Source organism: Vibrio sp. 10N.247.310.17, assembly GCF_041466605.1.
In the GTDB taxonomy this organism is placed as follows: Bacteria; Pseudomonadota; Gammaproteobacteria; order Enterobacterales; family Vibrionaceae; genus Vibrio; species Vibrio tasmaniensis_A.
In genome coordinates, this window is the sequence record NZ_JBFSTC010000036.1 from 1 (window position 1) to 44987 (window position 44987).

Here is a 44987-nt window from a genome sequence, read left to right on the forward strand (position 1 = left end):
TAGTAAGACTCGCTACACTGTGCGATCTAAACACCTTAAATGATAGGTGTTGCCTCAAAAGAGGGGCTTGCTACAAAAATATCATTTTAAATTGGGCGTTCGCTTTTGGCTTGGCCCGAGCAGATGATTGGGTTAGTCCAGTTGAGGGCCAGCCGCAACCAGTGACTTACCTTCAGCGTTGTCTGTGTACTTATCAAAGTTGTTGATGAAGCGCTCTGCTAGATCTTTCGCTTTGCTTTCCCATTGTAGAGGGTCAGTGTACGTGTCACGTGGATCAAGAATCGCTGGGTCAACATCGTGCAACGCTAGTGGTACTTCTAGGTTAAACATAGGGATAACCTTAGTCTCAGCTTGGTCGATTGAGCCATCTAGGATAGCGTCGATGATGCCACGAGTATCTTGGATTGAGATACGTTTGCCAGTGCCATTCCAACCAGTGTTCACAAGGTAAGCTTCAGCGCCAGCTGCTTCCATACGCTTCACAAGTACTTCAGCGTACTGAGTTGGATGAAGAGTTAGGAATGCCGCCCCAAATGCCGCAGAGAACGTTGGTGTTGGTTCAGTAATACCACGCTCTGTACCTGCTAGTTTCGCAGTGAAGCCAGATAGGAAGTGGTACTTCGTTTGCTCTGGAGTCAGTTTAGAAACAGGTGGTAACACACCAAATGCATCAGCAGTCAGGAAGATAACCTTTTGAGCGTGACCGGCTTTTGATACTGGCTTAACGATGTTGTCGATATGGTGAATCGGGTAAGAAACACGAGTGTTCTCGGTTTTTGAGCCGTCATCAAAATCGATAGAACCATCGCCACGAACCGTTACGTTTTCTAGTAGCGCATCGCGACGGATAGCATTGTAGATTTCAGGTTCTGCTTCTTTAGATAGGCGAATGGTCTTGGCGTAACAACCACCTTCGAAGTTGAAGATACCATCGTCATCCCAACCGTGCTCATCATCACCGATTAGCTCACGTTTAGGATCGGTTGATAGGGTTGTTTTACCGGTACCTGATAGGCCGAAGAAAATCGCTACATCGCCTTCTTCACCGACGTTAGCACTACAGTGCATTGAAGCAATGCCTTGCAGAGGAAGTAAGTAGTTCATCATTGCGAACATGCCTTTCTTCATTTCACCGCCGTACCAAGTACCACCGATGATTTGAACGCGCTCTGTTAGGTTGAAAGCAACGAAGTTTTCAGAGTTTAGCCCCTGCTTTTCCCAGTTAGGGTTAGTTGTTTTAGCACCGTTCATTACCACGAAATCAGGTTCGAACGTTGCTAGCTCTTCGTCTGTTGGACGAATGAACATGTTCTTAACGAAGTGCGCTTGCCACGCTACTTCAGTAATAATACGTACACTTAAGCGCGTATCAGGGTTAGCACCACAGTAACCGTCGATGACAAACAGGCGCTTGCCAGATAGCTGAGTTGTCACAAGCTCTTTAAGCTCATCCCATACTTCAGTTGTAATCGGTTTGTTGTCGTTTTTGCCTTGATCTGACCACCACATGGTATCGCGCGTGGTGTCATCTTTAACAATGTACTTATCTTTTGGTGAGCGGCCAGTAAAGATACCAGTGTCAACCGCAACAGAGCCTAGTTCCGTTACTACGCCTTTTTCGTAGCCTTCCAAACCTGGCAGTGTCTCTTCAACGAATAACTGCTCGTAGCTAGGGTTACGAAGAACTTCAGTAACGCCAGTCAGTCCGTGCTTAGTTAGATCAATTTGTGCAGCCTTAGTATGTTCCATAACGGTCATAGGTGCTCCTTGTAGGATATTTTGTAGGGATTTTGTATTAATTTTTTATTGTTATCTGCTCACCATGCTAGCAACGAGGCTCGGGGGAAACAGGGATATAGCTCAAAAAATATCCATATTAACCATGGGGTTTTAAGCGCCTCATCACATATTGGCCTGACTAGTCTATCCTGTACGCAAACCTTTGCGCTAGAGGAGAGAACATTATTAATTGATTAAAATTAAGAGGTGATTTTATTACGAGATGTTACGGAGTTTGCGCTATTTTGATCACAAAAAAGGCCAGCGTTGTGCTGACCTTTTTGGGGTAAATTACGTGTTTTTGGTACGCCGTAAATTAATGAACCGTATTGCTGCCTTTATCTGCTGCTTCTGCATACAGAGCGTCAACATCATTCTTGTCGAACGAGTAGTTCGTGCCACAGTAATCGCAGTGTAGAGCAACGCTACCTTCCGTGCTAAGAATGTCGTAGATCTCTTCTTGAGCGACAGTAATGATAGCGGCACCGCTTCGGTCACGTGAACAACCACAGAAGAATTCAACCGGTTGTGGTGTGAACAGTTGTACTTTCTCTTGGTTGTACAAACGGTAAAGCAGTTCGTTTGCTTCTAGAGTGAATAGCTCTTCATTTTTAACTGTGTCAGTTAGCTGCTCTAGGTGCTCGAAGTCGTCTGGCGTACCGGTGCCGTCTGGCATCACTTGTAGCAACATACCCGCAGCGTGTGCTTTACCTTCATGCTCGCCCGTGCGCAACCATAGGCGTGTCTTTAGCTGTTCAGAGTTCGCGAAGTAACCTTCAAGGACTTCAGCTAAAGTGTCACCTTCAAGACCAACGATACCTTGGTAACGCTCACCTTTCTTAGGATCGATAGTGATCACTAGGTGACCTTTACCTATTAGATCGTGCAGGCCAGCGTCGTCGGCAATGTCGCCATCAAAGCGAGCAACGCCACGGATCTTCTGATCGTTATCGCCATTGATAACAGCTAGAGATACAGGGCCATCACCTTGCAGTTGCATCGTGATAGAGCCTTCAAACTTTAGAGTCGCTGTTAGTAGCGTCGTTGAAACCAGTAGCTCACCCAACAGCTTTTGTACTGGCGCTGGGTATTCCTTGCTAGAAATAATCTGTTGGTACGCTTCGTCCATCTGTACCAATTCACCACGAACTGATAGGTCTTCAAATAGGTAGCGATTTAAAACATTACTTGTAGACATTGGGTTGGCCATTTGGCTATTCCTTCTAGCTTATTGAGTCTTGAACTTGATGATGTCACGACGTTGCTTTTTATCTGGGCGACGTTCTGGTGCTGGGCTATGAGCGTTCAGTTTACGTTGTGTTGCAAACTCTTCTCTCTTTGCCAAGCTCTCGGTGGTTTCTTCATAGAGGGTTTGAGCTATAGGAGCTCCACCACGATGGGCCGAGATTTTCTCGATTGTCACCGTCTTTTCTTCATTACCTTGGCGCAGGGTAATCACTGCTCCAAGTTCGACAATTTTACTTGGCTTGCTGCGCTGACCATTATAGTGGACTTTGCCACCATCGACCATATTGCGAGCAATAGACCGGGTTTTGTAAAAACGAGCTGCCCACAACCATTTATCGAGTCTGACAGCTTCATTAGTAGTTTTCATATAGGGCTGTGCCTTATTAAGTGAGAAATGAATGCGGTTTAACTGTAATGAACAGTGCGCAACATGCTTTTAATTACATTAAGTAGAAGCTTAAAGTGGAGGCGGTTGGCATTTTTTTCAAGTCATAATACAAAATAGCCATGTAATGCCGCTTTATAGATTTGCTATGATATAGTTCAGGATCTTATGCTTAAATAAGCTTGGTATCGAACGAATGAATAAAAAAGCTGAAAGTTTAATGATTTGCAGCATTTGTCGTCATGAAAAGGGGCAAGGAAAGTGAACTTTTTAGAGCTCAAGAATCGCGCAGGAAATTCTCCTGTGTTGAGCCGCTTATTAGAAAATGGATTTGTACTTCAGCAGAAACTAAGCCTAGCGATGTGTTGTATGTTGATTGCAGCTTCCGCATGGATTTTAGGACAGCTTGCATGGTTTATTGAACCTGCTGAGCAAACCGTCGTGCCTTGGAAAGCAACAGCTTCATCGTCTTCTACTCCTCAATCGACCCTGGATATCTCTTCTTTGCAGCGGAGCAACCTTTTTGGTGCCTATAACCCAACAACGCCAGTTGTGGTTGAACAGCAAGTTATCCAAGATGCGCCAAAGACACGATTAAATCTAGTTTTGGTCGGTGCTGTTGCCAGTTCTAATCCAAAGCGGAGCTTAGCGGTGATTGCCAATCGCGGTACGCAGGCGACCTACGGAATTAATGAAGAGATAGAAGGCACTAGAGCTAAGCTTAAAGCCGTATTAGTCGACCGTGTGATTATTGATAACTCAGGTCGAGACGAAACCTTGATGCTTGAAGGTATTGAGTACAAGCGTTTAGCTGTCTCAGCCCCTGCGCCACCTCGCGCTTCTTCTTCGGTTCGTGGTAATAACCCTGCTTCGGCAGAGCAAAAACTAGATGAAATTAAAGCGAAGATAATGAAAGATCCGCAACAAATCTTCCAATATGTTCGACTGTCCCAGGTCAAGCGCGACGATAAAGTGATTGGTTATCGAGTGAGTCCAGGCAAAGATTCAGAACTTTTTAACTCAGTAGGGCTCCAAAACGGAGATATCGCGACTCAGTTAAATGGGCAAGACCTGACAGACCCCGCTGCTATGGGCAACATATTCCGTTCTATCTCAGAGCTGACAGAGCTAAACCTCGTCGTCGAGAGAGATGGTCAACAACATGAAGTGTTTATTGAATTTTAAAACTTTGCGTCTAACGAAGGACGAAAGTGTAGGAGAAGTACGTGAAGCATTGGTTTAAGAAAAGTGCATGGTTATTGGCAGGAAGCTTAATCTGTACACCCGCCGCCATCGCGAGTGATTTTAGTGCCAGCTTTAAAGGCACTGATATTCAAGAGTTTATTAATATTGTTGGTCGTAATCTAGAGAAGACGATCATCGTCGACCCTTCGGTGCGCGGAAAAATCGATGTACGCAGCTACGACGTACTCAATGAAGAGCAATATTACAGCTTCTTCTTAAACGTATTAGAAGTGTACGGCTATGCAGTCGTTGAAATGGACTCGGGTGTTCTTAAGATCATCAAAGCGAAAGATTCTAAAACCTCGGCAATCCCAGTTGTTGGCGACCGTGATTCGATCACAGGCGACAGCGTTGTAACACGTGTTGTGACGGTTCGTAATGTCTCGGTTCGTGAGCTATCTCCTCTGCTTCGTCAACTGAATGACAACGCGGGCGCGGGCAACGTGGTGCACTACGATCCTGCAAATATCATCTTGATTACCGGCCGTGCGGCGGTTGTAAACCGTTTAGCAGAGATCATCAAGCGTGTAGACCAAGCGGGTGATAAAGAGATTGAGGTCGTTGAACTAAAGAATGCTTCCGCCGCGGAGATGGTGCGTATAGTCGATGCACTAAGTAAAACCACAGATGCTAAAAACACCCCTGCCTTCCTGCAGCCTAAATTAGTTGCCGATGAGCGTACTAATGCAATTCTTATCTCAGGCGACCCTAAAGTACGCAGTCGTTTAAGAAAGTTGATTGAACAGCTTGATGTTGAAATGGCGACTAAGGGTAACAACCAAGTTATCTACCTTAAATACGCAAAAGCGGAAGACTTAGTCGATGTGCTGAAAGGCGTGTCTGACAACCTGCAATCAGAGAAACAAACATCAACCAAAGGCAGTTCATCGCAGCGCAACCAAGTGATGATTTCGGCTCACAGCGATACTAACTCGTTGGTGATTACCGCACAGCCAGACATCATGAACGCGCTGCAAGACGTGATCGCTCAACTCGATATCCGTCGTGCTCAAGTTTTGATTGAAGCCTTAATTGTTGAAATGGCAGAAGGTGACGGCGTTAACCTGGGTGTGCAGTGGGGCAACCTAGAAACGGGTGCCATGATTCAGTACAGCAATACCGGTGCATCGATTGGCGGTGTGATGGTGGGTCTAGAAGAAGCAAAAGACTCGACAACAACTAAAGCGGTTTACGATAAGGATAATAATTTCCTACGTAATGAAACCACGACAGAAAAGGGTGACTATTCAACGTTAGCATCTGCTCTTTCTGGCGTTAATGGTGCTGCAATGAGTGTGGTTATGGGCGACTGGACAGCGTTGATCAGTGCGGTAGCAACCGATTCAAACTCAAACATTCTGTCTTCTCCAAGTATTACGGTAATGGATAACGGCGAGGCTTCATTCATTGTGGGTGAAGAGGTGCCCGTTCTAACCGGTTCTACAGCAGGTTCAAGCAACGATAATCCATTCCAAACGGTTGAACGTAAAGAAGTGGGTATTAAGCTAAAAGTCGTGCCGCAAATCAATGAAGGTGACTCGGTTCAACTGCAAATAGAACAAGAAGTATCGAACGTATTAGGGGCAAACGGAGCAGTAGATGTTCGTTTTGCTAAGCGTCAGCTAAATACGTCAGTGATTGTTCAAGATGGTCAAATGCTGGTGTTGGGTGGCCTGATTGATGAGCGCGCATTGGAGAGTGAGTCTAAGGTCCCATTCTTGGGTGATATTCCTGTCCTTGGACACCTGTTCAAATCAACCAGTACTCAGGTTGAGAAAAAGAACCTAATGGTATTCATCAAGCCAACCATTATTCGTGATGGCATGACTGCAGATGGTATCACGCAGCGCAAATACAACTTTATTCGTGCTGAGCAACTGTACAAGGCAGAGCAAGGCTTGAAACTGATGGATAACGATAATATTCCAGTACTTCCTAAGTTTGGCGATAGCATGAATCATCCTGCTGAAATCCAAGCCTTCATCGATCAAATGGAAGCAGAATAATGGCTGAATTGGTAGGGGCGGCACGTACTTATCAGCGCTTGCCGTTTAGCTTTGCGAATCGCTACAAGATGGTGTTGGAATATCAGCACCCGGAGCGCGCGCCGGTGCTTTATTATGTTGAACCTCTGAAATCGGCGGCGATCATTGAAGTGAGCCGTGTTGTGAAAAATGGCTTCACACCACAAGCGATCAGCGCAGACGAATTTGATAAAAAACTGACGGACGCGTATCAGCGTGACTCGTCGGAAGCTCGACAGTTAATGGAAGATATTGGTGCCGACAATGACGACTTTTTCTCGTTAGCGGAAGAGTTGCCACAAGACGAAGACTTGCTTGAATCAGAAGACGACGCACCGATCATCAAGTTAATTAATGCGATGTTGGGTGAGGCGATTAAAGAAGGCGCTTCGGATATTCATATCGAAACCTTCGAAAAGTCACTGTCGATCCGTTTCCGTATTGATGGTGTGCTGCGCGATGTATTAGCACCAAGCCGTAAGTTGGCTCCGCTGTTGGTTTCGCGTGTCAAGGTTATGGCTAAGCTGGATATTGCGGAAAAACGCGTGCCACAAGACGGTCGTATTTCTCTACGTATCGGTGGCCGAGCGGTTGATGTGCGTGTATCTACCATGCCTTCTTCACACGGTGAACGTGTGGTAATGCGTCTGTTGGATAAAAACGCCACTCGTCTAGATCTACACAGTTTGGGTATGACGGCAGAGAACCACGAGAACTTCCGTAAACTTATTCAGCGCCCACACGGTATTATCTTGGTTACCGGTCCTACGGGTTCGGGTAAATCAACGACCTTGTACGCTGGCCTGCAAGAACTCAACAGTAACGAACGCAACATCCTTACCGTTGAAGATCCAATCGAATTTGATATTGATGGTATTGGTCAAACACAGGTAAACCCTAAGGTTGATATGACCTTTGCGCGCGGCTTACGTGCGATTCTTCGTCAAGACCCGGATGTGGTAATGATTGGTGAGATCCGTGATTTAGAGACTGCTGAGATCGCTGTTCAAGCCTCTTTGACGGGTCACTTAGTCATGTCGACTCTTCACACCAATACGGCAATCGGTGCGATCACGCGTCTGCGTGATATGGGCATTGAACCTTTCTTGATCTCTTCTTCTCTGCTGGGTGTTTTGGCTCAGCGCTTGGTTCGTACTCTGTGTAACGACTGTAAAGAACCTTACGAAGCAGATAAAGAACAGAAAAAGCTGTTTGGTATGAAGAAGAAAGAGAGCCTCACACTTTACCATGCAAAAGGTTGTGAAGAGTGTGGCCATAAAGGTTATCGAGGTCGTACCGGTATTCATGAGCTACTGATGATTGACGATTCGGTACAAGAGCTGATTCACAGTGAAGCTGGAGAACAGGCAATTGAGAAAGCGATTCGTGGCACAACCCCAAGTATTCGAGATGATGGCTTGAGCAAAGTTCTGAAAGGGGTAACGTCCTTAGAAGAAGTGATGCGAGTGACTAAGGAAGTCTAGTATGGCGGCATTTGAATACAAAGCGCTGGATGCCAAAGGTAAGAGCAAAAAGGGTTCGATTGAAGCGGATAATGCTCGTCAGGCTCGCCAACGTTTAAAAGAACAAGGTTTAATGCCGGTTGAGATGACCGAAGCTAAGGCGAAAAATGCGAAAGGTACTCAGCCTTCGACCAGCTTTAAGCGTGGTATCAGTACACCAGATCTTGCGTTGATTACTCGTCAAATATCCACGCTCGTTCAATCAGGCATGCCGCTAGAAGAGTGCTTGAAAGCGGTCGCTGAGCAGTCTGAAAAGCCACGTATTCGAACTATGTTATTGGCAGTCCGATCTAAAGTGACAGAAGGTTACTCGCTAGCGGATAGCTTGTCTGATTATCCACACATCTTCGATGAACTGTTTAGGGCCATGGTTGCGGCGGGTGAGAAGTCTGGTCACTTAGATGCGGTATTGGAGCGACTGGCCGATTACGCAGAAAATCGTCAGAAGATGCGCTCTAAGCTGCTACAAGCGATGATCTACCCTGTGGTGCTGGTGGTGTTTGCGGTGACGATTGTTTCGTTCCTGTTGGCAACCGTGGTACCTAAGATCGTCGAGCCTATTATCCAAATGGGCCAAGAGCTTCCTCAGTCGACACAATTTTTATTGGCATCGAGTGAATTTATCCAGAATTGGGGCATCCAATTACTGTTGTTGATCATTGGTGTGATTGTGTTGATTAAGACCGCGCTCAAAAAGCCGGGTGTTCGCATGAGCTGGGATCGCAAACTATTGAGTATTCCGCTGATCGGCAAGATTGCGAAAGGGATCAATACCTCTCGTTTTGCACGAACACTCTCAATTTGTACCTCGAGTGCGATTCCAATCCTTGAAGGGATGAAGGTCGCGGTTGATGTGATGTCGAATCAACATGTGAAACAACAAGTATTACAGGCTTCAGACAGTGTTAGAGAAGGCGCAAGCCTACGTAAAGCGTTGGATCAAACCAAACTCTTTCCACCGATGATGCTGCATATGATTGCCAGTGGTGAGCAGAGTGGTCAGTTGGAACAGATGCTGACAAGAGCGGCAGACAACCAAGACCAAAGCTTTGAGTCGACGGTCAATATCGCGTTAGGCATTTTCACCCCAGCGCTTATCGCGTTGATGGCCGGTTTGGTGCTGTTTATCGTGATGGCGACACTGATGCCGATGCTTGAAATGAACAATTTAATGAGTGGATAACGTACTGCTCATCAGACGTTAGTTTTTGGATTATCGAGAAGAAGGGCATTATTACCTTCAACTCGCTATCTGTAATTTGGAGAAAATAATGAAAAATAAAATGAAAAAACAGTCAGGCTTTACTCTATTGGAAGTGATGGTTGTTGTGGTTATTCTTGGTGTTTTAGCCAGCTTTGTTGTTCCTAACCTTTTGGGTAACAAAGAGAAGGCGGATCAACAGAAAGCCATCACGGATATCGTGGCGCTAGAGAACGCGCTAGATATGTACAAACTGGATAACAGTGTTTACCCAACAACGGATCAAGGCCTTGATGGATTGGTTTCTAAGCCAAACAGTCCAGAGCCTCGTAACTACCGTGACGGTGGCTACATTAAGCGTCTGCCTAACGACCCATGGGGCAATGAGTATCAATACCTAAGCCCAGGTGATAACGGTACTATCGATATCTTTACGCTTGGTGCTGACGGCCAAGAAGGCGGTGAAGGTATCGCTGCGGATATCGGTAACTGGAACATGCAAGATTTCCAATAAGCTTCGGTTTATTGTCGCTTGATAAGTTCCTGTTGGTGAACAGTTCGTGTTAGTTGATACGTTATTGATGGTAGGACGTAAACAGATGGAGTCTACAAGGTGAAAACTCAGCAAACACAGCCAGGTTTCACCTTGATTGAGATTCTTTTGGTGTTGGTATTACTGTCAGTAACGGCGGTCGCGGTGATCGCGACTATTCCGACCAATAGCAAAGATGTCGCCAAAAAATACGCTCAAAGTTTTTATCAACGAGTTCAATTACTCAATGAAGAGGCTATTTTGAGTGGCTTGGATTTTGGCGTTCGTGTCGATGAAAAGAAATCGACTTACGTTCTGATGGCTCTGAAGTCAGAAGGTTGGCAAGAAGTCGAATTTGAAAAAATCCCCTCTTCAACTGAATTACCGGAAGAACTCGCGTTGTCACTGACTTTAGGTGGTGGCGCATGGGAAGACGATGATCGTTTGTTCAATCCCGGAAGCTTGTTTGATGAAGATATGTTTGCGGATCTTGAAGAGGAAAAAAAGCCCAAGCCACCTCAGATATACATTTTGTCGAGTGCTGAAATGACGCCATTTGTATTGTCGTTTTATCCAAATACCGGAGACACCATACAAGATGGTTGGCGTATTCGGGTGTTGGATAATGGTGTGATTCGACTGCTAGAGCCGGGAGAAGAAGATGAAGAGGAATAACCGTTCTCCTTATCGTTCTCGTGGTATGCCTTTTGGTTCTAGAGGAATGACTCTGCTTGAAGTATTAGTTGCGCTCGCTATCTTCGCTACGGCGGCGATCAGTGTGATTCGTGCTGTCACCCAACACATTAATACCCTCAGTTATTTAGAAGAAAAAACCTTCGCGGCGATGGTTGTTGATAACCAGATGGCCTTAGTCATGCTGCATCCTGAGAAGCTTAAAAAAGCGCAGGGCACGCAAGAGTTAGCGGGAAGAGAGTGGTTCTGGAAGGTGACTCCCATCGATACCAGCGATAATTTATTAAAGGCGTTTGATGTGAGTGCAGCAACCAGTAAGAAAGCGTCTCCAGTGGTCACGGTGCGCAGTTATGTGGTCAATTAAAAGCGTGTCGTTAGCTAAGAGCAAGTCGCCAAGCGAGAGCATGTCCGCCAATAAGCGAGAGCCTCGTAAACAAGGTCTATCTTCAAAAGGGAGAGGCTTTACTTTAATCGAAGTTTTGGTCTCGATTGCCATCTTTTCCACGTTAAGCATGGCGGCTTATCAGGTGGTAAATCAGGTCCAACGAAGCAATGAACTCTCTATTGAGCGCAGTGCTCGTTTAAATCAACTGCAACGCAGTTTAGTCATTTTAGATAATGATTTTCGCCAGATGGCGGTACGACAATTTCGTACCAATGGTGAAGAAGCATCATCTAAGCTGATCCTAATGAAAGAGTATTTACTGGATTCCGACAGTGTTGGCATCATGTTTACTCGCCTTGGTTGGCACAACCCACAGCAGCAGTTCCCTCGCGGAGAAGTCACCAAAGTAGGCTACCGCATAAAAGAGGAAACGCTTGAGCGTGTATGGTGGCGTTACCCCGATACACCTGCCGGCCAACAAGGTGTGATTACTCCTCTGCTTGATGATGTTGAGAACCTGGAGTTCGAGTTTTATGACGAAAGCCGCTGGGGCAAAGAGTGGCAAACCGATAAATCACTGCCTAAAGCGGTGAGACTTAAGCTGATACTGAAAGATTACGGTGAGATAGAACGTGTTTATCTCACACCAAGTGGCGCCTTAGATCAGGTCGATGATTCTGCAAATAGTGACTCTTCAGGCAGTAATGAGGGGAATAATGATTCATCAAACTAATAAGCCTGCACTGACAAGATCTGCTGTGGGGCGTAAGCAGCGTGGTGTCGCGCTGATCATTATTCTGATGCTTTTGGCGATCATGGCAACCATAGCTGGCAGTATGTCGGAGCGTCTGTTTACGCAATTCAAGCGCGTTGGCAATCAACTGAATTACCAACAGGCTTACTGGTATAGCATTGGTGTAGAAGCGCTTGTCCAAGACGGTATTAGGCAAAGTTATAAAGATAGTGATACGGTGAACTTAAGCCAGCCATGGGCGTTAGAAGAGCAGGTATACCCATTGGATTATGGCCAAGTTAAAGGGCGTATCGTTGATGCGCAGGCTTGTTTCAATCTTAATGCGCTCGCTGGGATTACGACGACATCAAGTAACCAAACCCCTTATTTAGTGAAGGTTTGGCAAACCTTACTGGAAAACCAAGATGTGGATCCTTATCAGGCTGAGGTTATCGCAAATTCAAGTTGGGAATTTCTGGACTCTGATACTCGAGCCACCTCTTCTACGGGTGTAGAAGACAGCACTTATGAGGCGATGAAGCCAGCTTATTTGGCGGCGAATGGCTTAATAGCAGATGAATCGGAGCTGCGAGCCGTTTATCAGGTCTCTGGTGAGGCAATGGAAAAGGTACATCCATTTATTTGCGCTTTGCCCACTGATGATTTCCGATTAAACGTGAATACCATCTCGGAAAAGCAGGCATCTTTACTGGAAGCAATGTTTGCACCCGGTCTAAGTGAATCGGACGCCAAACAGCTGATAGACAAGCGCCCATTTGATGGCTGGGATTCGGTGGATGCGTTTATGGCTGAGCCTGCTATTGTTGGTGTGAGTGCAGAAGTCAGCAAACAAGCGAAAGCATATTTAACTGTAGATAGCGCCTATTTTGAGCTAGATGCAGAGGTATTAGTTGAGCAGTCTCGTGTACGTATACGAACGCTTTTCTATAGTAGTAATAGAGAAACAGTGACGGTAGTACGCCGTCGTTTTGGAGGAATCCGTGAGCGAGTTTCTGACCGTTCGACTGAGTAGCGAGCCACAAAGCCCAGTGCAGTGGTTGGTTTGGTCGACAAGCCAACAAGAAGTGATAGCAAGTGGTGAGCTGTCTAGCTGGGATCAGCTTGATGAGTTAACGCCTTACGCTGAAAAGCGTAGCTGTATCGCTTTATTGCCGGGAAATGAGTGCTTAATTAAGCGTGTTGAAATTCCGAAAGGTGCTGCTCGCCAGTTCGACTCTATGCTGCCATTTTTGTTAGAAGACGAAGTGGCACAAGATATCGAAGACTTACATCTAACCATTTTAGATAAAGATGCAACGCACGCTACTGTGTGTGGTGTAGATCGCGAATGGTTAAAACAAGCTTTAGACCAGTTTCGCAAAGCCAATATTATTTTCCGTAAGGTGCTCCCAGATACACTATCCGTGCCTGTTGAAGAACAAGGCATCAGTGCGTTGCAAATCGACCAGCATTGGCTATTGCGCCAAGGTCACTCTCAACGTCAAGGTAACTATCAAGCCGTATCAATCAGCGAAGCATGGTTAGCGATGTTTTTGCAAAGTGATTGGGTTGTAGCTGACGACGAAGAGCAACCTACGACTATCTTCAGCTACACCACAATGCCGAGCGATGATGTACAGCAGCAAAGCGGTATGGAATGGCAAGCAAAGCCTGCGGAATTGGTGATGTCCTTATTGAGCCAACAAGCGATCACAAGCGGCGTAAATTTACTGACGGGCACCTTTAAAACCAAATCTTCTTTCAGTAAATATTGGCGTGTATGGCAGAAGGTGGCGATCGCTGCTTGCTTGTTGGTGGCCGTGATTGTGACTCAACAAGTGTTGAAGGTGCAGCAATACGAAGCACAAGCACAAGCCTATCGCATGGAGAGTGAGCGTATCTTTAGAGCCGTTCTGCCAGGCAAACAACGAATTCCTACAGTAAGCTACCTTAAGCGTCAGATGAATGATGAAGCTAAGAAATACGGTGGCTCAGGCGATGGTGACTCCTTACTTGGTTGGTTAGCATTGCTGCCAGAAACGTTAGGACAAGTGAAATCGATCGAAGTCGAAAGCATTCGCTATGATGGCAATCGCTCTGAAGTTCGATTACAAGCTAAAAGCGCTGATTTTCAACATTTTGAGACGGCTAAAGTGAAACTTGAAGAGAAGTTTTCCGTTGAACAAGGGCCATTGAACCGTAATGGCGATGCCGTATTTGGTAGTTTTACCCTTAAGCCCCGTCAGTAACTGCGCAAGGAGATCAGTGATGAGAAATATAATTGAGCCACTCCAAGCGTGGTGGACTTCAATAAGTCAAAGAGAGCAACGATTAGTCGTTGGTTGCTCAATTTTATTGGTAGTAGGTATCATTTATTGGGGGCTAATACAGCCCCTCAGTCAGCGAGCTGAACTGGCACAGAGTCGCATTCAAAGTGAAAAGCAACTACTGGCTTGGGTTACCAATAAAGCCAATGAAGTGGTTGAACTAAGAGGCAATGGTGGCATTAGTGCTAGTCAGCCTTTGAATCAATCCGTGCCTGCATCTATGCGTCGCTTCAAGATTGAATTGATACGAGTGCAACCACGTGGCGAGATGCTGCAAGTGTGGATTAAACCTTTGCCATTTAATCAATTTGTTGATTGGCTGACATACCTGAAAGAAAAGCAGGGTGTTGAGGTTGAGTTTATGGATATTGATCGCTCTGATAGCCTTGGGGTTATTGACGTCAACCGACTACAGTTTAAATGAGGTTAATGTGAAACGCGGTTTATCTTTTAAGTATGGTTTGTTATTTAGCAGCATCTTTATCGTTTTTTTCTCGGTAAGTTTGTTGCTGCACTTGCCGGCTTCTTTTGTTCTCAAACATGCGCCCGTTGTACGTGGTTTAAGCATTGAAGGTGTTGAGGGTACGGTTTGGCAAGGTCGCGCTAACAATATTGCGTGGCAGCGTGTCAATTACGGCTCAGTGCAGTGGGACTTCCAGTTCTCTAAACTATTCCAAGCCAAAGTAGAACTTGCGGTTCGCTTTGGACGTAACAGCGACATGAACTTATCTGGTAAAGGGCTTGTCGGGTATAGCATGAGTGGTGCTTACGCGGAAAACTTAGTGGCATCAATGCCAGCTAGCAACGTGATGAAATATGCGCCAGCCATCCCTGTGCCAGTGTCTATTACAGGACACGTTGAACTGACTATCAAACATGCTGTTCATGCTCAACCTTGGTGCCAATCGGGTGAAGGTACGCTTGCTTGGTCGGGCGCTGCGGTTGATTCTCCGGTTGGCTCGTTAGATTTTGGCCCTGTGATTGCTGACATCAGTTGTGAAAACAGCACTGTTTCAGCGAAAGGTAATCAGAAGAGTGCTCAAGTTGATAGTGAGTTTTCTGCGAGCGTAACGCCAAATCAAAGCTACACCTCGGCCGCATGGTTTAAGCCGGGCGCTGAATTCCCACCTGCGATGCAGAGTCAGCTTAAGTGGTTGGGCAACCCTGACAGCCAAGGTAAGTACCAGTTTACCTACCAAGGTCGTTTTTAATCCGGTATCTACTTCTGAACTAGCATCCGTTGGTTATCAAATAACGAGATATAAAAAATGGGCACCTCAATGAGGTGCCCATTTTGTTTGAATGCCTAACTGCTTAACTGCTTAACTGCTTAACTGCTTAACCGCGACCAAAGCCGTCGAGTTTAGTCTTTGCCTTGTAAGATTTCTGCCCACGGTAAGTCAGCATCACCAAGCACAATGAAGTTCGGGTTCTCAAGCGTCTCTCTTTCATTGTACGAAAGCGGCTCTAACTGGGTGCTTAAGATTCGTCCGCCAGCTTCTTCAACAATGCACTGGGTTGCTGCGGTATCCCACTCTCCGGTTGGTCCAATACGTAGATAACAATCGACAGCTCCTTCTGCGACTAAACATGCCTTAAGCGCAGCAGAGCCAAGAGGAACTAAGTCGTAGTTCCAAGCAGAGCTCATACGGTTAGTGATTCGATTGATGTCTTGGCGACGGCTGATTGCCATCGCGATCGATTGGTTTGGTAGCTCGTGACGATGCGTTTTGATTTTAACGCTGTCATTAAGGTCTGGAATTTTCCAAGCGCCTTTACCACTGTAAGCGTAATAGCTCACACCTGAAACCGGTGCGTACACGACGCCCATTACCGGCTTGTTGTGTTCGATTAGGGCAATGATTGTCGCGAAATCGCCACTTCGTGCGATGAACTCCTGTGTACCGTCCAGCGGGTCAACCAACCAGTAGCGATCCCATTGAGAACGTTGCTCTAGGCTGATATCAGCGGCTTCTTCCGATAACACCGGAATATCAGGTGTCAGTTCGCTAAGTTTTTTCGAGATCAGTTTATGAGCGGCGAGATCAGCACTAGTGACGGGCGTATCATCACTCTTGGTAAACTCTTCGTAATCTTTTTTCTCGTAGATCTCTAAGATCAGTTGCCCAGCAGAGCGAGCAATCTCAATGACAGAGGGCAGCAGGTGAGACAAATCTTTTGTTATTGGCATAAATATTCTCTTACTCTTCGAGTGATTCTGACTGTTTTAATTATTGTTTAATACGCGAAGGGCTAATAGTAGGGCGGTAATACTGCGAGCCTCACAGAAGTCGAGATGCGTTAACAGTTCTTCGGCTTGAGCAAGTGGCCAGCGCACAATGTCTAGTGGCTCTGGTTCATCACCTTCTAGTTTCTCTGGGTAGAGCTCTTCTGCGATAAACAGCGTCATTTTGCTAGAGAAATAAGAGGGTGCAAGGATCACTTCTTTTAGAGGAGTAAGCTTGTTGGCACCAAAGCCAATCTCTTCTTTTAGTTCACGAACGGCGGCTTCATTTGGTTGTTCGCCTGGATCAATTAGACCTTTTGGGAAGCCGAGTTCATAGCGCTCTGTACCCGCAGCGTATTCACGTACTAACAGAATATCGCCTTGTTCCGTAATCGGAACCATCATGACTGCGTTTCGGCCGCTGGGCTTCATACGTTCGTAAGTGCGCTCTTCACCGTTTGAAAAGCGTAAATCGAGAGACTCGATAGAGAACAGTTTTGATTGAGCGACAGTTTGCTGAGCCAAAATTTCTGGTTTGGTCCTTTTTGTCATTGCGCTCACTCCTTAACTCATTGGAATTCTTTCTTATAAAGTCATTCTAATATAGGGGAAATGACGGTGAGTTCCTAGATCCTAGCTTTCATATCCTAGAATTATTGGAGCAGGAACCGATTGCGATCACTTGAATACCTTACTGCAAATGGTAACGCCTCACTATTGTTGGCATTGAACGGGAAATATACGGTTCAGGAGTGCTTCTGCTGTTTTAAACACAAAAAAGGTTGATGCTTGCGCATCAACCTTTTGATTGAATCTTTAACTATCTACTGGCTAAGACTGTATGAGTGCTTAGTAGTAAGAGTGCTCACCGCGATCGTGTTCAGTTGCATCACGAACGGCTGTCAATTCACCTTCGAATTGTTGAAGAAGTTCTTTCTCGATGCCTTCTTTTAGCGTTACATCAACCATTGAGCAACCGTTACAACCACCGCCGAATGCAACGATAGCAGCACCTTCTTCAGTGATCTCTACTAGGCTAACGTGACCGCCGTGGCCAGCAAGCTGTGGGTTCACTTGGGTTTGGATTGCATACTCAACACGCTCTATCAGAGTTGCGTCGTCTGATACTTTACGCATTTTAGCGTTTGGTGCTTTAAGCGTTAGTTGAGATCCCATTTTGTCAGTCACGAAGTCAATCTCAGCTTCGTCTAGGAATGGTAGGCTTAACTCATCGACGTATGCCGAGAAAGCGTCGAAAGAAAGCTTAGTGTCAGACGCTTCGATAGCATCTGTTGGGCAGTAAGAAACACCACACTCAGCGTTTTGTGTGCCTGGGTTTACCACGAACACACGAATGTTTGTACCTTCAGGCTGCTGTGACAGCAGATTGGCAAAGTGAGTTTGAGCTGTTTCTGTAATAGTAATATTTGACACGACGAATACCTGAGTAGATTTGTAGGTTATTAGCGCCATTCTACTCCTGTCAGACTTGTAATTCAGCCCTTTTTTGTTGGATTGCTGTACAAGTAGCGATTCACAGCTTCTATCCAGAGGGCTCAGGAGTGCGGCAGATGCAGTAAATATCAATCCTTTTCACACCTACTTCAAGTAGTAATTGGCATAATTGATACACAGTACTGCCGGTGGTTACAACATCATCAATTATCGCGACGTGAGAGGGGATATTTCCATGAAAGTCTTGTTTTCTAAGCGTAAAAGCATTCTTTAGATTGTGTAATCGCGCGGATTTAGTTAGCCCTTGCTGAGAAGCTGTTGAGCGAATTCGACGGAACAGCACCTCATCTTTAACGCCAAGTTCTTGAGCTGTGTAATTAGCGAGCAGCTGACTTTGATTAAAGCCACGATGAATATATCGACGCCAATGCAGAGGGACACTGGTGATCATCGAAGCAGGATGTTCGATACGTGAAGCTAATAGCTTTGACAGATCGCGTGCAAACCAAAACTTATCGGCGTACTTCATTTGCTGAATGTAACGTGCTGTTGGAAAGGTGTAGTCCCCAACACAATAGAGACGATGCCAAGGTGGAGGCTGTGATAAACATTGCCCGCACTGCTCTACTGTGAGCAGCGTTTTTAAACCACATCGTTGGCAGCGAGGAACTGGATCAAAGAGTTTGAGACAAGAATTACACCATCTCGGGTGAGTATCGCTGTGCGACTTATCTAGCTTACACAGGTCGCATTGAGGTGTGACCAGACGTGGTGTGTGTTTTTGTAGCCAATCGGATAACATAGCTCGTGATGCTTTTGGGTTATGGTGTTCCTTTTACTCACAATACTGAAAAGCGCGGATTATCGCTGATGGAAAAAGTAGGGAATATCGAGAATGAGTGACACGTTATATTGGCATGTTTCTGGGCAAGGGCCTGATTTAGTGTTGGTTCATGGCTGGGGAATGAACGGTGCGGTATGGCAACAAACCGTTGATGCGTTAGAAGCTGATTTTCGAGTGCATGTTGTTGACCTTCCTGGGTATGGACACAGCGCGCATTGCCACGCTCAAGATCTTGAAGAGATAGCTCAGCAATTGTTGGCCGAAGCTCCAAAGCAGGCTATTTGGGTCGGTTGGTCACTGGGTGGCTTGGTCGCAACACACATGGCTTTGTATCACTCAGATTACGTAAGCAAATTGGTAACTGTTGCCAGCTCTCCTAAATTCGCCGCTGCAAAAGAACCCGTGTTATGGCGAGGCATTCAGCCAAACGTATTAAGCGCATTTACCGAACAGCTGGTTGAAGATTTCCAAACTACTATCGAACGCTTTATGGCACTGCAAGCCATGGGCAGCCCTTCTGCAAGGCAAGATGTAAAACAACTCAAGCAAGCGGTACTGTCTCGTCCGCTTCCGAATCCTAATTCTTTATTGGCCGGCTTAAAGATGCTGTCGGATGTTGACTTGCGAGAACAACTGCCGGAGATTTCAGTGCCTATGCTGCGTTTATACGGGCGACTGGATGGATTAGTGCCAATCAAGGTAGCAAAAGATCTGGGTAGAGCGCTGCCTCATACCGAGCAATATATATTCACGCAGTCTTCACATGCGCCGTTTATGACAGAAGCCGATGCCTTTTGCAGTGAACTAGTTAGCTTCGCGCAAAAATAATCACTAAATTTATTGCTGGATTGGTCGATATATAACCTAATACCAATCACAGTAAGTAAGTGTTCAAAAATAGCGTAGGAAAAAGGCTTGAGAACAAGGCTGCTTTTTTTTTGACAAGTAGTTTTGATAAGTAGTTATTCTACAATCAAAATTTCTAACTCCGTTATCAAGCATTTTAACAAGCTAGGATGAGCAGTTATTTACTACGATTGGTATAACACCAAGGCATTGCATGATACTCAGACCTAACTCTCTCATGAGTTGATTGCGGTAAGTTGGGCTATGCCTGTTGTGCTGAGTCAGTACGACAGCGTTATGGCAACAGTGATGGGCGATTCTTGAGGAGAGTTCGCGATGATTGTGTCACCTGCAACTGCAGTAAGTGTGCCACTAATCGCCCCGTCCGTTAATGTGCAAACAGAGCAAGTTGCGCGTGATAATAGAGTCCGAGAACCTGTTGCTCCCGCAGTAGCATTGGCGAGAACCAATGCAGAGCGTAAGGTAAAACCGGACGATAAACGAAGGCAGCAGTCGGCTTGGGATCCTTCAGACCATCCAGGTTATGAAATGGAGAACGAGTCAGAGGCCAATTCGGTTAGCCATGAAAAGCCACAAGATCCTTTTGACAGGCTGTTCAGCTTATTGGCTCTGAGAACATACAGTGCTGATCAAGGAAAGGGCTATACCATGCGTTTCCGCCTGCCAAAGCATATTTTAGATGCGGCGATTCAGGAGGGACAGATGGAGAAACGACGTAAGGTCATAAAATATCATTATGGTCATGCTGTTGCGCCTCATGCTCCGTCAGAGATGTTAGTCGTATTATAGTTATACTCTTCATACTTGAAGCTGCAGCGTTGTTAACTGCGTAAGTTCACCCTAATCACATAGAACCTCTATGCTCATAGGGATGAACTTCATTCCTTTGTAGGGAAAAGGTTGCCTAGCTGCAACTCCAATTATTTTGAGTATAAGCACGAAGAATACAGCTAAGCTTCGATGTCTTTTTTGAACACATAATAAAAAAACCTGCATACCCCTAAGGGATGCAGGTTTTCTGTTTTAAGCATATCTGTTTTGCAGACGAGTTAACGGATTACTTTTTCGCTTTTGCAAAAGCAGCAGCGAATGCACCACCCATCGCCGCGTTTTGTTGTGGTTCCTCACGACGGCGTTGTCCACCTTGTGAGTTTTGGTTCGGGCGGTTTTGTGTGCGAGGTGCACTTGAACGTTGTGCGCGGTTATCTTGTCCAGGCTCATCTTTCATGCGCATGCTTAGTGCAATACGTTTACGCTGAACATCCACTTCCATGACCTTCACTTTCACGATATCACCCGCTTTCACCACTTCTCGTGGGTCAGAGACAAAGCGATCGGTCAGTGCTGAAATGTGTACCAAGCCGTCTTGGTGAACACCAATATCTACGAACGCACCGAAGTTAGCCACGTTTGAAACCACGCCTTCTAAGATCATACCGGGTTCTAAGTCAGACATGCTATTTACGCCATCGGCGAACGTTGCCGTCTTGAACTCAGGACGAGGATCTCGCCCCGGTTTATCCAGCTCTTTGATGATGTCGGTTACTGTCGGTACACCAAAATTCTCATTAGTGTAATCAACCGCATGTAAGCCACGTAAGAAGTCTGTGTTACCTACCAGAGATTTGATGTCTTTGTGGTTTTTCTCGGCGATGGTTTTCACCAATGGGTAAGCTTCTGGGTGAACCGATGATGCGTCTAGCGGGTTCTTACCATCCATGATACGTAGGAAGCCAGCACATTGTTCAAAGGCTTTTGGCCCTAAACGAGCGACTTTTTTCAAGGTAGTACGCGCTTCGAAACGACCATTCTCATCACGGAAGTCGACGATGTTTTGAGCGATGGTGCTAGAAAGACCAGCGACACGAGTCAGAAGCGCGGCAGAAGCGGTATTCACATCAACACCAACGGCGTTTACACAGTCTTCGACAATCGCATCTAGGCGCTTAGCAAGCATGGTTTGGCTCACATCGTGTTGGTATTGGCCCACACCGATCGATTTAGGGTCAATCTTCACAAGCTCTGCTAGTGGGTCTTGTAGACGACGCGCAATAGACACCGCACCACGAATCGAGACATCCATGTTCGGGAATTCTTTTGCCGCTAGCTCAGAAGCAGAGTAAACCGATGCGCCGGCTTCGCTGACAATGATTTTCTGTGCTGTTAGGTTGCCACGCTTAATCACATCAGCAACAAAGCTGTCTGTTTCGCGTGAAGCGGTACCATTACCAATCGCAATCAAATCAACATTGAACTGGCGAACCATCTGCTCAACCACGTGTGCAGATTTGTCGTATTGCTTCTGTGGTGGGTGAGGGTAAATGGTTTCTGTTGCTAGAACCTTACCGGTTGAATCCACCACGGCGATTTTCGAACCAGTACGTAAACCCGGATCTAAGCCCAAAGTTGCTCGAGGGCCAGCAGGCGCCGCCATCAACAAGTCTTTAAGGTTGGTTGCGAACACTTCAATCGCTTCGATTTCACCGCGTTCTTTCATCGCGCCCATCAGCTCAGTTTCCATGTGCATAGAAACCTTGATACGCCATGCCCAGCTAATCACTTGTTTACGCCATGCATCCGCAGGAGCGCTGCTTAGGGTAATACCGTAGTGATCAGAGATGATGCTTTCGCAGTATGAACCGCGTACACCTTCTTCTTGTTCAGGGTCTGCATTCATTGCCAGCGTTAGGAAGCCTTCATTTCGGCCTCGCAACATAGCAAGCGCACGGTGAGAAGGCACTTTGTTGAGTGTTTCGTTGTGTTCGAAATAGTCTTTGAATTTCTCGCCTGCTTGCTCTTTCCCTGCCACGACACGTGAAACGAGTTCTGAGTTACGCGTTAGATGTTGGCGAATTTTTTCAAGTAGGTTTGCGTCTTCTGCAATACGCTCCATCACGATTGCACGTGCCCCATCGAGTGCGGCTTTAGTATCAGCAATGCCTTTATCGCTGCTGATGAAGTTAGCGGCTTCGGTTTCAGGATCGTGCTGTGGTTCATTCCAAAGTGTATCGGCAAGTGGCTCTAAGCCTGCTTCGATTGCGATTTGACCTTTGGTACGACGCTTTGGTTTGTATGGCAGGTATAAATCTTCAAGGCGCGTCTTGCTGTCGGCTTGAGTGATATCACGCTCCAGTTCTGGCGTGAGTTTGCCTTGGTCTTGAATCGATTTCAGGATCGTTTGGCGACGATCGTCTAGTTCGCGAAGGTATGAAAGGCGACTGTCAAGGTTACGTAGTTGGGTATCGTCTAAGCCACCCGTGACTTCTTTACGGTAGCGGGCAATAAAGGGAACGGTATTACCGTCGTCAATTAGGTTTACTGCGGCGGTGACTTGCTCTGAACGAACATTCAGTTCTTCAGCAATCAGTCGACAGATAGCTTGGCTCATCCGATGAATCTCTTATTTAATATCATGACAAATACATGGGGGTGAGCGTACGCTTTTTCTAGCTTTGACTGTGTAATTATCCTGTCAGAAGTCCAATTTCCGTTTCTGATACCCAGTTTGTGCGAGATCTCTCACACGTGGTGTGCGACTAAGTCACTTTAAATCGATGAAATCGTCTTAAAATAAACCTAAGTTACTGATTTTATTTGTTTGTGTGTTTGTGGGCGTATTTCTCACCTGAAATGTTTTTTGGGACTGTCTAGGAAACTCGCCCAAATACCGTAATATTTAACTTGTCGACAGGGAGTTGGCAGGAACAGGAAAAAGCCTAACGGACTAGGTATCTTCAGGATGAAGATTTGATTACTTAGGATGAGTGGTCAGCAAGGAAGTGATAATCTCTGGATGAGATTCGCCAGTCAGGATGACAGGCTAGAATGGACACCGCTAGGATGGCGATGAACAAAAAGGAAATTGGTTAAAGGATTTAGCCACTATCAAGGAAAGATGCAGGGAGCACCTTATCTCGAAGAGATAAACAGTAGCCGGATTGCTGCGATAGAGACTTAACCCCGTCAGGCGAAAGCCTAGCGGGGTTTTCTTTTATCTGGCGTTTGGGTTTGCTTGAACACTCAGCTCATCGCTAAGTGTTTATTAGGTTTGATTATTCGTCGTCTGCGTAGCGAATCGAGTTAATGAACCACTCTTTGTCGCCTTCCGGTGTGGTTACCGTAAACTCGTCATCCACTTCTTTCTTGAGCAGAGCTCTAGCCATTGGTGAGTCGATAGAGATATAGCCTTTGGCATCGCCGTAGATCTCTTCTGGGCCGACAATTCGAAACTTCTTAATTTCCCCATCATCATTCTCAATTTCGACCCAAGCACCGAAAAATACCTTACCTTCTTGTTGTGGCGAGTAATCCACGATAGTGACATCTGGTAGGAATTTGCGTAGGAAACGCACTCGGCGATCAATCTGACGAAGCAAACGCTTATTGAAGGTGTAATCTGCGTTTTCTGAACGATCTCCAAGGCTTGCAGCCCAAGTGACTATCTTAGTGATTTCAGGACGCTTCTCGTGCCATAAGTGGTCATGTTCTGCTTTGAGCTTGTTATAACCTTCGCGGGTGATAAGTTTGGTTTTCATAAATCTGACTTAATGAAATGATGATCTAAGATAGAATATATAGAAAGGCAACATACGTTAACAATTATTTAGGCGACTTTTCCCTCAATAATGTTACATTTTTAATGTCTTATACCAATATACAATGTACCAAGAATGCTTAACCTTAGGTTTAAGCTTTAATAGGTGGAACCATTACATGCAAGAAAACTACAAAATTTTAGTGGTCGATGACGATGCTCGTTTACGTGCACTGCTAGAACGCTATCTGTCAGAGCAAGGCTTTCAAGTGCGTAGCGTGGCAAACAGTGAGCAGATGGACCGCCTGTTAACCCGTGAAAACTTTCACTTGATGGTATTGGATTTAATGTTGCCGGGCGAAGACGGTCTTTCGATCTGTCGTCGTCTACGAAACGCAAACAACTCGCTACCAATCCTGATGCTTACAGCAAAGGGTGACGAAGTGGATCGCATTGTGGGTTTGGAAGTGGGTGCTGATGATTACCTGCCAAAACCATTTAATCCACGTGAACTGCTTGCTCGTATCAAAGCGGTAATGCGTCGCCAAGTGATTGAAGCACCGGGCGCGCCAAGCACAGAAGAGTCTGTGGTTGAGTTTGGTGAGTTTCGTCTAAACCTAGGTACACGTGAAATGTTCCGCGGTGAAGAGCCTATGCCTCTTACCTCAGGTGAATTTGCGGTTCTGAAGTCACTGGTCACTAACGCTCGTGAGCCAATGTCTCGCGATAAGCTGATGAACATGGCTCGTGGCCGTGAGTATTCAGCGATGGAACGTTCTATCGATGTCCAGATTTCGCGTTTGCGTCGTCTAGTAGAAGAAGATCCAAGTAAACCTCGTTATATCCAAACGGTGTGGGGCTTGGGTTATGTATTCGTTCCAGATGGCAAAGCTGTGTAATCTAGCTTTGCTCGTTCTGTGATTCAGAATTCTTTATTTACGGGTCATCTCATTAATATGCGATGGCCCGTTTTGTATTCAGCACAATGAGAGATACCAATCGTAGTAAATAACTGCTCATCCTAGCTTGTTAAAACGCTCGATAACTTCGTTAGAAATTTTGATTGTAAAATAACTACTTATCAAAAATTGCAGCCTTGTTCTCAAGCCTTTTTCCGGCGCTATTTATGATCATTTACTTACTGTGATTGGTATTACAGCTATAGTTCCCACTATATCCCTTTATCATCCCTCACTTTAGGTCTTCTATGCGCATACGTAGCTCCTTTACTCAGTCGATAGTGCTCTTCTTAACCCTATTGGTTGCTAGCCAAATCTTTTCTTATTACGCGGTGTTCAATTATGCATTGATGCCGAGTTTGCAGCAGTTTAATAAGATTTTGGCTCACGAACTAAACCTAGTATTGGACCAAGGCAGTGATATCGAGATTGATGCACCACTGCGTCAGCGTGTACTTGAGCAGCTCGGGGTTACGGTTCATGCCAAGGACAGTGAAGCGTCGGGCGAGTACTACCATGCGGTCGCGATAGACCTGATGAGTGAGGAGATGACCAAAGAGCTCGGTTCTGAAACCGAAGTGCGATTGGTTTTGGGCAAAGAAAGTTACGTGTTGTGGATGGACATTGCGCAGTTGCCTAACTCCTTGATTCGTATTCCCCTGTCTGAGCTGCAAGAAGAAGACTTTGCGCCTCTATTTCGTAACAGTCTGATCATGGCGTTGTTGATTGTTGCTGGTGGGTGGCTGTTTATCCGCTTGCAAAATCGGCCGTTGATAGCCCTAGAGAAAGCCGCGCAAGGTGTTGGGCGTGGTGATATTCCACCGCCACTTCCAGTGCAAGGTGCACAAGAGATTCGCTCGGTAACTCGAGCCTTTAATCAGATGTCGAAAGGCATTCAAGAACTCGAAGAAGATAGAGCCCTACTAATGGCGGGTATCAGCCATGATCTGCGTACACCACTCACGCGTATTCGCTTGGCGACTGAGATGATGTCGCCAGAAGACAGTTATCTAGCGGAAGGGATCATCAGTGATACTGAAGAGTGCAATGAGATCATCAGTCAGTTTATGGATTACCTAAAGCCTGTTGATCGAGACTCATTCCAGGCGGTATTTGTTGATGATATTGCGCGCGAGGTCTCTAGCTCTGAAGGTGGCTATGAGGTTCAGATTGAAACCGATATTCCAGAAACCATGAAACCTGCGTTGGGTAACCCGATCGCGATGAAGCGTGCAGTGAGTAACTTGGTGGTGAACGCGCTACGCTACGGTAATGGTTGGGTCAAAGTATCGACTGGCATGACGGCAGATAACAAACTGGCTTGGGTAACGGTAGAAGATAACGGTCCGGGTATTCCACAAGACCAGATCGGGAAGTTGTTTGAACCGTTCACGCGTGGTGACACGGCTCGTGGTAGTGAAGGGACAGGTTTAGGTTTAGCGATCGTGAAACGTATTGTTAGTCAGCATCAAGGTGCGGTGGTGGTGAATAATCGCAGTGAAGGCGGTTTGAAAGCGCAGATCAGTTTCCCTGTGAAACCTTAGGCTATACGCACGAAAAAGGCTTCCTTGTAGAAGCCTTTTTACGTTTTAAGCAAGATATGAGGGCGAATTACGCCTTAGAATACACATCGCGTTCACCCAGCCAGCGGTTGATGATCGCCTTGGCGTTGTCTGGGTAGCTATCGTGAATATGACGCGCGATACGCTGCACTTCAGGTATCAAACGTTGGTCACGGACTAAGTCGGCAATCTTAAAATCAGCCAAGCCTGTCTGCTTGGTACCAAGTAACTCACCGGGCCCACGAATCTCTAAGTCGCGCTGAGCTATCACAAAGCCATCGTTACTTTCACGAAGTACCCCTAAGCGTTTCTGAGCGGTTTTAGATAGTGGGGAGTGGTACAACAGTACACAATGGCTTGCGACCGAACCACGGCCAACACGGCCACGCAGTTGGTGCAGTTGCGCTAGACCAAGACGCTCTGGGTTCTCGATGATCATTAAGCTTGAATTCGGTACATCTACACCGACTTCAATCACGGTTGTAGCAACTAACAGGTGCAGTTTGTTCTCTTTGAATTCCTGCATCACCGCTTGTTTCTCTGCGGGTTTCATTCGGCCATGAACCAAACCAATTTTTACGTCGGGCAGTTTGCGTTGCAGCTCTTCTGCCGTATCCGCTGCAGCTTGAGCTTCCAGTACTTCTGATTCATCGATCAACGTACACACCCAGTAAGCTTGTTTGCCTTCATTGAGACACGCATTTTTCACACGTTCAACAATGTCATCGCGCTTGGTATCAGGAATCGCGACGGTTTGAATTGGGGTTCGCCCCGGTGGTAACTCATCAATAATCGAGGTTTCGAGATCGGCATAGGCCGTCATCGCCAGCGTTCGTGGAATTGGTGTTGCCGTCATCACCAGTTGGTGAGGGTAATAACCTTGCTTCGCGCCTTTTTCACGTAGCTCTAGTCGCTGGTGGACGCCAAATCGGTGCTGCTCATCAATGATCACTAAACCAAGGTTGTTGAACTCGACATGCTCTTGAAATAGCGCATGAGTACCGACCACCATTTGCGCTTCGCCGCTGGCAATTCGTGTTAGTTCAGTTTCACGAGCCTTGCCTTTGAGTTTACCTGCTAGCCATCCAACTTGAATACCCATTGCCTCAAACCAGTTAGCAAAGTTAATCGCGTGCTGTTCTGCCAATAGTTCGGTTGGTGCCATCAATGCCACTTGCTGACCATGTTCCAATGCGCGAACAGCCGCGAGTGCAGCGACTAAGGTTTTACCAGAGCCCACATCACCTTGCACTAAACGCATCATAGGGTGCGGCTTTTCCAAGTCAGCTTCGATCTCTTTGGTCACTCGTGCCTGTGCATTAGTTGGCGAGAACGGTAGCTGATCTAACAGCTTATCTTTGAGGGTGTTCACCGGAGGAAAAGGCATTGCCTTGTCTTGCTGCCCTTTGCTACGAACAGACAACATCGACAGGTTTTGAGCCAGCAACTCTTCCATAATCAGACGCAGTTGCGCAGGGTGCTTGCCTTCATCAAACAGCTCTAGGTCAATGCCCGGGGGCGGCCTGTGAATGGTATGCAGTGCTTGTGCGAGGGTAATTTGGTGGTCGTATAGACCAGACGGTAGCAGCTCATTGACGGCTGCTTTATCGATTAACTCTAGAGCTTGGTCTGTGAGGTTACGTAGCGTGACTTGTCTTAGCCCTTCAGTGGTTGGATACACCGGAGTCAGGTTGGCTTCAACGTCTGGTTGTTGCCTAGGAGCAAAGAATTTGTAATCCGGATGGACAATCTCAAGCCCCATATTGCCGCGCTTGATCTCACCATAAGCATGCACTTGTTTGCCTTCGGCAAAGTTATTCTTCATTCCTGCAGTAAAGTTGAAAAAGCGCAGAGTAATCGTGCCGTTACCATCGCTGATCTTTACTGCGAGCATCTTACGTTTACCGAAAATGGTATCAACATGCATCACCTTGCCTTGTACAGCAGCCCACAGCCCGGCATGCAGCTTTACGATGGGATAGATACGAGTTCTATCTTCATAGCGCAGAGGTAGGTGAAATAGCAGGTCTTGTACATTGTTAAGCCCAACCTTTTCCAGTTTCTCTGCGACTTTTGCGCCGACTCCAGATAAAGAGTTGAGAGGGATAGCAGATAAAAGCTGTGACATAACAAGGCTCATAAACGTAAGAGAGATAATCTATTCAAGCATTTTACTGGATTTTTGTACAGGATAAAGCTCAAGAGCAGATTCGTGATGCGGGTAAACGAAATTCGAAGAGATTAAGAGTAAATAGGAGCTTGGATTTATCGGGGGGTGAAAGAATAGGGCAGTACAAAAAATTAAAGCAGACTCGAAATACGAAAGGTTGAGTGGTGAAAAGCTTTTGCTCTTCGTATCTCGAGACTCGTATCTCTCATCTGCTTTATTTGTCTGCTTTTAGATCTAGTTCTTGCGACGTCTTACTTTGAGCGCGTGTGGCATCACACGTAGCTTCTTCATAATACTCGCTAAATGAACACGATCTTTCGTGGTCAACAAGATAGTCACTGTGTACAAGCGTCCGTCACGTTCTTCGGTTGAGATACCGTGAATGTTCGAGCCTGTTTTCGAGATAACGTTAGTTAGCTCAGCCAGCGCACCTTGATGGTTCTGCAATTCGACCTGAAGTTCAGCTGTGAACTCTTGGTTGTAATCGTCAGACCATTCAACCGCCATGTATTTATCCGGTTCTTTCTGGTAACCACGAACGTTTGGACACGTTTCTCGGTGTACCACAAGACCACGACCTGGAGATACATGAGCAATAATGTGATCATCTGGAATCGGGTGACAACAGTTAGCGAACGTCAGTAATAGGCCTTCAGCACCACGGATAGGTAATTTCTTCCTAGGCGTATCGCTGTTGTTTGCCACTTCAGTCAGTTCGTCAGCATCGCCCAATAAACGACGAGCAATAACGATACTCATCAGTTCACCAAGACCAATCGATGCTAGCAAGTCTTCAATGTTATCGAGACGTAGATCAGACAATACATGTTCGATATTCTCTTGACCGACATCGGCAATAGAGTGTTCACCAAGTGCATGGTTCAGTAGGCGACGGCCAAGGGTAATCGACTCTTCACGACGCATCGTTTTCAGGACCTGACGGATCTTCGTACGCGCACGTGAGGTCACTACGTAGTTGAGCCATGCTGCATTCGGACGTGCGCCCGGAGCACTGATGATCTCAATAGTTTGGCCATTCTTCAGCGATTTGCTGAGTGGGTAAGGGTTCATGTCTACACGAGCACCGACACACATGTTGCCGACGTCGGTATGTACCGCGTAAGCAAAATCGACTGCTGTTGCGCCTGCTGGAAGTTCGACAATGCGACCTTTCGGCGTGAATACGAAGATCTCATCTGGGAACAGATCAGATTTAACATTTTCAATGAATTCGAATGAGTTACCTGCGCTTTGTTGCAGCTCAAGTAAGCTCTGCATCCAACGTTGTGCTTTAACCTGTGCGGTTGTTCCGTTGCTACTGCGTGAGCCATTGCCTTTGTAAGACCAGTGCGCCGCGACACCTTTATCTGCCATCTGCTCCATATCTTCAGTACGGATCTGGACCTCAACTGGCACCCCGTGAGGGCCGATCATTGACGTGTGCAGAGATTGGTAGCCGTTGGCTTTCGGTACCGCAATATAGTCTTTCATGCGGCCAGGACGAGGCTTGTACAGGCTGTGGGCCTGACCAAGTACGCGATAGCAAGTATCTGGTGTATCAACCACCACGCGGAAAGCGTAGATGTCCATAATGGTGTGGAAGCGCTGTTCTTTGGTTTTCATCTTGTTATAGATGGAGAACAGGTTCTTTTCACGACCAAGTACGCGAGCAGGCAAACCGACTTCTTCAAGGCGGCCTTCGATTTCGCTATGGATACGTTGAATCATCTCCTTACGGTTACCACGCGCAGCTTTCACTACGTTTTTCAGGACGCGATAACGGTTAGGATAAAGGGCTTCGAAGCCCAGTTCTTCTAGTTCTGTCTTGATGTTATGAATACCAAGACGGTGAGCTAGCGGAGAATAAATCTCTAGGGTTTCACGAGCAATACGACGCTTCTTATCAGGACGAAGTGCCCCAAGCGTACGCATGTTGTGAGTACGGTCAGCTAATTTGATCAAGATAACGCGGATGTCTTGCACCATCGCGAGAACCATCTTACGGAAGTTCTCTGCTTGCGCTTCTTTGCGATCACGAAATTTAAGCTTATCCAGCTTAGATACACCATCAACCAGTTCAGCAACGGTATTGCCGAATTGAGCTTCTAGCTCCTCTTTTGTAACTTCAGTATCTTCAATTACATCGTGGAGTAAGGCTGCTTGCAGAGTTTCGATATCCAGACGCATTTCTGCCAGGATTCTTGAAACAGCTACAGGGTGGATAATGTATGGTTCACCCGTTGAACGGGTTTGCCCTTCATGGGCGTCTCTCGCTACCACATAAGATTGACGCAGAGCCTCAACTTGAGGCTCTGTTAGGTATTCTTGGGCAACGTCTTTGAGGCTATCGAATAGATACAAATTAAAGGCCCGGAAGGTTAATTAGTTCGAATGACGTTGATTCTATCAGCGAATATGAGCTATCGAGTGTGAGCGATGCTGCTTACTGCTGCAAGCTCAGCCGCTTCTTGCTCTTGTTGCTCTTGACGCTCACGAGCATCTAGTACGTCTTTAGTGATAAGACCTTCTTCGATTTCGCGAAGAGCGATAACCGTTGGCTTATCGTTTTCTTCAGGCACTAGTGAATCTTTGCCGCCAGTTTGCATTTGACGTGCGCGGCGAGCCGCAATAAGAACTAGGTCGAAACGGTTGCCAACTTTTTCAACAGCGTCTTGAACAGTTACGCGTGCCATGAGGACTCCAAATAGTAATTAACTAATAAATTTTTGATGACGAGAAAGTATACAAGTTTAACTAGAGACTTTCTAGTTCACCGTATACTTATCTCAATGGAAAATCCAGTTATACCAATCACAGTAAATAAGTGTTCAGAGATAGCGCCGAACAAAAGTTTGAGAACAAGGCAGGATTTTTCGATAAGCAGTGACCCTACAATCAAAAATTCTAACGACGTTATCAGGCTTTTTCACAAGCTAGAATGACCAGTTGTTTACTACGATTGGTATCAGAGATTATTCCGCTAGTAGTGCTGTAAGCATGCCGCTGTATTTAGCTGCTTGCTTATCTTCTTTTAAGCGCTCCGCACGAATGATAGCTCTGAAGTCCATTAGGGCTGCATCAAAGTCATCATTCACGATCACATAATCGTATTCTGCATAGTGAGAAATTTCTGATTTTGCTTCGCTCATGCGTTTCGCAATAACTTCGTCGCTATCTTGGCCGCGAACATTCAAACGACGCTCTAGCTCACCATTTGATGGTGGAAGAATGAATACACTCTTCGCTTGAGGCATTTGTTCACGGATCTGACGAGCACCTTGCCAGTCGATATCTAGGAATACATCGATACCGCGGTCTAGGTTTTCTTCAATCCAAACGCGTGAAGTACCGTAGTAGTTGCCGAAAACTTCAGCGTACTCTAGGAATTCACCTTTATTAATAAGGTCTTCAAAATGATGCTTCTCTACGAAGTGGTAGTGAACACCATTTTCTTCACCAGGGCGCATACCGCGAGTGGTGTGTGAAACAGATACCTTCATTGCGTAGGTTGGATTGGTTTCTAGCATTGCTGAGATCAAGCTCGACTTACCTGCGCCACTAGGTGCAGATACGATGTAAAGAGTACCTTTGCCCATCTGTATATTTCCACTGTTGGTTGGATTGAGTGAGGGTGATAAACCGACACTATAAAAGATAGCACTGACTCTAATTTTTGTTCCGATGGTTGCATCTATAAAGGGATAACAAGTAAAACTAATAGAGACAACTGGTGAAAATTAGGTCAGAAAAATGGAGGCGAAGAGTAGCATATTTAGATTATTGAGAACAACTGGCTTGATCGTTATTTATTCTTAAATGATCCTTTGTCTGATCTTCCTATAAATGTAATGACTGATCATGTTCAGTTTTTTATGTGATCTGAACAAAATTTGTTGAAGTTTTAATCTCAATCCTTACAATCCGCGCAAACGATTAAATGCTGTATATATCTAGTGATATGGACTGGATGTTTCTACTACCGAGCCTACCTTGGTGACTACAGTTTTTAGTGTAGAGATCCCTCTATTCTCACAGCATTTGAATCTCAAATTTCTTAATTTAATACATAGGTTTTGTTGTGAATACCGACTCCACCCTGAAAGCCCAGAAGACATCTGGCTCACTTGACACCATGTTCAAACTCTCAGAGAGAAAGACCACGATCAGCACTGAGCTATACGCAGGTTTTATTACCTTCTTAGCGATGAGTTATATCTTGGCGGTTAATCCAGCAATTTTGGGTGGCATTCCGGGAATGGACAAAGGTGCAGTCTTTACGGCGACCGCTCTTTCTGCTGCTATTGCAACGCTTATCATGGGCATTTGGGGTAACTATCCAGTCATGCTAGCACCTGGCATGAGCATGAATGGCTTCTTCAAAGGTTTATTGTTAAGTGGTTCAGTGGCGGTACTTTGGAATGAAGCATTATTTGGCATCTTCCTATCGGGTATTCTTTATCTTGCTTTCTCATTGACCAATATCCGTAAGTCGATGATTGAATCGATTCCTGAAGATTTGAAGTTGGCGATTACTGTCTCTCTCGGCTTGTTCATTGCTTTCTTAGGCCTTAAGAATGCGGGTATCATCGTTTCTAACCCGTTCGTACTGGTTGGCTTAGGTGACATTTCCGATCCGAAAGTGATTATCGCTTATGTGAGTATCTTCATTGCATTGGGCTGTATGGTTCGTGACATTAAGTTGGCCACGTTTATCTCGTTTGTTTCCGCTATCGTGTTGACCATTCTTGCTGATGTATTCATGGGCACATCAAACGCCCCAATCCCTGACCAATTCTTTTCAATGCCACCAAGTATGGCAGGCAGCTTTGGCGCTATCTTTGACTTCTCAGCTTTTACGCCTGAGAAAATGTTCGATTTGTTGTTCATCGTACTTATCTTCTTGATTGTCGATTTCTTCGATGGATTGAGCACGATTGTGGGTGTTGGCCGTGATGCAGGTATCATCGACAAAGACGGCAAAGTGCCGAATGCAAAATCGGCGCTAGTGGCTGATGCGGGCGGTACTGTGATTGGTTCAATTCTAGGTACCACATCGATTACTGCTTTCTCTGAATCGGGTATTGCCTCTTCTCAAGGTGCGAAAACAGGTTTAGCGGCAGTCATGGTGGCTGGCCTATTCCTAGTGTCTCTATTCCTATACCCAATCTTCTCTATCTTCTCAGCGGCAATGGTCGCGCCTGCGATGGTTGTGGTAGGCATCTACATGGTGGGTCGTCTTGGTCAGATTAACTGGGAAAAGAAAGAGTCACGCATTGCAGCTTTCTTCACCATCATGTTCACAGTGCTAAGCTTCTCACCAGCGAACGGTATGGCGATGGGTTTCATCAGCTACGCATTCACAATGGTTGTTGCAGGTAAGCGCAAAGAAGTGCACCCATTGATCTACGGGCTGTGTGTGGTGTTCTTAACGTACCTGATTCTGTTGTAAGGCTAATTAGTCACTAGAAGTCGTTAAGTAAAAGACAAACAAATGGCTCTGCAGTGAATGTGGGGCCATTTTTGTATTCGTCGCTTCTCTAGAGCGCATGCTAATGTAGAGACTGGATTAATTATTTTTTGAAGAGTGACTATGCCTTCTCACTTACCTAAATCTTTTAGTAAGCCGTTTTTAAAAGTATTTCACATTATGGAAGCGGTATTACTGGTAGCGATCACGCTCGCGACCTTGTTTGCGATGGTCGAAGAGTTCATGCATGTTTTTGCTGAACGTCGAGTGCAATTGACCGATATTCTACTGATGTTCATCTATTTAGAAGTGTTGGCGATGGTTCAGCAGTTTGTGATGAACGGTAAGATCCCGGTTCGATATCCGATTTACATCGCGATGATGGCGATTGCTCGTTACATTACTCTGGGCATGAAAGAGTTGGATGCAGTACTCATCGTTTGGTTGTCTGTTGCAGCGTTTATCTTAGCAGCAGCAACACTTTTGATTCGAGTAGGGCACCATTACTGGCCATATGTGGATCTTCGAACCAAGCAGCCGGATGAGTAATTCAATTAACTGAAATATGATGATCTAAAAAATTCGCCCAGCACTGCTGGGCGAATTCATTTAGTAACATACTAACCTGATAAGCAGTGTTAGAAGTTATAGATCAGTGCGATTTCAACACGGGAAATGTCATCACTGCTACTGCCGACTACGTCACGTGTGTAGTCGCTATCTAATGCGTAGTACATATTTAACTCAGACTTTAAGTTGCCTGTGATGTAATTATGGAATTGCAGATAGAACTGGGTGTAAGCGTATTTTTCGTCAGACTCTGCACCAAATAATACATCTTGGTTGAGTGTGTAGATTGCATCATCTGTGTTGGCACGCCATGTCGACATAAAGCCAGCGATGATGGATTGTTTCGGCTGATACTCAATCACAGTGTAAGAACCGACCTGCATTGCGTTACCGTAAGCGCCATCATGCGCGAAACCCAGTGGGTCACCTGTCCACAAAGGGTTAAACGTGTTCACTTTGTCGCTGTTTTTATCTGAACCTGATGCGTAATGTAGGTTCAGACCTAAGCGATAGTTCCAGTCTGCTTTCCAGTTGTAGTTCAAATCGGCATAAGCCATGTAGGCTGAGATATCTTTACCTGCATGATCACCAAATTGATAAACACCGTCGAGCATGTAACCAAACCCTTCACTCACAAAGTCATGGGCATGTAAGCCTAAAACTTGAATGTCGACGTCACCGTCTGGTGCATTAACAAAGCTTTCATTGGTGAGTTTATTACTCATTATGTAGGCTTGCATTGCCCCGAAGTCAGTTCTCCAATTAGCGAATAAGCCGGTCGATTTTTTGCCATTGGTTTTATCATCCCAGTTGCCACCGAAGCTGCCATCTTTGTAGAGAGGGAATACTTCCTCGCCGTAGTATGCGTCAAAATTGATGCCTGCTACGCTGTATTTTGCGCTGGCTGCATTCCAACTTGATTGAACTGGCGTTGGTTCACGGTTCATCATTTGCCATTCATTTAAGTATATTTCTTGGCGACCAAGGCGGGTACTTAGGTATTGCTCACCGTCATCGAGTAATTTGAATTCGGTAAACAACTGGTGGAAGTCAGCACCGGCATCGTCTACTGGACCCGGACTATCGAGGTTAGTGTAATTGGTTCGAATTTCACCAAATACACGCATCCAGTCTTGGTAAGTCACATCGGTGGAGAATTGCATGCGAGTACGCAGTTCATTTTTCTTGCGGTTTTCTCCGTCGTACATGTGATTCCAACGGTTATCGACTGCGGCTTTTACATTACCGCTAAATGAGACTTTCCAGTCACCACTGTCATCAATATCCAAGCGTTTGAGTTTTTCTGAAAAGCTTTTTTGACTTTCGTCTAGACCATCGACATAGCTCCAGTCCTCATTGGCTCTATCTCCCCAGAAGACGATAGGGTTGCGCTCAGACCAGCTTGATGTTGTATTTTCGTTTGCGTGTAGGACGCCAGAAACACAAAGAGCAAGTAAAGTAACTGCATGTTTTGTCATTGCTTTCATTTTTATATTTCCCATATTTCAGGTGCACGAATCCCTTCCTGTGACTTGTAGTCACAGGAGGAATTGTCAGTTATTGGTTTCTATAGATTCGTAACAGTAGGGTTACGGAAGTTGCGCTTAGCTAAGAGTCGACACCAAGGGCTTCTTTGATACCAGAGGCAATCGTAATAACGTTGGCTCCATATATCACTTGAATGCCTTTATTCATTCTGACGACACCAATTGCGTTGAGCTGTTGTTTCCAAACTTTATCGCTTGCCGTTAGTGATTCGTCATGCAGCGAAACACGCAGTCGAGTTGCACAGTTTGTCACGTTCTCAATGTTGTCAGCTCCACCCAGCGCCTTAATGATTTCAACAGGCAGTCCTTTTGAGGTCTGATCCTTTTTCTTTTTAAAGTCTTCTTTTGAATACAGGGCGATATCACCATCTTCTTCTTCGCGACCTGGAGTTTTTGAATCAAACTTTAGGATGAAGAACTTGAATGTGTAGAAGTAAATCGCGAAGTATAGTGGGATAATCCACAATAGAGCCCAAGCATGAACCTTTTCAGGTTGTAGTAGGTTAGGCACCATAAATAGCAGCTGATTTCCGTGAATTGAAACACCCATCATTTCGGTGATCACATAAGCAAGACCATTTAGCGGAACATGCACTGCAAAGAATAGGAATGGTTGGACGAATAGGAAGGTATATTCTAGTGGCTCGGTAATACCGATAACAGCAGTCGTAAATACCGCAGGCACCATGATAGCGGCTACCTTCTTACGATTGGCTGTTTTTGCTGTTACGTACATTGCATAAGCAGCACCCGTTAGGCCACCAATTTGGATTGGAATACGACCGCTGGTAAAGTTATGTGTAATGTAGCTCGTTGCCTCTGGTGAACTCATTTGGCCATTCATGATGTTACGAACACCTTCGTAAACAACACCATCAATCTCCATTACGCCACCAACACGAGTGTATTCAATAGGGAAGGCGATAAGGTGATGTAAGCCAAATGGCAATAAGCCTTTGTCAAATACGCCAAATAGGAAAGAGCCAAAAATACCTGAGCTAGTAATCAAGGTAGTGATGGACTGCAGTGCCCCTGCGATCGGCGGCCAAGCGTAGTAAACAAACAGCGCGATAGGCATGATAGCGAAGTAAGCGAAAATCACTACGGCACGAGGGCCAGAGAAGAAGCTCAAGAGTGCAGGCATTTCGAATTTGTAGTAACGGTTGTGGATCCAAGCCGTAATACAACCAACAAGAATACCGCTAAAGATCCCCATGTTGTAAGCGAAGATACCTAAAGACTCACCCCATAAAGAGTTGAAGTTTTGCGCTGCTACTTTGTCGTAGCCAGCATCATTCATTAATGACGCAAGGCTTGTAGTTTCTTGAGTCCATCCGTGAAATGCAGCGATCGATCCGATAGCGACGTTGAAACACATGAACATGGTAAAGCCAGTGAAGGCTGCCCAACCTTTTTCAGATTTCGCCAGCGCGAACGCTAGACCAATCGCAAAGAAAGGCGGTAGATTGCGCATGACCATCAAGCCAAGATCTAACATCAGCTTAAAGAATGCCCAAATAACAGAGTCGGTAGCAGACATTTGGTTTACAACACCAGCGCCTACACCAATAAATATACCTGCGATAACCAGTACGATGATGGATACCATCATACCTCCAGCAAGTGCTTGAACCTTATCTCTCATAATTTACTCCTAAAGTGATATGAGAACTTTCACGTATATTGTTATTGCTCTTTTTAATGACTCGAGGCTGAGCCTTTCATTAGGCTCATGGACACGAGTCACATCACCAGGAAAAGTAGGTCCGAATGCCACACCATTGTTTAGCGCGCGCGCGTAAGAAGCCGCACTTTTACTAAAGCACTGAGCGTCCATTTTGGTAACTTCGGAATAAGCTTTTCCCATTGCTTGGATAAGTTCACTTTCGGGTGAGAGGTAAGATAGAGGTAAGTACTGGTGTTCAATCAATCTCACTCCGTATTGTTGGGATACATACTGGAGTTGGGTACGAGCTTGATCGATAGTCAGTCCTTTAGGAAACCGAAAATCAAAATCCAAGTTGTAGCCATGTTGATTCAAATTGATGGAGGAGACACAGCATGTAGTCGGCCCCATTTCATTATCTTGGTGTGCTAGCCCTAATTTCGAAGCATCATTGGAATCACTAAAACATGCGTCTAGTAAATCAATTAAATTTCGAGAGTTAGTGTCTAACCCTTCAACATGTCGCATGTGACGAACAAACTGATCCATACAGTTATCGACCTTATGCGGGTTGCGAGATTTCTCCCACGGCGTTGACAACTCAACGCAGTACAACTCCTTTTGTTGGTGGTTGTCACTTTGTGCCACATTGGCAAGAGTGACCGTTGCTGAAGTTTCAAATGTTGCTGCTACTTCAGCCGCTTTTTCTCCTGTCAGATAAATCGATAATTGATAGCAGGTGGATGTTCTGTCACGCTCACTTTCAATGCTTACGATCTGACAAGTTCCTAGGCCATTGTGAGTTGGGAATTCTCGTTGCAATGACGCATATAGGATGCCTTTTTCTCCATTAACGATTGGGAAGTCGCCATCTGGAGAGAAACCATAATCCGGTTGAGGGTTATGATTAAAATAATGCTCTACACATTCCCAAGTTGTCTCTTCTGCGCCGCCGATGATCACTCTTATTTTTTTGTCGAGTGTTACATCAAGCGCTTTAAACATCTTGAGAATATACAGACTGGCCATTAACGGGCCTTTGTTGTCGGTAACGCCTCGCCCCAATAAGTCATCACCTTGTTGGTGCATCTCAAATGCAGGGGTTAACCATGAGTCCAAATTACCTGCTTCTACCACATCTACATGATGCAATATGCCGATTTCTTGTAAGCCTTCGCCAAAGCTGATGTCCAAGGCATAACCATCATGATCACGGGCTTCAAACCCTTCTCGTTTCGCCCAGTTAATGAGAAAGTCGAATGCGTTTCTAATCGGTAAACCAAAAGGAGCATTGGGTGAACAGCTGCTGATATCTCGTACAGACGGAATAGCAATTAGCTCAGATAGATCACGCGTAAACGTTTCAATATTTGAATCAAAATAGCGCAGTGTTTGAGCTAAAAAATTGCTTTCCGTCATGTTTTATTCCTAAATTATCCTTACTGACATGCTTGTAAATAGACTTGCAAGCGAGGTCTCATTTTGATTATAAATCCCAGCTATTGAACGTGTTGCTTTGATAATAAATACGTACCTTCTGCATTCGAAAAAGCCATGAAATCGGCCGTTCTTTGCGCGAAAATACCGTTCTCGACGACGCCAGGAATAGCGTTAATTTGGAGTTCTAATTGCTTTGGTTCAGCGATGTCCAAATGAGCAACATCGAGAATGATATTGCCGTTATCAGTGGTGCAGTCTTGGCGCAACGTCGGGTGTCCACCAAGGCTTTGTAAGGCATTAAACACAGCGGTTTGTGCGGCAGGTAAAACCTCTACAGGGAGTGGAAACTTTCCGAGTTGAGTGACCAATCGACCGCTATCTGCGATGGTGATGAAGCTTAGAGCAAGCGTCGCGAGTACTTTTTCACGAGCCAGTGCTGCACCACCACCTTTCACGGTCATGCCGGTTGTAAGACCTTCATCAATGCCATCAATGTAGAAATCAACACGGCCACATTCAGATATGGATATCTCATTCAGCCCTGCAGAGGATAAAGCTCGACTTGAGCGAACCGAACTGGATACGCAATGAGCAAACTCAGCGCCACTTTCTTTCAATAGTTGAATGAAAACTTCAACTGTTGCACCAGTGCCGATACCAATCACGCTAGAAGGTGTTAGCGTTTTTAGGACTTGCTCTAAGGCTACTTTTGCAGCCTTAGTTCGCAGGCAGTCTTGGCTTTGGTTTTCAATAAAGCGTTGTGCCATGCTCATATTACTTCTCCAGAACCGATAGGGATTTTTCAACGATATTTTCAACCGTAAATCCAAACATTTCGAAGAGTTGTTCTGCTGGTGCTGATTCACCAAAGCTTGTCATTCCCACAATGTCGCCGTGTAGCCCGACATACTTGAACCAGTAGTCACGGATACCAGCCTCTATGGCAACTCGTGCTGTAACATGGCTTGGTAAAACCTGTTCCTTGTATTCCGCGCTTTGTGCGTCAAAAATATCGGTGGCCGGCATTGAAACTACGCGGCAGCGAACATGGCTGAGTTGTGCTTTTGCTTCCATGGCAAGTGCCACTTCAGAGCCGGTTGCAATCAAAATAAGTTGTGGTTCGCCTTCACAGTCAGAAAGGATGTATCCACCTTTCGCTACATTGGAAAGCGTGTCTTGATCACGTTTGAATTGAACAAGGTTCTGGCGAGAGAAAATCAATGACGTTGGGCCATCAAAACGTTCGATAGCAGACTTCCAAGCCACCGCGGTTTCTACTTGGTCGCAAGGACGCCAAGTGCTCATGTTTGGGGTAAGTCGAAGCGATGCGATTTGTTCAACCGGTTGGTGTGTCGGACCATCTTCCCCCAAACCGATAGAGTCATGGGTATAAACGAAGATACTGCGTTGCTTCATTAGTGCTGCCATACGAAGCGCGTTACGAGCGTACTCCATGAACATCAAGAACGTACCGCCGTATGGGATAAAGCCTCCATGCAACGCCACGCCATTCATCATTGCAGACATCGCAAATTCACGAACGCCGTAACTCAAGTAGTTTCCTGACGCATCTTGAGCGGTAATTGCTTTTGAGCCTGACCAGTTAGTTAAGTTTGAAGGGGTTAAATCGGCAGAACCTCCCAAAAACTCTGGCAGTAATGGTCCGAATGCTTCAATAGTATTTTGTGATGCTTTGCGAGTCGCGATGGTTTGTGGATTCGCTTGCAAAGTCTGGATTAGGTCTTGAGTGTGCTGATCCCAATTTTCAGGTAATAGGTTCTGGCTACGACGTAAAAACTCAGCGGCTAATTCTGGATGCGCCTCTTGATAAGCATTGAAACGTGTTTGCCAATCATCTTCATTGCTTTGTCCTTTCTCTTTCCCATCCCATGCTTGGTATACATCTTGAGGAATTTCAAATTCAGGATGGTCCCAGCCGAGGTTGAGTCGAACCAATGCGACTTCATCAGCACCTAACGGAGCACCGTGACAGTCATGACTGGCTGACTTGTTTGGTGAGCCAAAACCAATCACGGTTTTGCAGCAAATTAAGGTTGGTTTATCTGTTACGGCTTTAGCTTCAGTAATCGCTTTGTGAATATCATCAGCGTTATGACCATCAACATCAGCAATAACATGCCAACCGTAGGCTTCAAAACGTTTTGGTGTGTCATCAGAGAACCAGCCGTCGACTTCGCCATCAATCGAAATGCCATTGTCATCCCAAAAAGCGACCAGTTTCCCTAGTCCAAGCGTACCGGCAAGTGAACATGCTTCATGAGAAATACCTTCCATCATGCAGCCGTCGCCCATGAACACGTAGGTGCGGTGATCAACAATGTCGTGGCCTTCACGGTTGAACTGTTCAGCCAGCACTTTTTCAGCCAAAGCCATGCCGACACCGTTGGTGATGCCTTGTCCTAATGGGCCGGTAGTGGTTTCAATACCTGGAGCGTAACCGTATTCAGGGTGACCTGCGGTTTTACTGTGTAATTGACGAAAAGATTTGATGTCATCCATTGATAGCTCGTAACCAGATAGGTGTAACAAGCTATAGATAAGCATTGAGCCATGGCCATTCGACAAGATAAAACGGTCGCGGTCGGCCCAGTTAGGGTTGCTCGGATTGTGTTTTAGAAAATCACGCCATAGAACTTCAGCGATATCGGCCATGCCCATCGGTGCTCCGGGGTGGCCCGAGCCTGCTTTTTGTACTGCGTCCATGCTTAGAACGCGAATAGCGTCGGCTAATTTAGTTCGTGTAATCATCATCTTCTCCTACAGGCGTGCTTCGATCATGGTTTCTAACTTGCCTTGATCGACGGCAAAGTTACGGATGCCTTCGGCGAGCTTTTCTGTTGCCATCGGGTCTTGGTTCATCTCCCAGCGGAACTGTGCTTCAGTCATGGCTGTTGGTGTCTCTTTGATGGTGTCACGGTCGGCAAAGAGTAGGCGCTCAACAGAGCCTTCTTGTGCTGCAAGTTGGTCTAAAATTGCAGGGCCTATGGTCAAACGGTCACAGCCCGCTAATGCTAGGACTTCATCGGCATTGCGGAAGCTCGCGCCCATCACAACCGTGTTGTAGCCATGATCTTTGTAGTAGTTGTAAATTTCAGAGACTGAAACGACACCAGGATCTTCATGAGGAAGGTACTCTTTTTTATCGGTATTGGTTTTGTACCAATCTAGGATACGACCGACAAAAGGTGAGATTAAGAATACACCAGCTTCTGCACAGGCTTTGGCTTGTGCAAAGTTGAACAGCAGCGTTAGGTTGCAATTGATGCCTTCTTTCTCTAGCTCTTGAGCTGCTCGAATGCCTTCCCAAGTTGACGCTAACTTAATTAGGATTCGGTCGTTACTGATGCCAGCTTCGTTATACATGCCGATAAGCTTACGAGCTTTTGCCAAGCTTGCGACTCTGTCGAATGACATACGAGCGTCGACTTCTGTTGAGATGCGCCCCGGTACCGTTTTCAGAATTTCTAAACCAATGTTGACCGCCAGTTTGTCTCCAGCGTCGATCAACTGTTGTGATTTGTCGTTGCTTTGTGCTTTTGCCCAAGTGATCGCATCGGCGATTAAGTGATCGTATTGCGGCATTTCTGCGGCTTTTAGTACTAGAGATGGGTTAGTTGTGGCGTCTTCAGGTTGAAATGCTGCAATAGCATCAATATCACCTGTGTCGGCAACGACAGTGGTGTGCTTTTTCAGTTGTTCTAATTTATTCATTGTTCATTCTCGGTAAGTTGGTTTATCAATTGCAGTAGCGTTTGATCATTCATCGAACTCAGCACCACGTTGGCTAGCGAGACATCGAGGTGATGAGTGAGCAAATTGGTGACTGCAACTGTTGGTATTCCTGCCGATCGAGCCGCCATAATTCCAGGAGGGGAATCTTCGAAAGCGATGGCTTGATGGGCAGATACACCGAGTTGTTCTAATGCCGCTAAATACACATCGGGATGTGGTTTCCGTCTATCCGAGACAATGTCTTCTGCTCCGATAAAGCAGTCGAAATAGTGTGTAAGGTTCAAACGATTCAGAATTGGCATGTAATGATCAGCCTCTGAGCTGGTGGCCAGTGCAATGCTCAATGAGTGTGATTTAGCAAAGTCTAGATACTGACGGACACCTTCTCGTTCTGTTATTGAAGCAATTAATTGGTAGGCATGAGCGATCACTCGATCGCGAATTTGTGAATCGGACAGCTTTTGATTCGACGCTTTGTTGAATAGTTGATAAAGGTAGGTTGCTGGCGCTGAGCTCCCAACTAGGCCAGCAACCTGGAGTGGCGAAACTTCAACTCCGTATGGTTTTAACAAAGCTTCCCAGGCTTTGAACATACAGGTTTCGGTATCGACGAGAAGGCCATCGAAGTCAAAGACCAACGCTTTTAGGTTACTGGCAATGAATTCCTCTCTTTCCAATTTCAAAGCTGTATGACCTAAAGTGTTGTTCTTGCATTCCATGTTTCAATCTCCATTTTCTTTAATTATGACAAACGTGAATTCGTGACTGTCGCTTATTCAACCAAACTGGCCTGCAATACTTTTTTCATTTCTTCACCACTGGTTAGTGGTAGATCAAAGCAAAAAGCCGGCTCCAACTTTTGAACATCTTCTTTGGTGACACCTACTTGAGTTAAGTTCGATTCAAGACCGATACGTTCAAGGAATTTCACAAGAGCAGCCGCTAATGATTGAGCTTTTTCTTCGGTACTTCCCACAGCACCAAATAACTCAGCCACTTGAGCAAATCTCTCTGGTTGCTTGCGCCATTGAAGTTGTACATAAGCTGGATAAACCACTGCGAGTGTTAACCCATGTGGTAGGTTTGTTTTGCTACTACCTAAGATTTCGCCTAAAGGGTGTGGTGCCCCCGCACCGCCATTAGCTAGCGAGATCCCGCCAAGTGTGTCTGCTTTCGCGAGTTGGCAACGGCCATGTAAATCTGCGCCGTTGTCGACAACACTCGGTAGGTGATCAATGACAAGCTTCATTGCTTCTAACGCCATACCATCAACAAATGGAGATGGTCGAGTACCCGTAAATGATTCAAACGCATGTGAAAAAGCATCAAATCCTGTCATAGCTGTCATACGTGGAGGCAGTGTCAGCATGAGCTCTGGATCGATTAACGCTTCACAAGGGAAAAATTCAGGGTGAAACAGTGTTAGCTTTGCATGTTGCTCAAGGTCGGTAATCACTGCCGCTTGCGTCACTTGAGAGCCAGTTCCCGATGTTGTAGGTACTGCGATTAAAGGTACGACTTTCGCGGGTAGTGGGTTGACGTCCCCAAACGGTGAATCATAAGTGGCAAACCAATGAGCCCAATCTAGAGACTCTGTATTGATCGTTGCCGAAATGATTTTTGCTGTATCAATCGATGAACCACCACCAATGGCCAAAACCACATCACAGTTATTTCCGATGGCCACTTGGCGGCCAAGTTCAACGACGGTTGTAGGCGGATTTGGTACGACACCATCAAAATGAGTCACTTCAATTCCTTGCTCTGAAAGCAAAGTAAAAATACGGTCATAGGCTGTAATGCCGATCAGTTAAAGCCAAAGTGATCGGTTGAAGGATCCTTCCGAGCTGT

38 protein-coding genes, 1 pseudogene and 1 riboswitch are annotated in these 44987 nt (G+C 45.8%); of the genes and pseudogenes, 18 read left to right on the top strand and 21 right to left on the bottom strand.

Annotated features, from left to right (window positions below):
• Nucleotides 1–132 precede the first annotated feature (132 nt).
• From pckA to hslR, 3 genes are all read right to left on the bottom strand, one after another.
• Nucleotides 133–1758: a phosphoenolpyruvate carboxykinase (ATP) gene (gene pckA / locus AB6D80_RS11925; RefSeq protein WP_009848030.1), complete on the bottom strand. Its 1626-nt coding sequence runs from the start codon at nt 1756–1758 to the stop codon at nt 133–135.
• 337 nt (nt 1759–2095) lie between these two features.
• Complete coding sequence (gene hslO / locus AB6D80_RS11930; RefSeq protein WP_009848029.1) at nt 2096–2989, bottom strand: Hsp33 family molecular chaperone HslO; 894 nt, start codon at nt 2987–2989, stop codon at nt 2096–2098.
• Between the two features lie 18 nt (nt 2990–3007).
• Nucleotides 3008–3394 carry a ribosome-associated heat shock protein Hsp15 gene (gene hslR, locus AB6D80_RS11935; protein WP_012603005.1) on the bottom strand — a complete coding sequence of 129 codons (387 nt, stop codon included), beginning with the start codon at nt 3392–3394 and terminating at the stop codon, nt 3008–3010.
• 279 nt (nt 3395–3673) lie between these two features.
• On the opposite strand from hslR, the gene gspC reads away from it, so the two are divergent.
• The 12 genes from gspC to AB6D80_RS11995 all read left to right on the top strand — a co-directional run bounded on the left by gspC (nt 3674) and on the right by AB6D80_RS11995 (nt 15286).
• The gene (gene gspC, locus AB6D80_RS11940; protein ID WP_135445087.1) at nt 3674–4597 is read left to right on the top strand and encodes a type II secretion system protein GspC; all 924 of its coding nucleotides are present in this window, start codon (nt 3674–3676) and stop codon (nt 4595–4597) included.
• A 41-nt stretch (nt 4598–4638) separates the two neighbouring features.
• Nucleotides 4639–6663 carry a type II secretion system secretin GspD gene (gene gspD, locus AB6D80_RS11945; RefSeq protein WP_009848026.1) on the top strand — a complete coding sequence of 675 codons (2025 nt, stop codon included), beginning with the start codon at nt 4639–4641 and terminating at the stop codon, nt 6661–6663.
• Entirely contained in the window at nt 6663–8165 is a 1503-nt protein-coding gene (gspE, locus tag AB6D80_RS11950) for a type II secretion system ATPase GspE (RefSeq protein ID WP_009848025.1), read from the top strand. The genes gspD and gspE overlap by 1 nt, the downstream gene beginning before the upstream one ends.
• 1 nt (nt 8166) lies before the next feature.
• On the top strand, nt 8167–9387 hold the full coding sequence (gspF, locus tag AB6D80_RS11955) for a type II secretion system inner membrane protein GspF (RefSeq protein ID WP_009848024.1): 1221 nt from the start codon (nt 8167–8169) through the stop codon (nt 9385–9387).
• A gap of 88 nt (nt 9388–9475) precedes the next feature.
• Complete coding sequence (gene gspG, locus AB6D80_RS11960) at nt 9476–9919, top strand: type II secretion system major pseudopilin GspG (RefSeq protein ID WP_017102442.1); 444 nt, start codon at nt 9476–9478, stop codon at nt 9917–9919.
• Between the two features lie 99 nt (nt 9920–10018).
• On the top strand, nt 10019–10612 hold the full coding sequence (gene gspH / locus AB6D80_RS11965) for a type II secretion system minor pseudopilin GspH (RefSeq protein WP_017099561.1): 594 nt from the start codon (nt 10019–10021) through the stop codon (nt 10610–10612).
• Nucleotides 10599–10994 carry a type II secretion system minor pseudopilin GspI gene (gspI, locus tag AB6D80_RS11970; protein ID WP_017099560.1) on the top strand — a complete coding sequence of 132 codons (396 nt, stop codon included), beginning with the start codon at nt 10599–10601 and terminating at the stop codon, nt 10992–10994. The genes gspH and gspI overlap by 14 nt, the downstream gene beginning before the upstream one ends.
• Nucleotides 10981–11748 carry a type II secretion system minor pseudopilin GspJ gene (gspJ, locus tag AB6D80_RS11975; protein WP_371701500.1) on the top strand — a complete coding sequence of 256 codons (768 nt, stop codon included), beginning with the start codon at nt 10981–10983 and terminating at the stop codon, nt 11746–11748. The genes gspI and gspJ overlap by 14 nt, the downstream gene beginning before the upstream one ends.
• Nucleotides 11732–12781 carry a type II secretion system minor pseudopilin GspK gene (gspK, locus tag AB6D80_RS11980; protein WP_371701502.1) on the top strand — a complete coding sequence of 350 codons (1050 nt, stop codon included), beginning with the start codon at nt 11732–11734 and terminating at the stop codon, nt 12779–12781. Before gspJ ends, gspK begins: the two co-directional genes overlap by 17 nt.
• On the top strand, nt 12750–13997 hold the full coding sequence (gene gspL / locus AB6D80_RS11985; RefSeq protein ID WP_371701504.1) for a type II secretion system protein GspL: 1248 nt from the start codon (nt 12750–12752) through the stop codon (nt 13995–13997). Before gspK ends, gspL begins: the two co-directional genes overlap by 32 nt.
• 19 nt (nt 13998–14016) lie before the next feature.
• Complete coding sequence (locus tag AB6D80_RS11990; RefSeq protein ID WP_009848017.1) at nt 14017–14499, top strand: type II secretion system protein M; 483 nt, start codon at nt 14017–14019, stop codon at nt 14497–14499.
• 7 nt (nt 14500–14506) lie between these two features.
• Nucleotides 14507–15286, top strand: coding sequence for a type II secretion system protein N (locus AB6D80_RS11995; RefSeq protein WP_372188603.1), 780 nt, complete (start codon nt 14507–14509; stop codon nt 15284–15286).
• A 152-nt stretch (nt 15287–15438) separates the two neighbouring features.
• On the opposite strand, the gene cysQ is transcribed toward AB6D80_RS11995, so the two are convergent.
• The 4 genes from cysQ to AB6D80_RS12015 all read right to left on the bottom strand — a co-directional run bounded on the left by cysQ (nt 15439) and on the right by AB6D80_RS12015 (nt 18559).
• Nucleotides 15439–16266 (bottom strand): 3'(2'),5'-bisphosphate nucleotidase CysQ, encoded by an 828-nt coding sequence (cysQ, locus tag AB6D80_RS12000; protein ID WP_009848015.1) that lies wholly within the window; start codon nt 16264–16266, stop codon nt 15439–15441.
• 36 nt (nt 16267–16302) lie between these two features.
• The gene (nudE, locus tag AB6D80_RS12005) at nt 16303–16854 is read right to left on the bottom strand and encodes an ADP compounds hydrolase NudE (protein ID WP_009848014.1); all 552 of its coding nucleotides are present in this window, start codon (nt 16852–16854) and stop codon (nt 16303–16305) included.
• A 297-nt stretch (nt 16855–17151) separates the two neighbouring features.
• A complete protein-coding gene (gene nfuA, locus AB6D80_RS12010) occupies nt 17152–17736 on the bottom strand; it encodes a Fe-S biogenesis protein NfuA (protein WP_004735612.1) in 585 nt (194 codons plus the stop codon).
• 109 nt (nt 17737–17845) lie between these two features.
• Nucleotides 17846–18559, bottom strand: coding sequence for a ComF family protein (locus tag AB6D80_RS12015; RefSeq protein ID WP_371701507.1), 714 nt, complete (start codon nt 18557–18559; stop codon nt 17846–17848).
• 93 nt (nt 18560–18652) lie between these two features.
• On the opposite strand from AB6D80_RS12015, the gene bioH reads away from it, so the two are divergent.
• Together bioH and AB6D80_RS12025 are read left to right on the top strand one after the other, a co-directional pair.
• The gene (bioH, locus tag AB6D80_RS12020) at nt 18653–19429 is read left to right on the top strand and encodes a pimeloyl-ACP methyl ester esterase BioH (RefSeq protein WP_371701509.1); all 777 of its coding nucleotides are present in this window, start codon (nt 18653–18655) and stop codon (nt 19427–19429) included.
• Between the two features lie 354 nt (nt 19430–19783).
• Entirely contained in the window at nt 19784–20257 is a 474-nt protein-coding gene (locus AB6D80_RS12025; protein WP_371701511.1) for an ATP-dependent Lon protease, read from the top strand.
• A gap of 268 nt (nt 20258–20525) precedes the next feature.
• Here AB6D80_RS12025 and AB6D80_RS12030 read toward each other — a convergent pair whose 3' ends face one another.
• Entirely contained in the window at nt 20526–22856 is a 2331-nt protein-coding gene (locus AB6D80_RS12030; RefSeq protein WP_012603018.1) for a Tex family protein, read from the bottom strand.
• 664 nt (nt 22857–23520) lie between these two features.
• Nucleotides 23521–24003 carry a transcription elongation factor GreB gene (greB, locus tag AB6D80_RS12035; protein WP_012603019.1) on the bottom strand — a complete coding sequence of 161 codons (483 nt, stop codon included), beginning with the start codon at nt 24001–24003 and terminating at the stop codon, nt 23521–23523.
• Between the two features lie 178 nt (nt 24004–24181).
• On the opposite strand from greB, the gene ompR reads away from it, so the two are divergent.
• Together ompR and envZ are read left to right on the top strand one after the other, a co-directional pair.
• Nucleotides 24182–24901, top strand: coding sequence for a two-component system response regulator OmpR (gene ompR / locus AB6D80_RS12040; RefSeq protein ID WP_009848007.1), 720 nt, complete (start codon nt 24182–24184; stop codon nt 24899–24901).
• A gap of 308 nt (nt 24902–25209) precedes the next feature.
• Complete coding sequence (envZ, locus tag AB6D80_RS12045; RefSeq protein WP_012603020.1) at nt 25210–26505, top strand: two-component system sensor histidine kinase EnvZ; 1296 nt, start codon at nt 25210–25212, stop codon at nt 26503–26505.
• Between the two features lie 67 nt (nt 26506–26572).
• Here envZ and recG read toward each other — a convergent pair whose 3' ends face one another.
• The 4 genes from recG to gmk form a co-directional block, all read right to left on the bottom strand.
• Nucleotides 26573–28651 (bottom strand): ATP-dependent DNA helicase RecG, encoded by a 2079-nt coding sequence (recG, locus tag AB6D80_RS12050; protein WP_269336522.1) that lies wholly within the window; start codon nt 28649–28651, stop codon nt 26573–26575.
• 276 nt (nt 28652–28927) lie between these two features.
• Nucleotides 28928–31054, bottom strand: coding sequence for a bifunctional GTP diphosphokinase/guanosine-3',5'-bis pyrophosphate 3'-pyrophosphohydrolase (spoT, locus tag AB6D80_RS12055; protein ID WP_012603022.1), 2127 nt, complete (start codon nt 31052–31054; stop codon nt 28928–28930).
• Between the two features lie 59 nt (nt 31055–31113).
• Nucleotides 31114–31386, bottom strand: coding sequence for a DNA-directed RNA polymerase subunit omega (gene rpoZ, locus AB6D80_RS12060; protein ID WP_009848003.1), 273 nt, complete (start codon nt 31384–31386; stop codon nt 31114–31116).
• Between the two features lie 279 nt (nt 31387–31665).
• On the bottom strand, nt 31666–32289 hold the full coding sequence (gene gmk / locus AB6D80_RS12065) for a guanylate kinase (protein ID WP_009848002.1): 624 nt from the start codon (nt 32287–32289) through the stop codon (nt 31666–31668).
• A 324-nt stretch (nt 32290–32613) separates the two neighbouring features.
• Nucleotides 32614–32713, top strand: a riboswitch (purine riboswitch).
• 58 nt (nt 32714–32771) lie between these two features.
• On the opposite strand from gmk, the gene AB6D80_RS12070 reads away from it, so the two are divergent.
• Nucleotides 32772–34142 carry an NCS2 family permease gene (locus AB6D80_RS12070; protein ID WP_135385224.1) on the top strand — a complete coding sequence of 457 codons (1371 nt, stop codon included), beginning with the start codon at nt 32772–32774 and terminating at the stop codon, nt 34140–34142.
• A gap of 141 nt (nt 34143–34283) precedes the next feature.
• Nucleotides 34284–34709, top strand: a complete 426-nt coding sequence (locus tag AB6D80_RS12075; RefSeq protein ID WP_009848000.1) for a phosphate-starvation-inducible protein PsiE — start codon at nt 34284–34286, stop codon at nt 34707–34709.
• A gap of 89 nt (nt 34710–34798) precedes the next feature.
• Here AB6D80_RS12075 and AB6D80_RS12080 read toward each other — a convergent pair whose 3' ends face one another.
• The 8 genes and pseudogenes from AB6D80_RS12080 to AB6D80_RS12115 all read right to left on the bottom strand — a co-directional run.
• Nucleotides 34799–36217, bottom strand: a complete 1419-nt coding sequence (locus AB6D80_RS12080; RefSeq protein ID WP_372188606.1) for a hypothetical protein — start codon at nt 36215–36217, stop codon at nt 34799–34801.
• Between the two features lie 121 nt (nt 36218–36338).
• Entirely contained in the window at nt 36339–37922 is a 1584-nt protein-coding gene (locus tag AB6D80_RS12085) for a PTS transporter subunit EIIC (protein ID WP_372188607.1), read from the bottom strand.
• A 9-nt stretch (nt 37923–37931) separates the two neighbouring features.
• Complete coding sequence (locus AB6D80_RS12090) at nt 37932–39362, bottom strand: Sapep family Mn(2+)-dependent dipeptidase (RefSeq protein ID WP_371701516.1); 1431 nt, start codon at nt 39360–39362, stop codon at nt 37932–37934.
• A gap of 80 nt (nt 39363–39442) precedes the next feature.
• Nucleotides 39443–40156 (bottom strand): ribose-5-phosphate isomerase RpiA, encoded by a 714-nt coding sequence (gene rpiA, locus AB6D80_RS12095; protein WP_371701518.1) that lies wholly within the window; start codon nt 40154–40156, stop codon nt 39443–39445.
• Nucleotide 40157: 1 nt separating this feature from the next.
• On the bottom strand, nt 40158–42152 hold the full coding sequence (gene tkt, locus AB6D80_RS12100; RefSeq protein ID WP_371701520.1) for a transketolase: 1995 nt from the start codon (nt 42150–42152) through the stop codon (nt 40158–40160).
• A 9-nt stretch (nt 42153–42161) separates the two neighbouring features.
• Nucleotides 42162–43115 (bottom strand): transaldolase, encoded by a 954-nt coding sequence (gene tal, locus AB6D80_RS12105; protein ID WP_017099278.1) that lies wholly within the window; start codon nt 43113–43115, stop codon nt 42162–42164.
• Nucleotides 43112–43855: an HAD family hydrolase gene (locus tag AB6D80_RS12110; RefSeq protein ID WP_372188609.1), complete on the bottom strand. Its 744-nt coding sequence runs from the start codon at nt 43853–43855 to the stop codon at nt 43112–43114. The genes tal and AB6D80_RS12110 overlap by 4 nt, the downstream gene beginning before the upstream one ends.
• 53 nt (nt 43856–43908) lie before the next feature.
• Nucleotides 43909–44931 (bottom strand): annotated as a pseudogene (locus AB6D80_RS12115) (iron-containing alcohol dehydrogenase); the annotation flags it as partial.
• Nucleotides 44932–44987: the final 56 nt, after the last annotated feature.

Coding starts and splice junctions, on each gene's coding strand:
- pckA (WP_009848030.1), bottom strand. CDS start 1,758: ATGACCGTTATGGAACATACTAAGGCTGCACAAATTGATCTAACTAAG.
- hslO (WP_009848029.1), bottom strand. CDS start 2,989: ATGGCCAACCCAATGTCTACAAGTAATGTTTTAAATCGCTACCTATTT.
- hslR (WP_012603005.1), bottom strand. CDS start 3,394: ATGAAAACTACTAATGAAGCTGTCAGACTCGATAAATGGTTGTGGGCA.
- gspE (WP_009848025.1), top strand. CDS start 6,663: ATGGCTGAATTGGTAGGGGCGGCACGTACTTATCAGCGCTTGCCGTTT.
- gspF (WP_009848024.1), top strand. CDS start 8,167: ATGGCGGCATTTGAATACAAAGCGCTGGATGCCAAAGGTAAGAGCAAA.
- gspG (WP_017102442.1), top strand. CDS start 9,476: ATGAAAAATAAAATGAAAAAACAGTCAGGCTTTACTCTATTGGAAGTG.
- gspI (WP_017099560.1), top strand. CDS start 10,599: ATGAAGAGGAATAACCGTTCTCCTTATCGTTCTCGTGGTATGCCTTTT.
- gspJ (WP_371701500.1), top strand. CDS start 10,981: ATGTGGTCAATTAAAAGCGTGTCGTTAGCTAAGAGCAAGTCGCCAAGC.
- gspK (WP_371701502.1), top strand. CDS start 11,732: ATGATTCATCAAACTAATAAGCCTGCACTGACAAGATCTGCTGTGGGG.
- AB6D80_RS11990 (WP_009848017.1), top strand. CDS start 14,017: ATGAGAAATATAATTGAGCCACTCCAAGCGTGGTGGACTTCAATAAGT.
- cysQ (WP_009848015.1), bottom strand. CDS start 16,266: ATGCCAATAACAAAAGATTTGTCTCACCTGCTGCCCTCTGTCATTGAG.
- nudE (WP_009848014.1), bottom strand. CDS start 16,854: ATGACAAAAAGGACCAAACCAGAAATTTTGGCTCAGCAAACTGTCGCT.
- AB6D80_RS12015 (WP_371701507.1), bottom strand. CDS start 18,559: ATGTTATCCGATTGGCTACAAAAACACACACCACGTCTGGTCACACCT.
- bioH (WP_371701509.1), top strand. CDS start 18,653: ATGAGTGACACGTTATATTGGCATGTTTCTGGGCAAGGGCCTGATTTA.
- AB6D80_RS12025 (WP_371701511.1), top strand. CDS start 19,784: ATGATTGTGTCACCTGCAACTGCAGTAAGTGTGCCACTAATCGCCCCG.
- AB6D80_RS12030 (WP_012603018.1), bottom strand. CDS start 22,856: ATGAGCCAAGCTATCTGTCGACTGATTGCTGAAGAACTGAATGTTCGT.
- greB (WP_012603019.1), bottom strand. CDS start 24,003: ATGAAAACCAAACTTATCACCCGCGAAGGTTATAACAAGCTCAAAGCA.
- ompR (WP_009848007.1), top strand. CDS start 24,182: ATGCAAGAAAACTACAAAATTTTAGTGGTCGATGACGATGCTCGTTTA.
- envZ (WP_012603020.1), top strand. CDS start 25,210: ATGCGCATACGTAGCTCCTTTACTCAGTCGATAGTGCTCTTCTTAACC.
- recG (WP_269336522.1), bottom strand. CDS start 28,651: ATGTCACAGCTTTTATCTGCTATCCCTCTCAACTCTTTATCTGGAGTC.
- rpoZ (WP_009848003.1), bottom strand. CDS start 31,386: ATGGCACGCGTAACTGTTCAAGACGCTGTTGAAAAAGTTGGCAACCGT.
- gmk (WP_009848002.1), bottom strand. CDS start 32,289: ATGGGCAAAGGTACTCTTTACATCGTATCTGCACCTAGTGGCGCAGGT.
- AB6D80_RS12075 (WP_009848000.1), top strand. CDS start 34,284: ATGCCTTCTCACTTACCTAAATCTTTTAGTAAGCCGTTTTTAAAAGTA.
- AB6D80_RS12080 (WP_372188606.1), bottom strand. CDS start 36,217: ATGAAAGCAATGACAAAACATGCAGTTACTTTACTTGCTCTTTGTGTT.
- AB6D80_RS12085 (WP_372188607.1), bottom strand. CDS start 37,922: ATGAGAGATAAGGTTCAAGCACTTGCTGGAGGTATGATGGTATCCATC.
- AB6D80_RS12090 (WP_371701516.1), bottom strand. CDS start 39,362: ATGACGGAAAGCAATTTTTTAGCTCAAACACTGCGCTATTTTGATTCA.
- rpiA (WP_371701518.1), bottom strand. CDS start 40,156: ATGAGCATGGCACAACGCTTTATTGAAAACCAAAGCCAAGACTGCCTG.
- tkt (WP_371701520.1), bottom strand. CDS start 42,152: ATGATTACACGAACTAAATTAGCCGACGCTATTCGCGTTCTAAGCATG.
- tal (WP_017099278.1), bottom strand. CDS start 43,115: ATGAATAAATTAGAACAACTGAAAAAGCACACCACTGTCGTTGCCGAC.
- AB6D80_RS12110 (WP_372188609.1), bottom strand. CDS start 43,855: ATGGAATGCAAGAACAACACTTTAGGTCATACAGCTTTGAAATTGGAA.